The organism is Mycobacterium sp. (genome assembly GCF_046095365.1).
GTDB lineage: Bacteria > Actinomycetota > Actinomycetes > Mycobacteriales > Mycobacteriaceae > Mycobacterium.
In genome coordinates, this window is sequence record NZ_JBJTJF010000014.1 from 1 (window position 1) to 56,138 (window position 56,138).

56 protein-coding genes (1 of these 56 running past the window's edge) are annotated in these 56,138 nt (G+C 69.0%); 31 read left to right on the forward strand and 25 right to left on the reverse strand.

Going from position 1 to position 56,138, the window contains the following annotated elements:
• Positions 1–52 precede the first annotated feature (52 nt).
• The 5 genes from ACKOQ4_RS00915 to ACKOQ4_RS00935 are packed head-to-tail and all read left to right on the forward strand — an operon-like array spanning position 53 to position 3,133.
• The gene (locus tag ACKOQ4_RS00915; RefSeq protein WP_526287891.1) at positions 53–493 is read left to right on the forward strand and encodes an Rv0361 family membrane protein; all 441 of its coding nucleotides are present in this window, start codon (positions 53–55) and stop codon (positions 491–493) included.
• Positions 494–552: 59 nt separating this feature from the next.
• The gene (locus ACKOQ4_RS00920; RefSeq protein ID WP_526287893.1) at positions 553–963 is read left to right on the forward strand and encodes a rhodanese-like domain-containing protein; all 411 of its coding nucleotides are present in this window, start codon (positions 553–555) and stop codon (positions 961–963) included.
• Positions 960–2,186, forward strand: a complete 1,227-nt coding sequence (locus ACKOQ4_RS00925) for an O-succinylhomoserine sulfhydrylase (RefSeq protein WP_526287895.1) — start codon at positions 960–962, stop codon at positions 2,184–2,186. Before ACKOQ4_RS00920 ends, ACKOQ4_RS00925 begins: the two co-directional genes overlap by 4 nt.
• 1 nt (position 2,187) lies before the next feature.
• The gene (locus ACKOQ4_RS00930; RefSeq protein ID WP_526287897.1) at positions 2,188–2,631 is read left to right on the forward strand and encodes a hypothetical protein; all 444 of its coding nucleotides are present in this window, start codon (positions 2,188–2,190) and stop codon (positions 2,629–2,631) included.
• Position 2,632: 1 nt separating this feature from the next.
• A complete protein-coding gene (locus ACKOQ4_RS00935) occupies positions 2,633–3,133 on the forward strand; it encodes a GNAT family N-acetyltransferase (protein WP_526287899.1) in 501 nt (166 codons plus the stop codon).
• A 15-nt stretch (positions 3,134–3,148) separates the two neighbouring features.
• On the opposite strand, the gene ACKOQ4_RS00940 is transcribed toward ACKOQ4_RS00935, so the two are convergent.
• A complete protein-coding gene (locus ACKOQ4_RS00940; RefSeq protein ID WP_526287901.1) occupies positions 3,149–4,033 on the reverse strand; it encodes an SDR family NAD(P)-dependent oxidoreductase in 885 nt (294 codons plus the stop codon).
• A complete protein-coding gene (locus ACKOQ4_RS00945; RefSeq protein ID WP_526287903.1) occupies positions 4,030–4,776 on the reverse strand; it encodes an MBL fold metallo-hydrolase in 747 nt (248 codons plus the stop codon). The genes ACKOQ4_RS00940 and ACKOQ4_RS00945 overlap by 4 nt, the downstream gene beginning before the upstream one ends.
• A gap of 35 nt (positions 4,777–4,811) precedes the next feature.
• On the opposite strand from ACKOQ4_RS00945, the gene fgd reads away from it, so the two are divergent.
• From fgd to ACKOQ4_RS00960, 3 genes are read left to right on the forward strand one after another with little or no spacing between them, the layout of a single operon-like run.
• On the forward strand, positions 4,812–5,822 hold the full coding sequence (fgd, locus tag ACKOQ4_RS00950) for a glucose-6-phosphate dehydrogenase (coenzyme-F420) (RefSeq protein ID WP_526287905.1): 1,011 nt from the start codon (positions 4,812–4,814) through the stop codon (positions 5,820–5,822).
• Between the two features lie 30 nt (positions 5,823–5,852).
• Positions 5,853–7,946 (forward strand): phosphate acetyltransferase, encoded by a 2,094-nt coding sequence (gene pta, locus ACKOQ4_RS00955; protein ID WP_526287907.1) that lies wholly within the window; start codon positions 5,853–5,855, stop codon positions 7,944–7,946.
• On the forward strand, positions 7,946–9,133 hold the full coding sequence (locus ACKOQ4_RS00960; protein ID WP_526287909.1) for an acetate/propionate family kinase: 1,188 nt from the start codon (positions 7,946–7,948) through the stop codon (positions 9,131–9,133). Before pta ends, ACKOQ4_RS00960 begins: the two co-directional genes overlap by 1 nt.
• Here the strand turns inward: ACKOQ4_RS00960 and ACKOQ4_RS00965 are convergent.
• The 3 genes from ACKOQ4_RS00965 to glnX all read right to left on the reverse strand — a co-directional run bounded on the left by ACKOQ4_RS00965 (position 9,130) and on the right by glnX (position 13,729).
• Complete coding sequence (locus ACKOQ4_RS00965; RefSeq protein WP_526287911.1) at positions 9,130–11,373, reverse strand: serine/threonine-protein kinase; 2,244 nt, start codon at positions 11,371–11,373, stop codon at positions 9,130–9,132. The two genes, ACKOQ4_RS00960 and ACKOQ4_RS00965, sit on opposite strands and share 4 nt — an antisense overlap.
• On the reverse strand, positions 11,373–12,344 hold the full coding sequence (locus ACKOQ4_RS00970) for a glutamate ABC transporter substrate-binding protein (RefSeq protein WP_526287913.1): 972 nt from the start codon (positions 12,342–12,344) through the stop codon (positions 11,373–11,375). The genes ACKOQ4_RS00965 and ACKOQ4_RS00970 overlap by 1 nt, the downstream gene beginning before the upstream one ends.
• Before the next feature lie 65 nt (positions 12,345–12,409).
• On the reverse strand, positions 12,410–13,729 hold the full coding sequence (gene glnX / locus ACKOQ4_RS00975; protein WP_526287915.1) for a protein kinase G-activating protein GlnX: 1,320 nt from the start codon (positions 13,727–13,729) through the stop codon (positions 12,410–12,412).
• Positions 13,730–13,853: 124 nt separating this feature from the next.
• Here glnX and ACKOQ4_RS00980 point away from each other — a divergent pair, with 124 nt between their 5' ends.
• Together ACKOQ4_RS00980 and ACKOQ4_RS00985 are read left to right on the forward strand one after the other, a co-directional pair.
• Positions 13,854–14,435 carry an NUDIX hydrolase gene (locus ACKOQ4_RS00980; protein WP_526287917.1) on the forward strand — a complete coding sequence of 194 codons (582 nt, stop codon included), beginning with the start codon at positions 13,854–13,856 and terminating at the stop codon, positions 14,433–14,435.
• 51 nt (positions 14,436–14,486) lie between these two features.
• On the forward strand, positions 14,487–15,977 hold the full coding sequence (locus tag ACKOQ4_RS00985; protein WP_526287919.1) for a M28 family metallopeptidase: 1,491 nt from the start codon (positions 14,487–14,489) through the stop codon (positions 15,975–15,977).
• Between the two features lie 14 nt (positions 15,978–15,991).
• Here ACKOQ4_RS00985 and ACKOQ4_RS00990 read toward each other — a convergent pair whose 3' ends face one another.
• The 5 genes from ACKOQ4_RS00990 to thiD are packed head-to-tail and all read right to left on the reverse strand — an operon-like array spanning position 15,992 to position 20,548.
• Positions 15,992–17,224 (reverse strand): amino acid permease, encoded by a 1,233-nt coding sequence (locus tag ACKOQ4_RS00990; RefSeq protein ID WP_526287921.1) that lies wholly within the window; start codon positions 17,222–17,224, stop codon positions 15,992–15,994.
• An 18-nt stretch (positions 17,225–17,242) separates the two neighbouring features.
• Positions 17,243–17,500: a DoxX-related protein gene (locus ACKOQ4_RS00995; protein WP_526287923.1), complete on the reverse strand. Its 258-nt coding sequence runs from the start codon at positions 17,498–17,500 to the stop codon at positions 17,243–17,245.
• A gap of 36 nt (positions 17,501–17,536) precedes the next feature.
• A complete protein-coding gene (locus ACKOQ4_RS01000; RefSeq protein ID WP_526287925.1) occupies positions 17,537–19,024 on the reverse strand; it encodes a flavin-containing monooxygenase in 1,488 nt (495 codons plus the stop codon).
• Between the two features lie 19 nt (positions 19,025–19,043).
• Positions 19,044–19,667: an alpha/beta hydrolase family protein gene (locus ACKOQ4_RS01005; RefSeq protein WP_526287927.1), complete on the reverse strand. Its 624-nt coding sequence runs from the start codon at positions 19,665–19,667 to the stop codon at positions 19,044–19,046.
• Complete coding sequence (thiD, locus tag ACKOQ4_RS01010; RefSeq protein ID WP_526287930.1) at positions 19,664–20,548, reverse strand: bifunctional hydroxymethylpyrimidine kinase/phosphomethylpyrimidine kinase; 885 nt, start codon at positions 20,546–20,548, stop codon at positions 19,664–19,666. The genes ACKOQ4_RS01005 and thiD overlap by 4 nt, the downstream gene beginning before the upstream one ends.
• A gap of 95 nt (positions 20,549–20,643) precedes the next feature.
• Here thiD and ACKOQ4_RS01015 point away from each other — a divergent pair, with 95 nt between their 5' ends.
• Positions 20,644–21,666, forward strand: coding sequence for an NADP-dependent oxidoreductase (locus ACKOQ4_RS01015; protein ID WP_526287932.1), 1,023 nt, complete (start codon positions 20,644–20,646; stop codon positions 21,664–21,666).
• Here ACKOQ4_RS01015 and ACKOQ4_RS01020 read toward each other — a convergent pair.
• Both ACKOQ4_RS01020 and ACKOQ4_RS01025 read right to left on the reverse strand, forming a co-directional pair.
• A complete protein-coding gene (locus ACKOQ4_RS01020; protein ID WP_526287934.1) occupies positions 21,659–22,459 on the reverse strand; it encodes an exodeoxyribonuclease III in 801 nt (266 codons plus the stop codon). The two genes, ACKOQ4_RS01015 and ACKOQ4_RS01020, sit on opposite strands and share 8 nt — an antisense overlap.
• Before the next feature lie 30 nt (positions 22,460–22,489).
• Complete coding sequence (locus ACKOQ4_RS01025) at positions 22,490–23,083, reverse strand: peptide deformylase (protein ID WP_526287936.1); 594 nt, start codon at positions 23,081–23,083, stop codon at positions 22,490–22,492.
• A 119-nt stretch (positions 23,084–23,202) separates the two neighbouring features.
• Between ACKOQ4_RS01025 and napA the strand changes: the two genes are divergently transcribed.
• From napA to ACKOQ4_RS01055, 6 genes are read left to right on the forward strand one after another with little or no spacing between them, the layout of a single operon-like run.
• A complete protein-coding gene (gene napA, locus ACKOQ4_RS01030) occupies positions 23,203–23,511 on the forward strand; it encodes a nucleoid-associated protein NapA (RefSeq protein ID WP_526287938.1) in 309 nt (102 codons plus the stop codon).
• 60 nt (positions 23,512–23,571) lie between these two features.
• Positions 23,572–24,018 carry a LytR C-terminal domain-containing protein gene (locus ACKOQ4_RS01035; protein ID WP_526287940.1) on the forward strand — a complete coding sequence of 149 codons (447 nt, stop codon included), beginning with the start codon at positions 23,572–23,574 and terminating at the stop codon, positions 24,016–24,018.
• 28 nt (positions 24,019–24,046) lie between these two features.
• A complete protein-coding gene (gene sodC / locus ACKOQ4_RS01040) occupies positions 24,047–24,793 on the forward strand; it encodes a superoxide dismutase[Cu-Zn] (RefSeq protein WP_526287942.1) in 747 nt (248 codons plus the stop codon).
• Positions 24,774–25,913 (forward strand): glutamate--cysteine ligase, encoded by a 1,140-nt coding sequence (locus ACKOQ4_RS01045; RefSeq protein WP_526287944.1) that lies wholly within the window; start codon positions 24,774–24,776, stop codon positions 25,911–25,913. Before sodC ends, ACKOQ4_RS01045 begins: the two co-directional genes overlap by 20 nt.
• Before the next feature lie 24 nt (positions 25,914–25,937).
• The gene (locus ACKOQ4_RS01050) at positions 25,938–26,261 is read left to right on the forward strand and encodes a hypothetical protein (RefSeq protein WP_526287946.1); all 324 of its coding nucleotides are present in this window, start codon (positions 25,938–25,940) and stop codon (positions 26,259–26,261) included.
• Positions 26,262–26,286: 25 nt separating this feature from the next.
• Complete coding sequence (locus ACKOQ4_RS01055; protein WP_526288000.1) at positions 26,287–26,907, forward strand: LON peptidase substrate-binding domain-containing protein; 621 nt, start codon at positions 26,287–26,289, stop codon at positions 26,905–26,907.
• Between the two features lie 7 nt (positions 26,908–26,914).
• Here the strand turns inward: ACKOQ4_RS01055 and ACKOQ4_RS01060 are convergent, their stop codons facing one another.
• Genes ACKOQ4_RS01060 through ACKOQ4_RS01090 form a run of 7 tightly spaced genes read right to left on the reverse strand, consistent with a single transcriptional unit; the run spans position 26,915 to position 35,497 of the window.
• Positions 26,915–27,853 (reverse strand): SAM-dependent methyltransferase, encoded by a 939-nt coding sequence (locus ACKOQ4_RS01060; RefSeq protein ID WP_526287948.1) that lies wholly within the window; start codon positions 27,851–27,853, stop codon positions 26,915–26,917.
• Positions 27,853–30,051 carry an AAA family ATPase gene (locus ACKOQ4_RS01065; protein ID WP_526287950.1) on the reverse strand — a complete coding sequence of 733 codons (2,199 nt, stop codon included), beginning with the start codon at positions 30,049–30,051 and terminating at the stop codon, positions 27,853–27,855. Before ACKOQ4_RS01065 ends, ACKOQ4_RS01060 begins: the two co-directional genes overlap by 1 nt.
• A 2-nt stretch (positions 30,052–30,053) precedes the next feature.
• Positions 30,054–30,917, reverse strand: a complete 864-nt coding sequence (gene pssA, locus ACKOQ4_RS01070) for a CDP-diacylglycerol--serine O-phosphatidyltransferase (protein WP_526287952.1) — start codon at positions 30,915–30,917, stop codon at positions 30,054–30,056.
• On the reverse strand, positions 30,914–31,618 hold the full coding sequence (locus ACKOQ4_RS01075) for a phosphatidylserine decarboxylase (protein WP_526287954.1): 705 nt from the start codon (positions 31,616–31,618) through the stop codon (positions 30,914–30,916). The genes pssA and ACKOQ4_RS01075 overlap by 4 nt, the downstream gene beginning before the upstream one ends.
• A gap of 10 nt (positions 31,619–31,628) precedes the next feature.
• Positions 31,629–32,846: a molybdopterin molybdotransferase MoeA gene (gene moeA / locus ACKOQ4_RS01080; protein ID WP_526287956.1), complete on the reverse strand. Its 1,218-nt coding sequence runs from the start codon at positions 32,844–32,846 to the stop codon at positions 31,629–31,631.
• Positions 32,847–32,851: 5 nt separating this feature from the next.
• Positions 32,852–33,790 carry an SDR family oxidoreductase gene (locus tag ACKOQ4_RS01085; protein ID WP_526287958.1) on the reverse strand — a complete coding sequence of 313 codons (939 nt, stop codon included), beginning with the start codon at positions 33,788–33,790 and terminating at the stop codon, positions 32,852–32,854.
• Between the two features lie 6 nt (positions 33,791–33,796).
• Complete coding sequence (locus tag ACKOQ4_RS01090; RefSeq protein WP_526287960.1) at positions 33,797–35,497, reverse strand: DEAD/DEAH box helicase; 1,701 nt, start codon at positions 35,495–35,497, stop codon at positions 33,797–33,799.
• Between the two features lie 265 nt (positions 35,498–35,762).
• Here ACKOQ4_RS01090 and groL point away from each other — a divergent pair, with 265 nt between their 5' ends.
• Positions 35,763–37,388: a chaperonin GroEL gene (groL, locus tag ACKOQ4_RS01095; protein WP_526287962.1), complete on the forward strand. Its 1,626-nt coding sequence runs from the start codon at positions 35,763–35,765 to the stop codon at positions 37,386–37,388.
• A 278-nt stretch (positions 37,389–37,666) separates the two neighbouring features.
• Here the strand turns inward: groL and ACKOQ4_RS01100 are convergent, their stop codons facing one another.
• Complete coding sequence (locus ACKOQ4_RS01100) at positions 37,667–39,385, reverse strand: N-acyl-D-amino-acid deacylase family protein (protein ID WP_526287964.1); 1,719 nt, start codon at positions 39,383–39,385, stop codon at positions 37,667–37,669.
• A 34-nt stretch (positions 39,386–39,419) separates the two neighbouring features.
• On the opposite strand from ACKOQ4_RS01100, the gene ACKOQ4_RS01105 reads away from it, so the two are divergent.
• Both ACKOQ4_RS01105 and ACKOQ4_RS01110 read left to right on the forward strand, forming a co-directional pair.
• Positions 39,420–39,926: a mycothiol transferase gene (locus ACKOQ4_RS01105; protein WP_526287966.1), complete on the forward strand. Its 507-nt coding sequence runs from the start codon at positions 39,420–39,422 to the stop codon at positions 39,924–39,926.
• Positions 39,927–39,943: 17 nt separating this feature from the next.
• Positions 39,944–40,477, forward strand: a complete 534-nt coding sequence (locus ACKOQ4_RS01110; RefSeq protein WP_526287968.1) for a phosphatase PAP2 family protein — start codon at positions 39,944–39,946, stop codon at positions 40,475–40,477.
• Between the two features lie 2 nt (positions 40,478–40,479).
• On the opposite strand, the gene ACKOQ4_RS01115 is transcribed toward ACKOQ4_RS01110, so the two are convergent.
• Entirely contained in the window at positions 40,480–42,501 is a 2,022-nt protein-coding gene (locus tag ACKOQ4_RS01115) for a prolyl oligopeptidase family serine peptidase (RefSeq protein ID WP_526287970.1), read from the reverse strand.
• Between the two features lie 23 nt (positions 42,502–42,524).
• Here ACKOQ4_RS01115 and exaC point away from each other — a divergent pair, with 23 nt between their 5' ends.
• From exaC to ACKOQ4_RS01145, 6 genes are read left to right on the forward strand one after another with little or no spacing between them, the layout of a single operon-like run.
• Complete coding sequence (exaC, locus tag ACKOQ4_RS01120; RefSeq protein ID WP_526287972.1) at positions 42,525–44,048, forward strand: acetaldehyde dehydrogenase ExaC; 1,524 nt, start codon at positions 42,525–42,527, stop codon at positions 44,046–44,048.
• Positions 44,045–44,551, forward strand: coding sequence for a DUF779 domain-containing protein (locus ACKOQ4_RS01125; RefSeq protein ID WP_526288002.1), 507 nt, complete (start codon positions 44,045–44,047; stop codon positions 44,549–44,551). The genes exaC and ACKOQ4_RS01125 overlap by 4 nt, the downstream gene beginning before the upstream one ends.
• Before the next feature lie 30 nt (positions 44,552–44,581).
• Positions 44,582–44,860, forward strand: coding sequence for a putative holin (locus ACKOQ4_RS01130; protein WP_526287974.1), 279 nt, complete (start codon positions 44,582–44,584; stop codon positions 44,858–44,860).
• Positions 44,853–45,737 carry a hypothetical protein gene (locus tag ACKOQ4_RS01135; RefSeq protein WP_526287976.1) on the forward strand — a complete coding sequence of 295 codons (885 nt, stop codon included), beginning with the start codon at positions 44,853–44,855 and terminating at the stop codon, positions 45,735–45,737. Before ACKOQ4_RS01130 ends, ACKOQ4_RS01135 begins: the two co-directional genes overlap by 8 nt.
• Before the next feature lie 45 nt (positions 45,738–45,782).
• Positions 45,783–47,177 carry a dihydrolipoyl dehydrogenase gene (gene lpdA / locus ACKOQ4_RS01140; protein WP_526287978.1) on the forward strand — a complete coding sequence of 465 codons (1,395 nt, stop codon included), beginning with the start codon at positions 45,783–45,785 and terminating at the stop codon, positions 47,175–47,177.
• Positions 47,174–47,467, forward strand: coding sequence for a hypothetical protein (locus ACKOQ4_RS01145; protein WP_526287980.1), 294 nt, complete (start codon positions 47,174–47,176; stop codon positions 47,465–47,467). The genes lpdA and ACKOQ4_RS01145 overlap by 4 nt, the downstream gene beginning before the upstream one ends.
• Before the next feature lie 3 nt (positions 47,468–47,470).
• Here the strand turns inward: ACKOQ4_RS01145 and ACKOQ4_RS01150 are convergent, their stop codons facing one another.
• Together ACKOQ4_RS01150 and ramB are read right to left on the reverse strand one after the other, a co-directional pair.
• The gene (locus ACKOQ4_RS01150; RefSeq protein WP_526287982.1) at positions 47,471–48,013 is read right to left on the reverse strand and encodes a carboxymuconolactone decarboxylase family protein; all 543 of its coding nucleotides are present in this window, start codon (positions 48,011–48,013) and stop codon (positions 47,471–47,473) included.
• Positions 48,014–48,062: 49 nt separating this feature from the next.
• Entirely contained in the window at positions 48,063–49,481 is a 1,419-nt protein-coding gene (ramB, locus tag ACKOQ4_RS01155; RefSeq protein ID WP_526287984.1) for an acetate metabolism transcriptional regulator RamB, read from the reverse strand.
• Positions 49,482–49,577: 96 nt separating this feature from the next.
• Here ramB and ACKOQ4_RS01160 point away from each other — a divergent pair, with 96 nt between their 5' ends.
• The 4 genes from ACKOQ4_RS01160 (at position 49,578) to ACKOQ4_RS01175 (ending at position 53,828) form a co-directional block, all read left to right on the forward strand.
• The gene (locus ACKOQ4_RS01160; RefSeq protein WP_526287986.1) at positions 49,578–50,399 is read left to right on the forward strand and encodes an acyl-[acyl-carrier-protein] thioesterase; all 822 of its coding nucleotides are present in this window, start codon (positions 49,578–49,580) and stop codon (positions 50,397–50,399) included.
• A 240-nt stretch (positions 50,400–50,639) separates the two neighbouring features.
• The gene (aceA, locus tag ACKOQ4_RS01165; RefSeq protein ID WP_526288004.1) at positions 50,640–51,926 is read left to right on the forward strand and encodes an isocitrate lyase; all 1,287 of its coding nucleotides are present in this window, start codon (positions 50,640–50,642) and stop codon (positions 51,924–51,926) included.
• A gap of 67 nt (positions 51,927–51,993) precedes the next feature.
• Positions 51,994–52,854: a 3-hydroxyacyl-CoA dehydrogenase family protein gene (locus ACKOQ4_RS01170; protein ID WP_526287988.1), complete on the forward strand. Its 861-nt coding sequence runs from the start codon at positions 51,994–51,996 to the stop codon at positions 52,852–52,854.
• 95 nt (positions 52,855–52,949) lie between these two features.
• Positions 52,950–53,828, forward strand: a complete 879-nt coding sequence (locus ACKOQ4_RS01175; protein WP_526287990.1) for a cyclopropane mycolic acid synthase family methyltransferase — start codon at positions 52,950–52,952, stop codon at positions 53,826–53,828.
• A gap of 9 nt (positions 53,829–53,837) precedes the next feature.
• Here ACKOQ4_RS01175 and ACKOQ4_RS01180 read toward each other — a convergent pair whose 3' ends face one another.
• Together ACKOQ4_RS01180 and ACKOQ4_RS01185 are read right to left on the reverse strand one after the other, a co-directional pair.
• The gene (locus tag ACKOQ4_RS01180; RefSeq protein ID WP_526287992.1) at positions 53,838–54,689 is read right to left on the reverse strand and encodes a polyphosphate kinase 2 family protein; all 852 of its coding nucleotides are present in this window, start codon (positions 54,687–54,689) and stop codon (positions 53,838–53,840) included.
• Positions 54,690–54,705: 16 nt separating this feature from the next.
• Positions 54,706–55,419 (reverse strand): TetR/AcrR family transcriptional regulator, encoded by a 714-nt coding sequence (locus ACKOQ4_RS01185; protein WP_526288006.1) that lies wholly within the window; start codon positions 55,417–55,419, stop codon positions 54,706–54,708.
• Between the two features lie 179 nt (positions 55,420–55,598).
• On the opposite strand from ACKOQ4_RS01185, the gene ACKOQ4_RS01190 reads away from it, so the two are divergent.
• On the forward strand, positions 55,599–56,138 hold the start of the coding sequence (locus ACKOQ4_RS01190; protein ID WP_526288008.1) for a DUF445 domain-containing protein. It continues 792 nt past the right edge of the window; only the first 540 of its 1,332 coding nucleotides appear in the window; it begins with the start codon at positions 55,599–55,601; its stop codon lies beyond the right edge, outside the window.

A 56,138-nucleotide genomic window follows, 5' to 3' on the forward strand; every position in this document is an offset into this window, starting at 1 on the left:
CGGGCCCCGGGGGTGGGAGGGGGGGGGTAGGGGGGTGGGATGCTGTGCAGCTATGACCGAACCCGCCGAGAACCGGGCCAGCCTGATGCCCATCCTGACCGCGCTGGCGGTCGTCGGGGTGGCCCTGATCGCGGTCTTCGCGCTGCGAATGGTCCGCGGCGGCAGCGCGCTTCCCGACGAGGTCGCCGTGCGCCGGGCCGCGGTGGGGCAGAACGACGCGCTGCAGCGGCAGGACTACGCCGATTTCCGCAGCTTCACCTGTACGGCCCAGCAGGGCTCCGAGAGCGGGGTGATCACCGCCCAGCGCGACACCACCTCGGCCAGGGGCGCCCGCTACGTCGACGACGTCAAGGACGTCTCCGTCACCGGTGACCGCGCCACCGCCACAGTGGTCTACCACTTCGAGAAGGCCGGCGACGACAAGGTGGCCTCGCCGATGACCTTCGTGCGGGAGAACGGCGGCTGGAAGGTCTGCTCGCCCGGGCCGCGGTAGCCCCGGCCCGGGCTCAGGGCCGCTCGGAAAGCCCTGCTGTGGTGTGCCAGACTCGGAATGTGAGTTACGCCGGAGACATCACCCCGCAGGAGAGCTGGCAACTGCTGAGCGGCAATCCCGACTCGGTGCTCGTCGACGTGCGCACCGCCGCCGAATGGAACTGGGTCGGCGTGCCCGACCTGTCCAGCCTCGGCCGGGAGGTGGTGTTCGTGCAGTGGAACACCGCCGAGGGGCGCAACGAGAGCTTCGTGGCCGACCTGATCGCCGCCGGAGTCACCCCCGGCGAGCGCCCGGTGATCTTCCTGTGCCGTTCCGGCAACCGCTCGATCCCGGCCGCCGAAGCCGCCACCGCGGCCGGTATCGGGCCGTCCTACAACATGCTGGAGGGCTTCGAGGGACAACTCGACGAGCATCACCACCGGGGCGCCGCCGGCTGGCGCGCGGAGGGCCTGCCCTGGAAGCAGTCATGACCAACCCGGAGGTGCCCTCGGTCCGGGTCCCGGCCGCACTGCCCGACGGGGTCAGCCAGGCCACCCTCGGGGTGCGCGGCGGGCTGCTGCGCTCGGGTTTCGAGGAGACCGCCGAAGCCGTCTACCTGACTTCCGGCTACGTGTACGCCTCGGCCGGCGAGGCCGAGAAGGCGTTCACCGGTGAGGTGGACCGTTTCGTCTACTCCCGCTACGGCAACCCGACCATCGCCATGTTCGAGGAGCGGCTGCGGCTTATCGAGGGGGCCGAGGCCGCGTTCGCGACCGCATCGGGGATGGCCGCGGTGTTCACCGGCCTGGGCGCCCTGCTGGGTGCCGGCGACCGGTTGGTGGTCGCCCGCAGCCTGTTCGGCTCCTGCTTCGTGGTCTGCAACGAGATCCTGCCGCGCTGGGGGGTGCAGACGGTCTTCGTCGACGGCGAGGACCTCGATCAGTGGGAGCGGGCGCTGAGCGAACCGGCCTCGGCGGTGTTCTTCGAAACACCGTCCAATCCCATGCAGTCGCTGGTCGACATCGCCGCGGTGACCGAGATGGCTCACGCCGCGGGGGCAAAGGTCGTGCTGGACAACGTCTTCGCCACGCCGCTGCTGCAGCAGGGCCTCCCGCTCGGAGTCGACGTGGTGATCTATTCGGGCACCAAGCACATCGACGGCCAGGGCCGGGTGCTCGGTGGGGCGATCCTCGGCGACAAGGAGTACATCGAGGGCCCGGTGCAGACCCTGATGCGCCACACCGGCCCGGCACTGAGCCCCTTCAACGCCTGGGTCTTGCTCAAAGGCCTTGAGACGCTGTCGGTTCGGGTCGACTACAGCAACGCCTCTGCCCAGCGGGTCGCCGAATTCCTCGAAGGCCACCCGTCGGTGCGCTGGGTCCGCTACCCGCATCTGCCCTCGCACCCGCAATACGATCTGGCCAAGCGCCAGATGAGCGGTGGTGGAACCGTCGTCACCTTCGAGCTGGACGCACCCGCGGGCCGGGGCAAGGAGCGTGCGTTCGAGGTGCTCGACAAGCTGTCGATCATCGACATCTCCAACAACCTCGGCGACGCCAAGACGCTGATCACCCACCCGGCCACCACCACCCACCGGGCGATGGGCCCCGAGGGCCGGGCGGCCATCGGGCTCGGCGACGGCGTGGTGCGCATCTCGGTCGGCCTGGAGGGCACCGAGGATGTCATCGCCGACCTGGACCGCGCGCTGAGCTGACATGTCGCGGAAGTCGCAAGCCAAGCAGGCCCGCCGCCGCAAGCGTCATGCGGCCCGCGACTCGAACTGGATCCCGGAACCGGTGTTCGAGGAGATGCTCGCGGCCGACGAGGAGTTCGACGAGATCTCCGAGGCGCTGGGCGGCATCGACGAGTGGATCTCGGCCCGGGGATGGGTACTGGACAACGAGAACTCCGATCACCTCGTCAGCTGGTTCTACCCGCCCTCGGCGGCGGAGTTCGCCGACGAGAACCGCGAACCGGTCACCCGCGTGTGGATCATCGTCAGCGAGGACGACGACGAGGTGGTGCTGGAGTTCGGCGCGGCGCTGGTCGGATTCGGCGAGGACGATGACGCCTACGCGCTGGACCCCGACGGACTGGCAGACCACATCGCCGCGCTGGAGGCTTACCGGCCCGGCCTGCCGCGCCCGGCGCTGGACTGAGGTGGAGGGTCTGGTTTTCGTCGAGGCCGGGCAGGACGACGAGCTGGCAGCGCCCCTCATCGCCGAACTCGCCGTCGAGTACTCCACCAGGTACGACGTCGCCGAGGCGCGCATGCTGGATTGGTTACGGGGCCACCCGCCCGCGGAATTCGCTGCGCCGGACGGAGCCATGCTGATCGGGCTGCTGGACGGCCGACCGGTCACCGGCGGCGCCTTCCGCCGCTTCGGACTCGTCGATTCAGACCCGACGGCCGAGCTGAAACGGATCTGGACCGACAGCCGTTACCGGCGCCGCGGCTACGGACGAATCCTGCTGGCGGAACTGGAATCCCGGATCGCCGCGCTGGGCTATCGCCGGGTCTACCTCACCACCGGAGATCGGCAACCCGAGGCCGAGGCCCTCTACACCGCGGCCGGCTACAGGCGGCTCGCCGAACCGCGGGCCGGCGGCGAGGCGTACCCGCTGGCCTTCGAGAAGGTACTCAGTCCCGGTCCGGACTGAACCCGCGCGGGCCGGCTATCCCGGCCCCTCCACCACGCCGGTAGCCGACTGGGCGCGCCGTTCGTAGTCGGCGCGGGCAGCGGCGTCGAAATCCAGGAACACCCGGCTGGTGCCCATTCGGTCCGACAGCCAACGCCGTCCCCTCGGCGGCAGGAAGGCGGTCGCCGCCGCGATGAAGCGAAGCGGATAAGGAACGGAGACAGCGGTTCTCGGCCTGTCCAAGGTTCGCACCACGGCCGCGGCGATGTCCGCTGGCCGCACCGGCTTGGTCATGCCGCCGGTCACGGTCCCGGAGATCAGTTCGGTGTCGGTGAAGCTGGGCATCACACAGCTGATCCGGACACCCTGCGGGGCGAACTCGTCGGCGAGCGCGGTGGACAGGCCGACGACGGCGAACTTGGTTCCGGCGTAGAGGGCCTGACCCGGAACGGCGAGCATGCCGGCCATCGACGCGATGTTGACGATGTGCCCGCTGCCGCGCCGGACCATCTCCGGCAGCACCAACCGGCAGCCGTTGATCACCCCGTAGAAGTTCACCTCGATGGCCGAGCGGACGGCCTGCTCGGTGTGGTCGAGGAACGGGCCCACCGGCATCACACCGGCGTTGTTGACCAGCACGTCGATGCGCCCGCCGCCGTCGGCGCGGGCCTTGTCCAGAAACGCCGCGAACGATCCGGCGTCGGCGACGTCCAACGGGTATCCCGACACCGGGCCGGAGTTGCCCAGCGCAGCCACAGCGGACTCCTGCAGTGCGACGTCGCGGTCACCGATCACCACCCGCGCGCCGCGCTCCAGCAGCGCCCGGGCGGTGGCCAGGCCGATGCCGCGGGCCGCACCGGTGATGGCGATCGTCCGGCCCCTGATGGCGTCCCCGGCGGTCGTGGTGGCGATCTTCCTCATGGGGCCGAACTGTAGGCGGTGGCCCGGCCGACGGCTTCGCGGATCGGACCGATCCACACCTCGCCGTGGCCGGGGACGAGGGTGTCGGTGCCGGCCTCGCCGAGTACCTGCAGGCTGCGCCGGCACTCCGGTTCGCTGTGGTTGAACAGCGGGGGCAGAAGCTGCGGGCCGGTGCGCCGCAGCAGGGGGTGCCCGGTCACCAGTGCGTCCCCGGTGACCAGCACGCGATCCACCAGGTAGGAGCAGTGCCCGCCGGTGTGCCCCGGGGTGGGAAGGGGCACCGGCCGGCCGGGCAGGGCCGCGGCGACGTCGTCGCTGAGCGCCCGGACCGACGGGATCCCGTCGCGCACCAGGCCGCCCTTGAGCGCCACCTGCGCCGACCAGGCCAGCCAGCGTGGCCGCCAGGCCCGCATCGCCAGGGCGGCCGGGGAGGCCTGCTGCAGGTAATCGCGTCTGGCGTGCCCGACCTCGTCGCGGTGGCAGTAGACCGGGGTGTGGTGTGTCCTGGCGAACCATATCGCCGTTCCGAGGTGGTCGACGTGGGCATGGGTCAGCAGGATCGCCCGCAGATCCGCCGGTGCGAAGCCCAGAGCCGCAAGGGATGTCAGAACATCGTCACGATTGCCCGGAAAGCCGGCGTCGATCAGCATGACCCCGGAATCGTCGCTGACCAGGGTCCAGTTCACCAGCGGCGTGCGGGCCAGATGCACGTTGTCGGTGACAGCGGTCAACGCCGGGGCCATCGCCCGAGTGTAGGGCGGTGGAGTAGAAACGTCTGATGGCGGATTTGAAGCTGGGATACAAGGCGTCGGCCGAGCAGTTCGGTCCGCGCGAGTTGGTCGAACTGGGAGTGCTCGCCGAAGAGCACGGCATGGACAGCGTCTGGGTCAGCGACCACTTCAACCCGTGGCGCCACGAGGGCGGCCATTCCCCCTTCGCACTGTCGTGGATGACGGCCGTCGGGGAGCGCACCCAGCGCGTCGTCCTGGGCACCTCGGTGCTCACCCCGACGTTCCGCTACAACCCCGCGGTGATCGCCCAGGCGTTCGCCACCATGGGGTGCCTGTACCCGGGCCGGGTGGTCCTCGGGATGGGCACCGGCGAGGCTCTCAACGAGATAGCCACCGGGGCGATCGTCGAATGGCCGGACTTCAAGGAACGCTTCGCCCGGCTGCGCGAATCGGTCAAGCTCATGCGCGAGTTGTGGTGGGGCGAACGGGTCGACTTCGACGGCGAGTTCTACCACCTCAAGGGCGCCTCCATCTACGACGTGCCCGAGGGCGGGGTGCCGGTCTACATCGGCGCCGGCGGACCCGTGGTGGCCAAGTACGCGGGCCGCGCCGGGGACGGTTTCATCTGCACGTCCGGCAAGGGTGCGGAGCTCTACACCGACAAGCTGATTCCGGCGGTGCGGGAGGGTGCCGAGGCGGCCGGGCGCGACCTCGACGCGATCGACAAGATGATCGAGATCAAGATCTCCTACGATCCCGATCCCGAGGCCGCGCTGAACAACTGCCGGTTCTGGGCCCCGCTGTCGCTGACGCCGGAACAGAAGCACACCGTCTCCGACCCGATGGAGATGGAGCGGCTGGCCGACGAGCTGCCCATCGAGCAGGTGGCCCGGCGCTGGATCGTCTCCAGTGATCCCGACGAGGCCGTGGAGAAGGTGGCCGACTACGTCAACTGGGGACTCAATCACCTGGTCTTCCACGCCCCCGGCAACGACCAGCGCCGCTTCCTGGAACTGTTCGAGCGGGACCTGCTGCCCCGGTTGCGCAAACTGGGCTAATAGCCCGCCAGGTTGAGGGATGCTGTCGTCGTGACAGCAGATCCCATCTCGACCGGCCCGAACTCGATCTACGTGGCCTCTCCCGAAGGCGAGACCGGCAAGTCGACCATTGCGCTGGGCATCGTCAGCCGGCTCTCCGCAGTGGTGCCCAAAGTGGGGGTGTTCCGGCCCATCACCCGTCGCGGGGAACGCGACGAGGAACACGACTACGTGTTGGAACTGCTGCTCTCCCACAGCAACGCGGGCCTGTCCTACGACGACTGCATAGGGGTCACGTATCAGCGGCTGCACGAGGACTGCGACGCCGCGATCGCCGACATCGTCGACCGCTACCACGCGGTGGCCTCCCGTTGCGACGCGATGGTCATCGTGGGCTCGGACTACACCGACGTGGCCACCCCCACCGAGTTGAGCGTCAACGCCCGCATAGCGGTCAACCTCGGCGCCCCGGTCGTGTTGTCGGTGCGGGCTTTCGGCCGCACGCCCGGGGAGATCGCCGAGGCGATCGAGCTGTGCATCGACGAGCTTGCCGCCCAGCACGCCCACACCGCGGCGGTGGTGGCCAACCGGTGCGAGCCGTCGAAGATGGCGGCCGTCGCCAAGGCCTGTGCGGACCTCGGTGCCCCGGTCTACGTCATCCCCGAGGAGCCGCTGCTGGTCGCCCCGACCGTAGGAGAGCTGCTCACCGCGGTCAACGGCAGCCTGGTGCACGGCGACGCCACCCTGCTGGGCAGGGAGGTGATGCACGTGATGGTCGGCGGCATGATGGCAGAACACGTTCTGGAGCGGCTGCAGGAGGGGGCGGTCGTCATCACTCCCGGTGACCGCTCCGACGTCGTCCTGGCCGTCGCCAGCGCCCATGCGGCGGAGGGTTTCCCGTCGCTGTCGGCGATCATCCTCAACGGCGGACTGCCGTTGCATCGCGAGATCGCCCGGCTGGTCACCGGCGTGGGGTTGCGGCTGCCGATCATCGCCACCGAGCTGAGCACCTACCCCACCGCCAGTGCGGTCGCCAATGCCAAGGGACGGGTGACGGCGAACTCGGAGAGAAAGATCGACACCGCTCTGCAGTTGATGGACCGCCACGTCGACATCGCCGACATGCTGGAGCGACTCGCGATCCCCATCCCGACGGTGACCACCCCGCAGATGTTCGCCTACCAGCTGATGGAGCGCGCGCGCGGCGATCGGAAGCGCATCGTGCTGCCCGAGGGTGACGACGACCGGATCCTGCTGGCCGCGGGCCGGCTGCTGCGCCGGGACATCGCCGAGCTGACCATCCTGGGCGACGAAAGCCAGATCCGAACCCGCGCGGCCGAACTGGGCGCCGACCTCTCCGCGGCGACGGTGATGAACCCGAAGACAAGCGAACTGTGCGAGCAGTTCGCCGAGCAGTACGCCGAGCTTCGCAAGAAGAAGGGAGTGACGCTCGAGCAGGCACGGGAGATCGTCCAAGACGTCTCCTACTTCGGCACCATGCTGGTGCACAACAACATCGTCGACGGCATGGTTTCCGGAGCCGCTCATACCACCGCCCACACCGTCCGGCCCGCCTTCGAGATCATCAAGACCCAGCCCGGCTGCTCGACGGTGTCGAGCATCTTCCTGATGTGCCTGTCCGACCGGGTGTTGGCCTACGGCGACTGCGCGATCGTCCCCGACCCGACCTCCGAGGAACTCGCCGACATCGCCATCAGCTCGGCCCGCACCGCCGCGCAGTTCGGCATCGAGCCCAGAGTGGCCATGCTGTCCTACTCCACCGGGGAGTCCGGCAGTGGTGCCGGGGTCGACAAGGTAAGGGCCGCAACCGAACTCGTCCGCCAACGTCAACCCGAACTGCTCGTGGAGGGGCCGATCCAGTACGACGCGGCGGTGGAGCCGAGTGTCGCGGCGTCGAAGATGCCCGACTCGCCCGTCGCCGGCCGCGCGACAGTCTTGATCTTCCCGGATCTCAACACCGGCAACAACACCTACAAGGCCGTGCAGCGCAGTGCCGGCGCGGTGGCGATCGGCCCGGTGTTGCAGGGCCTGAACAAACCGGTCAACGACCTTTCCAGAGGAGCGCTCGTGGAGGACATCGTGTACACCGTGGCGATCACCGCGATCCAGGCTCAGGAGCACTGATGGCGGGAACCGTGCTGGTCCTCAACTCGGGTTCCTCCTCGCTGAAATACTCACTGATCGAACCGGATTCGGGTCGCTCAGTGTTCGACGGCATCGTCGAACGCATCGGTGAGGACGCATCCAAGGCCAAACTGCGACTCGGGGAGAACCAGATCGTCCGCGAGGGCCGGATCGCCGACCATGAGGCCGCGCTGCGGCTGGCCTTCGACCTGGTGGCCGAGGCAGGGGAGAGCCTGGACAGGCTCGGGCTGGTGGCTGTCGGCCATCGGGTCGTGCATGGCGGGCCGAACCTCTACCGGCCCACCGTCATCGACGACACGCTGGTCGACGAGCTCCGGGAACTCGCGCCGCTGGCGCCCCTGCACAACCCGCCGGCGGTGCTGGGCATCGAGGTGGCCAGGAAGGTGCTTCCGGATCTGCCGCACGTCGCGGTATTCGATACCGCGTTCTTCCACGATCTGCCCGCCTCGGCGGCCAACTACGCGATCGACCGCGAGCTGGCGGCGAGGTGGCGTATCCGGCGCTACGGCTTTCACGGCACCTCGCACCAGTTCGTCAGCCGGGCGGCCGCCGAGTTCCTGGGCAGGCCGGTGGACTCGATCAACCAGATCGTGCTGCATCTGGGCAACGGGGCCTCGGCGTCGGCCATCGCGGCCGGCAAGCCGGTCGACACGACGATGGGCCTCACCCCGATGGAGGGCCTGGTGATGGGAACCCGCTCCGGCGATGTCGACCCCGGGGTGATCAGCTACCTGTGGCGGACCGCCGGCATGAGCCTCGATGAGATCGAGGCCATGCTCAACCGTCGCTCGGGGATGCTCGGCCTGTCCGGCGACGTGGACATGAGGGTGATCCAGAGCCGGATGGAATCCGGTGACGAGGTCGCACAGACCGCCTACGACGTGTACATCCACCGGCTCCGCAAGTACATCGGCGCCTACCTCGTCCTGCTCGGCCACACCGACGTGATCAGCTTCACGGCCGGGGTGGGGGAGAACCAGGCGATCGTCCGCCGCGACGCGCTGCGCGGACTGAGCGGGCTGGGCATCGAAATCGACGACGGTCTCAACGAGAGCGGCGAACGCGGCGCGCGCCGGATCTCCACCGGTACGTCGCCGACCACGGTTCTGGTCATCCCGACCGACGAGGAGCTGGCCATCGCCCGGGCCAGTGCCACGGTGATCTAGAAGGTCGTGACAGGCCTCACCTCGTTGGCCAGGTCCACCAGCGCGTAGCGGTGCGACTGGCTGGTGGCCACTCTGGCCAGGCTGCGAAGCGAGTCCTCCACGCCGAGTCGCAGCCCGTGGTCGGTGAACGGGAAGCCGAGGATGGGTAGGGGGTTTGCCGTGTGATCGGTGATCCAGTCCATAGCGGTGCCGAGCACCAGCGCGCGGATCTGCAGCACGCGCGGCTCGGTGTCGGGCAGTGCCTCCACCCGGCGTGCGGCGTCGCGGATCTGTTCCTCGGACAACTCGTGAGCTGAGCGGCCGGACAGCAGCGTCACCGCACTGGTCAGCCGGGCGGTGGTGAAATGCCTTGAGCCGACCGGGACTTCGTCGAGTGTGGTCACGGCGCCCTTGCGATCCCCCTCGATCGACTGCGCCCGGGCGAGCCCGAAGCTCGCCGAGATGATGTTGTTGTCGGTGTGCCATACCGTCTCGTAGAACGGTCGTTCGTCGGAGGTGCCGGCCAACTCGGCCGTCGCGGCCAGCGCCAGCTTCGGGGCGAGCTCGCCCGGGAAGGTGTCCAGCACCTCGGCGAAGTGCTTCGTCGCCGATGCGTAGTCACCGCTGAGCAGCTGGGACACCGCCTTGAACCAGACCAGCCGCCACCGCCAACCGACTCGTTCGGCCAGCGCCTCCAGCTTGCGATCCGCCCTGGCGACGTCGCCGAGGTCCAGCAGCGCGCGCACCTCCATCAGAGGCAGTTCCACCGACTCCGCCAGGTCCACCCCGTCGGAGTCCAGGCTGTCGTGTCGTGCGGCCCGCAACGAGTCCAGGGTCTGCACGGGTTGGGACAGCACGGTGGCGGAAAGCACGGTGGCCGCGACGTCGGTCGGGTCGACCAGCGGAACGGGAAGTGCCATAACGATTTCCGGCGCCGTCAGTTTCTCGGAGTGGACGAGACCGTCGAGATAGACATCGGTGTGCGCGACCAGCAACTCAACGCCGAACGCGGCGCGGGTGCGGGTGAACACCGTCGACAGGCCCGGTCGGGGGATCCCGGTGTCAGCCGCGACAACCTCGCGCAGCACGCCCAGCAACTGTGAGCCCATCTCCTCGGCACTGGCGAAGCGCCGGCGTGGATCAGGGTCGATCGCGCGGCGTAACAGGCGTGCGAATGAGTCGTATTTGGCCAGTACGGGGTCGTCGTCGGGCAGTCCGTCGACGTAGCGGCCCTCCCGGGTTCGCAGTCTCAGGGTGAGTGCCGCAAGGGTACGTCCCACGGTGTAGATGTCGGTCGCGACCGTCGGTCCGGTACGGACTATCTCCGGGGCCTGGTAGCCAGGCGTCCCGTAGAGGTAGCCGAAGGAGTTGATCGGGGACACCGCACCGAGGTCGATGAGCTTCAACTGCTCCTCGGTGACCATGATGTTCTCCGGCTTGAGATCGTTGTAGCACAGGCCGATTGAATGCAGGTAGCCCAGCGCCGGCAGGATCTCGAGCATGTAGGCGATCGCTTCGTCGACCGGAAGTCGCTGGCCCCTGACCGGTTTGAGCGACTTGCCGCCGACGTACTCCATGACGATGTAGCCGACCGGCTCGCCGCGGGAGTCGGCGTGCTCGACGAAATTGAAGATCTTCACGATCGAGGGGTGGGCCACCTCGGCGAGGAACTGTCGCTCGGCCATCGCGATGGCCTGGGCCTCGGCGTCGCCGGAATGGACCAGTCCCTTGAGCACCACCGGCCGCTCGTTGACGTTGTGGTCGACTGCCAGGTACACCCAGCCCAGCCCGCCGTGCGCGACGCAGCCCTTGATCTCGTACTGGTCGGCCACCATGTCGCCGGGGCTCAACTGCGGCAGGAACGAGAAGGCGCTCCCGCAGTTCGGGCAGAACCCCTCCGACTCCCCGGGGCGCCCGTCTCGGGAGCGGCCCACCGGTCGGCCGCAGTTCCAGCAGAACCGCTTGGACTCCGCCACAACGGGATCGACCATGAGTGCCGACAGCGGGTCGATCTCCGGAACCCGGGGGATCTCGACCATTCCGCCACCGAGCCGGCGGGTTGGCGAGACAGGACGCGCCAGCGTCGGTTCGTCGATCTCGATCGGCTCGCTGCGGACGGACCCCTCCCCGTGATCGTCGAGGAAGGCGCGGAACACCGCCTGCGTCGACATCGCCCGCATCGTCGAGGCGGAGTCCATGCCCAGGTCGGCAGCGGCGGCCGGTTGGGTGCCGACGTCGACGTCCTGCTGCTCGGTGCTCATCAGTCCACGTACCTCGGGGCCGGGGGCGCGGGCGCCGGACCGAGCACGGTGAGCCACTTGCGGTACAGGGTGTCCCAGGTCCCGTCGGCGCGGATCCGGTCCAGCGTGCCGTTGACGAAACGGACCAGGCCCGTGTTGGTCAGGTTGATGCCGATCCCGTAGGGCTGTTCGGCCATATCCGGTCCGACGATGTGCAGGTAGGGGTCCTGCGACACCAGACCGGCCAGGATCGCGTCATCGGTGCTGACCGCGTCGACCTCGCGCTGCTGCAGAGCCACCAGGCAGTCCGCCCAGCTCACCACCGTCACGATCGTCGGCGGCGGGTCGAGCTCCTGCACCCGGCGCAGCGAGGTCGTCCCGCTCGCGACGCAGACCCGTTTCCCGGAGAGGTCCGACGGCTGGGCGATGTCCGACTCCCGAGGCGCCAGGATTCGTTGGGAGGCAATGAAGTACGCGGTCGAGAAGCTCACCTGCTTGCGCCTCTCGCAGGTGATGGTCATCGTCTTGACGACGATGTCGACGGTGTTCCTCTGCAGAGCGGTGATGCGGTCCGCCGAGGACAGGATCCGGTACTCCACCGCGCTCGGCGTTCCGAAGATGTCGCGGGCCACCTCCCCGGCGATGTCCACGTCGAAACCGGTGATCTCGCCGGTGATCGGGTCGCGGAAGGAGAGCAGGTTGCTGCCGACGTCGAGTCCGACCAGCAGGCGCTTGCGGTCGCGGATGGCGGCTACCGCGGCGTCGGCCTGTTCCGCGGTGGGGAAGGGCCGCAGGCTGGCGGTGCGGTCGCAGTTCTCCTGACTGGTGTCGGCGGGCTGAGCGGGTCCGGGTGGCAACTGCTGCATTCCGGCCGGGCTGGGTGGGGCGAGGCTGAGCATCGGCGGGGACGGGGGCTCGGCGGGCTGGCCACAGGCGGCCACGGTGGTCGCGGTGACGACGGCGGCGAGGACTTTCCTGGCACGGGTGCTCATCGTCTTTTGTCTGTTCTTCGCGCGAGCGCTCATCGTCTTTTGTCTGTTCTTCGCGCGAGCGCTCATCACCGATACTCGCTCATTCTTGGCCACAGGCCCAGCGCCACCGCCAGGGCCGCCCCCAGCGACAGCACCGCACCGCCCACCGTCGTACCCGACAGCACCCGGCGCGCGGACAGGATATCGCCGCGCAGCTGGGTTCTGCTCTGCTGGATCCCCTGGGAGAGAGCGTCATTGAGCTTGTCGAAGGCCGGGGTTGAATCGTCCTCGGCGGTGCCCAGCGCCACCTGGGTGGCGGCCTGATAGTTGCCGACGGCGATGTAGTCGTTGATCCGCTCGTCGGCCTGCCGCCACCTCAGCAGCAGCTGATCGGCCTGAGCCAGCCCGCTCTTGTCAACGGTGTCGTTGCGCGCGAGGTAGTCGCGGATCTGCTGGCGCATCTGGTCGACGCGCTGATAGTAAGACCGCTTGCGGACGTCCTCGTCGCCGCGCCTGATCAGCGACAGGGTCTCGTCGGCCCGGGCCTGCTGTGCGGTGATGGCCAGGTTTGTCACGGTGCGCAGCGAGTCCGCGGCGGTGTTCTTGGCCGCCCGGCTGCCGGCGGTGGACACGCCCAGGGCGGTCCCCACCCAGACGATCATCACCGCGATCGCCAATCCGCCGGCGACCAGGCCGATGTTGACCCGTCGTTTGGTGCGGCGGGCCAGCCAGCGGTGGGTGAACAGGCCGAATCCCAGCGTCGCGGCGACCACGATGATCACCGGGGCCGGGATGGATGCCGAGGCCGTGGTCTCGGCATCCACCTGTGCCGAGGTCGCCTCGTACAGCCGCTGGGCGTCGGGCAGGATCGAGTCCTGCATCAGCCCCGAGGCCTCCGAGAGATACGACGACCCGACCGGATTGCCCATCCGGTTGTTGGTGCGGGCGGTCTCGATCAACCCGGTGTAGACGGCGAGCCGCGCGTTGATCCGACTGAGCAACTCCACCAGAGGGGGGTCGGTCAGCCCGCTGGAAGCCCGCGTGACGGCCACCGCCGCCTCGGTGATCGCCTGCTCGTAGCGCTGCCGTACCGCACGGGGTTCGGAGCCGGCGATGAACGCCGTCGCCGCGGCGGCGTCGGCCACCGACAGGGTGGTGTAGAGCTGGCCGGCGGAGAAGGCGAGGGGTTCGGTGTGATCGAGCACGGTGGTCAGCTGGTGCTGACGCTCGTTGATGGTGGTGGAGATCGCGAACGCGCTGAGAATCCCCAGGGTGGCCAGGATGACGCCGATCGTCAGGATCCGCCCCGGGGTGGTGTTGACGAACCACCACCACGGGTGAGCAGGCTCGGTCGCCGTCCGCTGGGCCAACGGCTCGGTCGACGGATGCGCCAGCTCGACGGTCACCGCACGCCAACCTCGCTTCCCGGTGGAGCCTGAAATCTAGATGAGTAAAGTCTAAGAGCAGCAGCAAGGGATGGCGCGTGATCGGCCAGACCGGTCTCGGCGTGGCGCGCCTATCCTGAAACCCGTGCGAGGCGACGGCGACGGCTGGGTGGTGTCGGAATTCGGCACCTACCACTGGGGCGTGCACGGCGCCGCCGGGCTCCTGCTGCGGGCGCCCTGGCACGACGGGTCTCCGGCGGTCCTGCTTCAGCACCGGGCGCCGTGGAGTCACCAGGGCGGGACCTGGGCGCTGCCGGGCGGCGCGCTGGACAGCCACGAGCATGCGGAGGAGGCCGCGGTGCGGGAGGCGCAGGAGGAGGCCGGCCTGCTCGCCGACCGGATCCGCGTCCGCACCTGTGTCGTCACCGCGACGGTCCCCGGTCCCGGCGGCGCGATCTGGACCTACACCACCGTCGTCGCCGACGCCTGCGAACTCCTGGAAACCGTGCCGAACCGGGAGAGCTCGGAGCTGCGCTGGGTACCCGAGGACGAGGTGACCCACCTTCCCCTTCATCCGGCATTCGCGCGCAGCTGGGCGGGGCTGCGCACCGTAGCCGCGGCGCCGCCGCACGATTGCCCCAGGCAACAACCGCACACCGTCCTCGTCGAGCCGGAGATCTTCGCCTGGTGCCCGGCGGCCGGGATCGGTCGCTGCGCGACCACCTGAGCCGGCTCTCCGGGCGGGCCGGGGTGCACCGGCAGCGTCTAACCTGTGCCAGTGAGGCGAACTTCGATCACGGCCGTGCTCGCCGTTCTGCTAGCCGCCGCGGCCGGCTGCAGCCGGCCGGCCGTCGGCGCCCAACCTATGGTCGAGAACAAGGCGGCCAAGGATTTCGCCGCCCAGCTGAGCCATCGGGTGACCGGCGATGCCATGACCGGGCATCTGGCCCGGCTGCAGGACATCGCCACTGCCCACGGCGGCAACCGCGCGATCGGCACACCCGGCTACGAGGCCAGCGTCGACTATGTGGTGGGAGTGCTCCGGGAACGCGGATTCGACGTCCAGACCCCCGAGTTCCAGACCCGGATGTTCGAGCACGGCGACCCGTCCCTGACGGTCGACGGCGCCGCGGTCAAAGCCGGGGTGCTGCAATTCAGCGCCGGGACGCCCGCCGGCGGCGTCAGCGGCCCGCTCGTCGCCGCGCCTGCTGAGCCGACGCCCGGCTGCGCGCCGTCGGACTACAACGGTCTGCCGGTCAAGGGTGCGGTGATCCTCGTCGACCGCGGCAGCTGCACTTTCGCCGACAAGCAGTCGATCCTGGCGAAACTGGGCGCTGTGGCTGCGGTCATCGCCGACAACGTCGACGAGGAGAAGATGGGTGGCACTCTGGGCGAGGACGGCGACGCCAAGATCCCCGTCATCAGCGTCTCCAAAGCCGACGGGGCTCGACTGCGTGCGGCCCCCGGTCCGGCCACGATCAAACTGGAGGCGTCGACCCGAACCATTTCGGTTCGAAACGTCCTGGCGCAGACCAGGACCGGCTCAACGCAGAACGTGGTCATGGTTGGCGGTCATCTGGACAGCGTTCCCGACGGACCCGGCATCAACGACAACGGCTCGGGGGTGGCCGCCGTTCTGGAGACCGCGGTACAACTCGGCAGCGAGCCTCCGGTGAACAACGCCGTCCGCTTCGGTTTCTGGGGGGCCGAGGAGGTGGGAATCGTCGGTTCGAAGAAGTATGTCGCCTCCCTCAGCGCCGAAGAACTCAAAGACATCGCGCTGTATCTGAACTTCGACATGCTCGGGTCGCCCAATCCGGGGTACTTCACCTACGACGGCGACCAGTCGACCAAGTTGGGTCGCGACGACAAACCGCCCCGGATCCCCGAGGGCTCGCCCGGAATCGAGCGAAGCTTCGTCGAGTACCTCAGGGCGGCCGGAAAGGTAGCCCAGGACACCGGATTCGACGGCCGCTCGGACTACGAGGGGTTCACCATGGCCGGTATTCCGGCCGGCGGGCTGTTCTCCGGCGCCGATGAGGAGAAGAGTGCGCAGCAGGCCGAAATGTGGGGCGGCACGCCCAACGCCCCGTTCGACCCCAACTACCACCAGGACACCGACACCCTCGAGCACATCGACCGCACCGCCCTGGCCATCAACGGCGGCGGGGTCGCATGGGCGGTCGGTGTCTATGCGCAGAACCTGGACGGCCGCAACGGGATACCCGCACGCGAGGACCGGACCCGGCACGTGATCGCCCCGCAGTGAGGGCGGGCTATCTGCTACCGCAGCCGCCGAACCGTCCATACCGCCGCGCCGAGCAGCAGGACCCCGAGGCCGGCGAGTGCGGCTCCGCGCGGCAGGGTGACCACTAGCAGCAGGCAGCCGGCGAACCCGATCGCGGGGGTGATTCGCGGGACCGCGGATCGGCTCAGTGTCCAGGCCGAGGCATTGGCGATCGCGTAGTAGACCAGGACCGCGAAGGACGAAAAGCCGATTGCGGAGCGGACATCGGCGATGGCGGCTGCCACCGCGACCAGTGCGCCGACCGCCAGTTCGGTCCGGTGCGGCACTCCGAACCGCGGGTGAACCGCGGCCAGCGCCGACGGCAGGTGGCCGTCACGAGCCATCGCAAGGCCGGTGCGGGAGATGCCGAGGATCAGTGACAGCAGTGAGCCCAGAGCGGCGATCGCCGCGCCGACGGCCACGATCGGTGCGAGCCCGTCCGCACCGGCCGCGCGAACGGCATCGGCCAGCGGCGCGGCGGACCGGGCAAGATCCGGGCCGAGCACCGAAAGCACTGTGACGGCGACGGTCCCGTACACCGCCAGGGTGATCGCCAGCGCCGTTCTGATCGCGCGCGGGATGGTGCGGGCCGGATCGCGAACCTCCTCGCCGAGGGTGGCGATGCGGGCGTAGCCGGCGAAGGCGAAGAACAGCAGTCCGGCCGCCTGCAGCACTCCGCCGGCGTCGCCGCCGGTCAGCGAGATCCGGGACGGGTCGGCGCGGCCGCTGAGCAGCACTGCCGCGATCACCCCGGTCAGCACCGCCAGGACCGCGGACACGATCACCCGGGTCAGCAGCGCGGACTTCTGGACGCCGCGGTAGTTGACGGCGGTCAGCGACACCACCGCGGCGACGGCCACCGCGTGGGCGTGGTCGGGCAGCAGGTAGAGACCCACGGTGAGCGCCATCGCCGCGCACGAGGCCATCTTCCCGACGACGAAACTCCATCCGGCCAGGTAGCCCCAGAACTCGCCGAGACGTTCGCGGCCGTAGACGTATGCCCCGCCGGACAGTGGATAGCGGGCGGCCAGGCGGGCCGACGACGACGCGTTGCAGTACGCCACCCCGGCGGCCAGTCCCAGCCCGACCAGTAGGCCGGAGCCGGCCGCCGCCGCAGCCGGACCGAACACGACGAACACCCCGGCGCCGATCATCGAGCCCAGCCCGATCACCACCGCGTCGGCGGTTCCGAGCCGGCGCTGCAGAGGTGCGTGGTCGGCTGCGCTCACAGTGGGAGGAAACGGCCGCTAACGGCGGTTTCGGACCGCGTTGTAGCCCAGATAGCCGAGATAGCCCGCCAGGCCCGCGAGGGCGACCTTGCGGGTCTGCGGAACAGCCAGGCCCAGACCCAGCGCCGTCTCGACGCCACCGTCGATGTAGACGTGACGGCGGGTGTCGTCCGGAAACGCCAGCTTGGTCATCGCGTCGTAGATCTGCGGTTTGGCGAAGTGGGACAGCCCCGTGGCCGCCAGCGCCACGCCGAGTACGGGGATCTTTGCCGACATGGGCGGGTCCTTTCGACGGTGCTGGAAATCTGAAGACTAGGCGAAGCTGTAGTCGCTCAAGGGAAACTCCGACGCCATCCGGATCGAGGCCCTGGCGGTCATCGGCCGCAGCAGTGTCGCCTCGCCGTGCGGGTTGAAGTAGTAGGACCGCGCATCGGCGCAGTGGCCGAGAGCGAACACCGAGTTGCCGACCTTCTCGATCATCTGGTCCAGGAAGCGCGCGTTGGCCTCCTCGGTGACCTCGAAGGTCCGCGCGCCGCGCTTCCTGACCTCGCTCAGCAGACGGTCCATGATCCTCATCTGGTACTCCATCGTGTTGAAGAAGTTCAACCCGATGAACGCGTACGGGCTGGCCAGGCTCAGATAGTTGGGGAAGTAGGGGATCGAGACTCCCTGATACGCCTGGAATCGGTTCTCCCGCCACCACTTTGCGAGATTACGTCCGTCGCGGCCGACCACCTCGATCGCGGGGATGTTGGCCTCCCACAAATCGAAACCGGTGGCCAGCACCAGGGTGTCGATCTCGGTTCGGGTGCCGTCATTGGCGACGATGGCGTGCGGCTCGACGTGCTCGATACCGCTGTCCTGCAGGTGCACATTGGGCTTGGTGAAGGCGCGGTAGTAGCTGTTGGAGAAGGTCGGGCGCTTGCAGCCCAGGTCGTAGGGTGGAGTGAGCTTGCGGCGCAACTCCGGGTCGCGGACGACCGCGAACCGGTACATCTTTGCCACATCGGCACCGCCGATGTCGAGCCGGCGATAGAAGAATTGGCCCTGGTGCAGCACCACGTAGTTGAAGAACTCGTAGATGGCGTCGGTCACGGCCCGGACCGCGCGCTGGGCCAGCGGCAGGCGGGCGAAAAGCCTTCTCGCCCAAACCGGGAAGGCGAAGTCGAGTTTGGGCACCACATGGATCGCCGTGCGCTGGTAAACCGTCAGGTCGCCGGCGTTGCGCGCCAGCTGGGGGATCAGCTGCACAGCGGTGGCTCCGGTGCCGATCAGACCGATCCGATGACCGGCGGGGTCGAAGTCGTCGTCCCACGCGGTGGTGTGGATGATCCTGCCCTCGAAGCTGTGGATGCCTGGTATGTCCGGGGTGTGCGGCTGGGACAGGAACCCGGTGGCGGTGATCAGGAACTGGGCACTCAGCGTGCTGCCGTCGGCCAGCGCCACCCGCCACAGCAGCGACTCCTCATCCCAGCGGGCGCCCTCCACGGTCGTGTTGAAACGGATGTGGCGGCGAACGTCGTACTTGTCGGCGACGTCGTCGGCGTACCGCTTGATTTCCGGACCGGTGGAGAACAGCCGCGACCAGTTCGGGTTCGGTTCGAAGAAGTAGGAGTAGGTGGTGGTCGGCACGTCGCAGGCCAGCCCGGGGTAGTGGTTGACGTACCAGGTCCCGCCCAGGTCGTCGAGCCGGTCGAGGAGCACGAAGTTCTCGATGCCCAGGCGCTTGAGCGCGATGGCCGCGCCGATGCCACCGAAGCCGGCTCCGACGACGATGACGTCGTAGTTCTGCTCGGTCATGAGCCCGACGGTACCCGAGTTACCCGGCGGTAGAGACGCTCAGCGCCGCCTGCACGGACAGCGCGGCGACATCGAGGACCTTGGACCCCAGATCGTGTCGTGCCCCGGCGACCTCGACGATGTCGGTCGCCGCCGGGATGAGTGCCACCGCCGCGCGCAACTCCTCGAGGGTTCCGAACGGGTCGGAGCTGCCGTGGGTGAACACGGTGGGCACGGAGATGTCACCGAAGTGCCCGGTGCGCAGCCGTTCCGGTTTCCCGGGCGGGTGCAGGGGGTAGGAGAACAGGGTGAGGGCGGTGACGTCGCCGGGTTGCCGCGCCACCGCCATCGAGGTCAGCCGCCCGCCGTAGGAATGCCCGCCGGCGATCACCGGACCCAGCTTCATCGAGCGTGCCAGCGCGATCGCCTCGGCGATCCCGGCCTGGTCTGCCGACGCCGATCCCGACGGTGGTCCCTTGGCGCGACGCCGCCGGTAGGGAAGGTTGTAGCGGACCGCCAGCCAGCCACGGTGCGCCCACTCATCGCAGAGGCGCATCAGCAGCGGCGACTCGCGGCTGCCGCCGGCGCCGTGAGTCAGCACCACCACCCCGGCGGGCACCCCGGCCGGTTCATGCGCGACCCCGGCGATGGCGTCGATCGTCATCGCAGCCGGAACAGTGCCGAGACCGGCCCGCGGCCGGCGCCCAGCGGGTACGCCGAGCGCAGGCACTCGGTGACCCACGCCTTGGCGAACGCGACCGCCTCCGGCATCGGGTAGCCGTGTGCCAGCGCGCAGGTGACGGCGGCTGCCAGGGTGTCACCGGCACCGTGGTCGTGGCGGGTGCCGATCCGCGGTGCGTCGAACCGGTGGAAGTCGTTGCCGTCGTAGAGCAGATCGGGGCTGTCCCCGGCGGAGCGCAGGTGGCCGCCCTTGACCAATGCCCACCGCGGGCCGAGGTCGTGCAGAGCCTTGGCGGCCTCGCGCTGGGATCGGGCGTCGACCACCTCGACACCGACCAGCAACCGGACCTCGTCGAGATTCGGGGTGACCAGCGTGGCCAGCGGGAGCAGCCTGGTGCGCAGTGCGTTCAGGCCCGACGCGCCCAGCAGCGGATCGCCGTCCGCCGAGGCGCAGACCGGATCGACGACGAACGGAACCCCAGCGGCCGCACCGAGTGTGCCCCGGCAGTCGGCCACCGCCTCGATGATCTCCTCGGACGCAAGCATCCCGGTCTTCGCGGCCTGCACCCCGATGTCGGAGGCGACCGCCTGAATCTGCCCGGTGACGACATCGGTCGGAATTCGGTGAAAATCCTTGACGCCCAGCGAGTTCTGCACGGTGACCACGGTCACCGCGACCAGCGGATGCACTCCCAGCAGAGCGAAGGTGCGCAAGTCGGCCTGCAGGCCGGCGCTGCCACCGGAATCCGAACCGCCGATCGTGAGCACCCGCACCGGGGTTCGCCCTGGCCGGGCCAGGGGCAGGAAGGAGTTCACATCACTCCCGCTGAAATCAGGTCTGTCCTTACTGACTCGCCGGCACATCGGCCGACCCGGCCATGTTAGGCGCTTCACCGGTAAGTCCTGCCACGGACCCGCTGCTGCGGCGACCTTCGCCACGACCCGGGTAATTTCTAGACATGACCGCGGGACTGACCAATCGCCAGGTCGTCCTGCGCCGTCGGCCGACGGGTCTGGTCGGCCCGGACGACACCGAAGTCGTCACCGCGCCGGCCCCGCGTCCGGTGGCCGGCGAGGCGCTGCTGCGCACCACCTACGTCGGGCTTGATGCGGCGGTCCGCACCTGGCTCAACGACCAGCCCGGCTACCTGCCGCCGGTCGCGCTGGGGGAGGTGATCCGTGCGGCAGGTGTCGGCGAGGTCGTCGAATCCCATTGCCCCGCCTACCAAGTCGGCGACATCGTCACCTCCCTGACGGGTTTCCAGGAATACGTGATCATCCGGGATGACGTCTTCAGCACGCCCATTCCGGGCGAGACCGACCAGGCGGCCATCATGTCGGTCTACGGCTCGGGCGGTGCCACAGCCTATTTCGGGATGATGGAGGTGGGACGGCCCCGTCCCGGTGAGACCGTCGTCGTCTCGGCCGCGGCGGGGGCCACGGGTTCCATAGCGGGGCAGATCGCCGGGATCGCCGGAGCCAGGGTGGTGGGCATCGCGGGCGGCCCGGACAAGTGCCGGGTGGTGGTGGACGAGTTCGGGTTCGACGCCTGCATCGACTACAAGAACGCGGATGTGGCGGCCGCGCTCAAAGCGCACTGCCCGAGCGGTGTGAACGTCTACTTCGACAATGTGGGCGGGGAGATCCTCAATGCGGTGCTCGGCCGGCTGGCGCCGCAGGCCCGGGTGGTGCTGTGCGGGGTGATATCGAGCTACCTGACCGGTGAGCATCCCGGGCCGTCGAACTACGTCAACCTGCTCGCCAGGACGGCGTCCATGCAGGGTTTCAACGCGCTGGCCATGTGGGACCGGTTCGATGAGGCTTTCGCGAACCTGCGGCGCTGGGGTCAGGAGGGCCGACTGGTCCACCGGGAGACGATCCTGCCCGGCCTCGACTCGTGCGTCGACGCGCTCAACGGTCTGTTCACCGGGGCCAACATCGGCAAGATGCTCGTCGAGGTCAGCCCGCCGACCGTCAGGTAGCGGTCAGTTCGACGAAGACCGGGGCGTGATCGCTGGGCGAGCCGATCCGGTCCTTGCCGCCCTTTCGCTCGTCGCGGGCGATCACTGCGTCGACCACCCGCCCGGCAAGCGCCGGGGAGGCCAGGATGAAGTCGATCCGCATGCCCTCGCGGCGGGGGAAGCGCAGCCGGGTGTAATCCCAGTAGGTATAGACCCCCGGCCCCGGAGTGAAGGGCCGCACCACATCGGGGAAGGAATCCTCGATGGCGGCGAACGCGCGTCGCTCCGGTTCGGTGACGTGGGTGCTGTCGCGGAAGAACTCCATGCTCCAGACGTCCTCGTCGCGGGGCGCGATGTTCCAATCGCCGACCAGCGCGATTTGCGCCCGCGGATCCTCGGCCAGCCAGGCCCCGGCGGTCTCGCGCAGTGCGGCAAGCCAATCCAGCTTGTACCGGTAGTGCGGGTCGGTGAGGGTCCTTCCGTTGGGAACGTAAAGGCTCCACACGCGCACGCCGGCGCAGGTGGCCCCCAGCGCGCGGGCCTCGTCGCGTCCGTCCCACCTCGGCTGGCCGTCGAAACCCACCGCAACGTCGTCGAATCCGACCCGGGATGCGATTGCGACGCCGTTCCACTGGTCGTGCCCGCAGTGCACCACCTCGTACCCGGCGCCGAGGAATGGCATGGCCGGAAACTGGTCGTCGTTGCACTTGGTCTCCTGCATGGCCAGCACGTCGATCTCGGCGCGCTGCATCCAGTCGACGACCCGGTCAACCCGGGTTCGAATCGAATTGACGTTCCAAGTGGCGAATCGCAAGCCGGTCATCGGATGTCAGTCTCGAAAACGTCAGTGCCCGAAGGGATCCGGAATGTCACCGGGCATCCACGACAGGCCGGGCACGCCCCAGCCGTTGGCCTTGACCTTCTTCTTGGCGGCGCGGGCGTGCCTGCCGATCAGCGTATCCACGTACAGGAACCCGTCGAGGTGCCCGGTTTCGTGCTGCAGCATCCGGGCGAACAAGCCGGTGCCCTCCAGGGACACCGGGTTACCCTCGGCGTCGAGTCCCGTGACTCGCGCCCAGGTGGCCCTGCCGCACGGGAACGACTCTCCCGGAACCGAAAGGCAGCCCTCGTCGTCGGTCTCCGGGTCCGGCATCGTCTCGGGAATCTCCGAGGTCTCAAGGACCGGGTTGATCACCACCCCGCGGCGCCGACTGCCCCGGCCGCGCTCGTCAGCGCAGTCGTAGACGAACAGGCGCAGGCTCACCCCGATCTGGTTGGCGGCCAGACCGACTCCGTTCGCCGCGTCCATGGTCTGGTACAGGTCGGAGATCAGGTCGGCCAGCTCCGGCGGCAGTGTTCCGTCCGGCCCGACAGGGACGGGCGCAGTCGGGTTGTGCAGAACGGGGTCGCCGAGGATCACGATGGGTCGCACTGCCATGAACGGCAAGCTTAAAGTGAGCCGACGCGCGGGGTCCGGTGCCGTGCCATTCGAACGGGACGTGGTTGAATGGCCCCGAACCACAGGTCTGTCATTCGCTGAAAGGGCTCACGCATCGTATGGACGGCGCCACGGCACGAGCCGAACGGGCGATCGACGACGCCGAACTGCCCGACGGGCTGAGCCGGCGCGAGTACGACATCCTCGCGTTCGAGCGCCAGTGGTGGAAGTACGCCGGCGCCAAGGAAGAGGCGATCAAGGAGCTCTTCGCGATGTCCGCGACCCGCTACTACCAGGTTCTCAACGCTCTGGTGGACCGGCCGGAGGCGCTGGCGGCCGACCCCATGCTGGTCAAGCGTCTTCGTCGGCTGCGGGCCAGCCGGCAGAAGGCCCGCGCGGCCCGCCGGCTGGGCTTCGAGGTCCCCTGACCGTGCCCGCGGGGCCGGGGCACGGTGTGCCCCGGGACTAGCGCGGATACAGTAGCCACGATGAACGAGCGCGTTCCCGACTCCTCCGGGCTTCCCCTGCGCGCCATGGTGATGGTGCTGCTCTTCCTCGGAGTGATCTTCCTGCTGGTCGGGTTCCAGGCGATGACGTCGGGCACGGACACCGCCGAGGACGCCCCGGCGATCACCGCGACGACCACCACCAGACCGCCCGCGCCGATGGCCGATGTCCGGGTCTACAGCGTGGCCGGAGACGACGCGGCCGCCGCCCGGACCGCGGATCGGCTGCGGGAGGCCGGTTGGAACGTCACCGAAGCGGCCACGATCGCCGCTGCAGACGTCGCCGCCACCACCGTCTATTTCGGTGCCGCCGAGGGCGAACAGGCCGCCGCCGACGCGGTCGGGAAGGTTCTGGAGGCGCCGGTGGCGCCGCGCATCCCCGACATCGCCGAGCAGCCGCCCGGCGTGATTGTGTTAGTGACCGGTTAGCGGCTGGCGACGGGCTAGGCTCAGCCCCATGGTGAATTCCGCTGGCCTGCGCGCCTTCGCCGCACTGTCCGTCCTCATCCCGGTCGCCGCGCTGAGCGGATGTTCGGCCGACGAGCCGATCGCCACGCAGCCCGGCACCACGCCGGCGATCTGGACGGGCTCGCCGGCGCCGGTGACCACGAGCGACGTCCACGGCGAGGCGGGCCCTGCCGCGCCCGGGCCGGCCGCCGCGCCCCCCGCCGCGCCGGCCGACACCCTCACCGCCCAGATCAACGGACCCGACGGCAATCAGATCGCCGCGGCCACCATCGAGTTCAAAGACGACGGCGCGTTCGCCACCGTCACGGTGCAGACGACCACCCCGGGCCAACTCTCTCCCGGCTTCCACGGGTTGCACATCCACGACATCGGCAAGTGCGAGGTCAACTCGGTGGCGCCGAACGGTGGCGCTCCCGGCGACTTCCTGTCCGCCGGCGGTCACTACCAGGGCGGCGGTCAGGGCGGGCACCCCAACCACGGTGGTGACCTGGCTTCGCTGGAGGTGCGCGGAGACGGTGCGGCCATGCTGGTGACCACCACCAATGCCATCGACAAGGCGGACCTGATGTCCGGGGACGGGACGGCGATCATCATCCACGCCAACGCCGACAACTTCGCCAACATCCCGGCCGACCGCTACCAGCAGTCCAACGGCTCCCCGCCGCCGGACGAAACCACGCTTGCCACCGGCGACGGCGGCAAGCGGGTCGCCTGCGGTGTCATCCGCGCCGGTTGACGCGCGGCCCGGCCGGATCGACTTCGCCGGCTCGCCGCGGCCGACACTGGGAGTCGAATGGGAGTTCGCGCTGGTCGACGCCTGCACCCGCGACCTGAGCAACGAGGCCTCGGCGGTCATCGCCGACATCGGCGAGACTCCGCACGTCCACAAGGAACTGCTGCGCAACACAATCGAGGTCGTCACCGGTGTCTGCGACACCGTCGATGAGGCGATGGCCGACCTTCGTGCCACCCTGAGGTCCACCGACGCCGTTGTGCGCGAACGCGGAATGGAGCTGTTCTGCGCCGGCACCCACCCGTTCGCCGAGTGGTCGGAACAGAAGCTCACCGACGCGCCGCGTTACGCCGAGCTGATCAAACGCACGCAATGGTGGGGCCGTCAGATGCTGATCTGGGGTGTGCACGTTCACGTCGGCGTCTCCTCGGCGCACAAGGTGATGCCGATCATCTCCTCGCTGCTCAATCAGTACCCGCACCTTCTTGCCCTGTCGGCGTCGTCGCCGTTCTGGGCCGGAGAGGACACCGGCTACGCCAGTAATCGGTCCATGATGTTCCAGCAACTGCCGACGGCCGGGCTGCCGTTCCAGTTCGAGACGTGGCGTCAGTTCGAGCGATTCGTGCACGACCAGAAGAAGACGGGCATCATCGACCAGATCAACGAAGTCCGTTGGGACATCAGGCCTTCGCCGAAGCTGGGCACTGTCGAGGTCCGTGTTCTCGACGGGGTTTCCAATCTGGCCGAGCTGGCCGCGCTGGTGGCGCTGACGCACTGCCTGATCGTCGATCTCGACCGCCGGTTGGAGGCCGGGGAACAGCTGCCGGTGATGCCGCCCTGGCATGTTCAGGAGAACAAGTGGCGGGCCGCCCGATACGGGCTGGACGCCATCATCATCCTCGACGCGGACAGCAATGAGCGGCTGGTCACCGATGACCTCGACGATCTGCTGACCAGGCTGGCCCCGGTAGCCGAGTCGCTGCACTGCGCCGACGAGCTGGCGGCGGTCGCCGAGATTCCCCGGCGCGGCGCGTCCTATCAACGGCAGCGCCGAGTGGCCGCCGAACACGGCGGGGACCTGCGCGCCGTGGTCGACGCACTGGTCGGAGAACTCGATGTGTGAGGCTCGATACGTGAGGAGAGCCGCGTGACCCGCTGCCGAACGGTCCCGGTCCTGTTGGTAGTGGCGTTGCTGGCAGGGGGCTGCAGCAGGGCGATCGAGGGAACCCCGATCGCCACGCCCGGACAGGCCGGGATCACCGAAGGTGCGGCGATGCTGGCCACCACATGCGGTGACTATCTGACGATGGACAAGCCCGACCGGCTCAGGGTGATGACCGCGATCGGCGAGGCCGGCAACCGGCTGGTCGCGATCGCCCCGGAGGCCTGGGTCGACCTCGGGGCCGGGCTGTGCACCTTCGTCGACCCCGGTGTCGCGGTCAAGGACGTCGTCAGGGGAGCCGCGAGGTAGCGCCGTGGACAGCGCCGAGGTCCCGATGTTCCCGCTGCAGTCCGCACCGCTGCCGGGCGAGACCCTGCCGCTGCGGATCTTCGAACCGCGCTACGGACGGCTGGTCCAGGACTGTCTGGCCGCGCCCGAACCGGCGTTCGGCGTGGTGCTGATCAGCCGGGGCCTGGAGGTCGGCGGCGGCGACTCCCGAAGCGACGTCGGTGCGCTGGCGCGCATCACCGAGCACGCCGATCTCGGGATGGGTCTCTACCAGTTGATCGCGGTGATGGGGGAGCGCATCCGGGTGCTGCGCTGGCTGCCCGACGACCCCTATCCGCGAGCCGCGATCGAGCCGTGGCCGGACGAGCCGGGACCGCCGGTCGGCCCGGAGCAGATCGGCGAGGTCATGGACCGCATCCTCGCGCTGTACCAGAGGGTGGCCCAAGCCCGCGGCCTGGCGCTGGCACCCGGCGCGCTGGCGGTCGACCCCGACATCGCCGACGACCCGTCCCGTCACCTCTACGCCCTGGCTTCCCGGGTACCGATGGGTGCGGCCGACCGCTACGCCGTACTGGCCGCACCGAGTCTGGCCGAGCGGGTGGGTGTGGTGACCGACGCGATCGAAACCGTCAGCGCCATGGTCGAATTCCAGCTCTCCGAGGAGTAGCCGACGCTTACCGCGCCTCCCGGACCGCCTCGATGAACAGACTGCCCGGGACGGTGTCCCCGGGTCCACCCGAGCCGGGCCGGTGGTAGCGCTGCATCATCTCGCGCGAGTCGAGAACGCAGACCTCCCAGCCGTGGTCCTGCAGCCATCCGGCGACGTCGGTGCGCGGCTCGAGATACCACAGCGCCTCGGTGTCGGGGACCGCGACGCCCCGCGCGGCGGCGGCTTCGCTGACCGCGCGCAACTCCTCCCGGCGGCGGGCCAGCACGGCCGGGTCGAAGAACTCGGCACCGAAGGCCTCGACGGCCAGCCGGCTGCCCGGGGCGCTGAGTGCGTCGACACGCTCGAAGAGCAGATCCTGATCGGTGGCGGACAGGTACGGCAGTAGACCCTCTGCCAGCCACGCCGTGGGCACGGTGGGGTCGAAACCGTTGGCGCGCAGGGCAGTCGGCCAGTCGTGCCGCAGATCAACCGGAACCGGCAGGTAGCGCGCAGCGGGCCGGGCGTGGTGGCGTTCGAGCACCTCGGCTTTGAACTCCAGCACCTTGGGCAGGTCTATCTCATAGATCGTGGTGCGGGCGATCCACGGCAGCCGCCAGGGCCTGGTGTCCAGACCGGCGGCCAGGATCACCGTCTGGTCGAGTCCGTTCGCGCCGGCGGTGGTGAAGAAGTCGTCGAAGTACCGGGTGCGAGTCGCGATGTAGGCGGTCAGCGTGTTCATCCGGGCCGCCACCTGTGGGTCGCCGCTGATCCCGGCGAGTTTCTCGGCGGCGAACGGTGGCTGCCATCCGGCGGCGGTGGCGGCGGTGATGAAGAATTCCGCGTACGGATCGGTGAAAAGAGGCGCGGCGCTGCGGGACTCGGCGGCGCGGGCACGCGCCACACTCAGCGCCGTCGCCCCCACGCTCTCGGTGATGTCCCAGGAGTCGTCGTCGGTCCGGCCCATCAGCGTTCGGCCGCGAACGCCCGCAGTGAGGCGACCTGCTCGGCATCCAGCGACGGTCGGACCGCCTCGCGGGCGCTGGCCAGGTCGGCGGCGGTGACGTCGGCGGCGTCGATCGACCGGCGCATGGCGGTCAGCGCGGCCTCCCGCAGCAGCGCCACGCAGTCGGCCGCGCTGTAGCCGTCGAGTTGGGCGGCGAGGTCCTTGAGGTCGACCTCCTTGCTCAGCGGCACCGACTTGGCCGCCGTCTTGAGGATCTCGTAGCGGGCCTCGGCATCGGGCGGCTCGACGAACACCAGGCGCTCGAGCCGGCCGGGGCGCAGCAGCGCCGGGTCGATCAGTTCCGGGCGGTTGGTGGCGCCCAGCACCACCACGTCGCGCAGCGGGTCGATGCCGTCCAGTTCGGTCAGCAGGGCGGCGACCACCCGGTCGGTCACTCCGGAGTCGAAGCTCTGCCCGCGCCGCGGCGCCAGCGCGTCGACCTCGTCGAGGAAGACCAGTGACGGTGCGGAATCCCTTGCCCGGCGGAACAGTTCGCGGACCGCCTTCTCCGAGGATCCGACCCACTTGTCCATCAGTTCGGCGCCCTTGACGGCGTGCACGCTCAACCGCCCCGAGCTGGCCAGTGCCCGCACCACGAAGGTCTTGCCGCAGCCCGGCGGACCGTAGAGCAAGACGCCGCGGGGCGGGTCGACGCCGAGTCGGGCGAAGGTGTCGGGATGCTGCAGCGGCCACAGCACCGCCTCGGTGAGCGCCTGCTTGGTCTCGACCATGTCGCCGACGTCCTCGAGGGTGACCGAGCCGACGGCCACCTCCTCGGTGTTGGACCGCGACAGCGGCCGGATGACGCTCAGCGCGCCGGCGAGATCCTCCTGCGTCAATGCCGGCGGCTTACCGTCCTCACTGGCCCGGGCGGCCGCCCGCAGCGCGGCCTCACGGACCAGTGCGGCCAGGTCGGCCCGGACGAATCCGGGTGTGCGGTCGGCGATCTCCTCCAGTTTGAGGCTCTCGGAGGGGACATCGCGCAGCAGCACCTCCAGCAGTGCCTTGCGGGTCGCTCCGTCAGGCAGACTCAGTCCGAGTTCACGGTCACAGAGATCCGGGGCTCGCAGCCGGGAGTCCAGCGCGTCGGGCTGCTGGGAGGTGACCACCAGCGCCACCCCGGGGGCGGAGACGGCCTTGCGCAGTTCGGCGAGGATCATCGTCGCCACCGACTCCGGCGGATCGGGGAGCAGCGCGTCGATATCGGTGACCAGCAGCACCCCGCCGCCGTTCATGACGTCGGCCACCGCCCGGGCGACGGCCTGGTGACGCTCGGGCGCGGCCAGCGCACCGGTGTCGGGTCCGTCCAGGCGCACCAGCCGGCGGCCGGCGCACACGGCCCGGACCAGTCTGGCCTTGCCGACCCCCGCGGGGCCGGTGATCAGCACGCCGAGGTTCGGTTTGGCGCCGAGCTTCTCCAGCAGGGCGGGTTCGTCGAGAGCCAGCTTGAGCCACTCGGCCAGGCGCCCGGCCTGGGTGTGCTGACCCTTGAGGTCATCGACGCTGATGGCCGGTTCCTCGGGCCATTCGGTGGGCTGGCTGACCGCCGGCGTGGAGCCCGTGGCCGCGGCGCCGCCCTCACCCCAGGTGACCGACGAATTGGGTTGCACCGAAACGGGTCCGGCCGGGTCGGTACCGGTGACGGTCAGCAGTTCGGAGGTCCACGTGATGCCTACCGAGGTGGCCAGGGCGGCGCTGGCCTGCGAGGTCGAGGTCCCCGGACCGAGGTCTCGGGGCAGCAGCGACACAGTGTCCCCGACGGTCAGTACCTTGCCCAGCAGCGCCTGGCGCAGGGTCGCCGAGTTCACCGAGCGGGTGGCGAGTGCCGACCCGCTCAGAGTCACCGAGCGGGCGCCGTAGACGGTCACCGGGGACACCACCACCGTCGCGTCCTCGCGCAGACCGGCGTTGGACAGCGTCACGTCGTCGAGCAGGGCGGTGCCGGCCGGCGTTCCCGGCGGAGCTATCCCGACGACCGCCGCCGTGGTGCGCGAACCCATCAGCGACACCGCATCCCACTCGCGGATTCCCAGCGCCGCGATGGCCTCCGGGTGCAACCGCACCACGCCGCGGCGGGTGTCCAGGGCCGCGGTGTTGAGCCGGGCGGTCAGCGTCAGGCTGGTGACCGGGCCCCTGGGGTCGGAGAACGCTTGCGTCACGGCTAGCCTCCTGGCTTGCGCAGGCCCAGTCGGGCAGTCGAGCGGCGGTGCGGGTGCTGGGCGCGGTGGGCGGCCCGGCGCGCGGCGCGGCGTTGCCGTGAGGTGTCGTTCCAGGTCTCCGGGTGGGCGGCGGCCCAGCGTGCGCTGCGGGCGGCGAACGGCATGTGCACCACATAGGCGGCGATGATCAGCAGGATCAGCAGGTAGGGGAAGACGAAGGCGGCCGCGGCCACGATGGCTACCCCGGCCAGGACCGGGGCCACCAGGTTCGGCGAGACCTTGAAGGTGTGGATCTTGCGCATCGGGATCCGGCTGACCACCAGCAGCGACACCCCGATCATCCAGATGATCACGACGACCTCGGCGGTCTCGGTCGTCCACCACGGGCCGGGCCACTGCATCTTGGCGGCCAGCGGACCGATCGCGCCGATGGCCCCGGCCGGCGCGGGCATGCCGACGAAGTAGTCCTTGGTGTAGGACGGCAGGTCCGAGCCCAGCAGCGCGTTGAACCGTGCCAGCCGCAGCACGATGCACACCGTGTAGAGCAGGACCACGATCCAGCCGACCCGGTTGTGGGACAGCAGTGTCGCGTAGACGATGAAGGCCGGGGCAACACCGAAGTTCACCGCGTCGGCCAGCGAGTCGATCTCCTCGCCCATCTTCGAGGTGGCGTTGAGCACCCGGGCCACCCGCCCGTCGAGCGCGTCGAGGATGGCGGCGGCGGCCAGCAGCGCCATGGCCTCGGTCGGCCGGTTCTCCAGCGCGAACTTCACCGCGGTCATGCCCAGGCAGATGGCCAGCACCGTCATCGCACTGGGCAGGATGCGCCGGTTCAGCGGGTTGACCCGGGGCCGGGGTTTGATCACGGCAGCCGGGCCAGGACGGTTTCGCCGGCCAGGGTGTGCTGGCCGGGCTCGATGAACACCTCCGAACCGGGCGGCAGGTAGGTGTCCAGCCTCGAGCCGAATCGGATCAGTCCGTAGGTGTCGCCGATGCCCACCATCTCGCCGCCGTGCAGATCGCAGACGATGCGGCGGGCCAGCAGACCGGCGATCTGTACGACCACCACCTGATGTCCTTCCGGCGTGCGGATCACGACACTGTTGCGCTCATTGTCCTCACTGGCGGCGGCCAGGTCGGCGGAATGGAAGCTGCCCGGCCGGTGCCGCACGGCGAGCACCTCGCCGCCGACCGGGATGCGCTGCACGTGGGCGTCGAGCAGCGACAGGAAGATGCTGATCCGCGGGACCGGTTCGGAACCGAGGCCCAGTTCGGCCGGCAGCGCCGCGGTGTCGATCAGGCACACCTCGCCGTCGGCGGGAGCGACGACCAGCCCCGGACGGGTCGGCGGCGTGCGCGGCGGGTGCCGGAAGAAGCCCGCGTTGGCACCCGCCGCGGCCAGGCCCGCCCGGCGGACCCAGCGGTGGTTGCGCCCCAGTGCGGCGACCGCCGCCGAGGCGGCGATGAACGGGAAGCCGGCGGGGTGGACGGGGGGTATCGAGGACCGGATCAGCCCGGCCAACCGCTGCGGACCGGACTGCACGGTGTCATCGGGGCGTCTGGCCATCGGCGTGAGTCTAGTGCGCGCCGACGGGCGACAGATCCCAAACCGCAACGGGCTCACCGGCGCCGACCTCGGTGACCTCGGGCCCGATGTCGAGCAGGCAGTTCGCCGAGGCCAGCCAGCGCAGATGGTGGGAGGCCGGCGGGCCGTAGCCGGTGACGGTGCCCGCGGCGGGGTCGAACACGCCGCGGCGGAACTGCCGCTTGCCCGGCGGGGAGGTCAGTGACTCGGTCAACACCGCGGTGCGCCGGGGCCGGTCCGGGTGCGGGACGCCCATCGCCGCGCGCAGGGCGGGCCGCAGGAAAACCTCGAAGGACACCAGTGCGCTGACCGGGTTGCCCGGCAGGGTGATGATGGCGCGGCCGTCGGGCAGGGTGCCCGCGCCCTGCGGCATTCCGGGCTGCATCGCCACCTTGACGAACTCCACCCGGTCCTGCGCGCCGAAGGCGTCCTTGACCACCTCGTACGCCCCTGCGCTGACCCCGCCGGACGTGATCACCACATCGCAGCGTCCGGCGTGGTCGTCCAGCAGGGCGCGGAACCGCCCCACATCGTCGCCGCAGGTGGCCACTGCGGCCAGTTCCGCGCCGGCATCGCGGACCGCGGCGGCGAGCATGACGGCGTTCGACTCGTAGATCTGACCCGGCCGCAACGGGTCACCGGCGGCGACCAGTTCCGATCCGGTCGACACCACCAGTACCCGTTGTCTGGGCACCGTGGTCAAGTCGGCAAGGCCCAGTGCGGCCGCCAGGCCCAGCGCCGGCGGGGTGAGGATCTGCCCCGCGCGCAGCACCGTCGCCCCGGCGGCCACGTCCTCGCCGGCCCTGCGGATGTGCTGCCCGGGCCTGGCGGACGCGCTGACGGTGACGACTTCGGTGCCGGCGTCGGTCACCTCCACCGGGACCACCGCCGTTGCGCCGTCCGGGAGCGGGGCGCCGGTCATGATGCGGTGCGCCGTCCCCGGCGCCAGCGTCAGCTCGTCGGTGCGCCCGGCCGGGATATCCTCGGCCACAGGCAGTTTGACGGGCTTGTCGGGTCCGGCACCGGCAACGTCTTCGGCGCGCACCGCGTAGCCGTCCATGGCGGAGTTGTCGAACACCGGCAGTGCCAGCGGGGCCAGGACCTCCCCGGCGAGCGCCAGGCCCAGCGCATCGGCCAGCGGCACGGGGGCTGCCGGCCGGGCGCGGATGAGTCCGGCGACGACGCGCTGATGCTCCTCGACGCTGCGCACGGGTGTCAGACCGGATAGGTGACGCCGGTCAGCTCCTCGGAGACCTTCCAGAGTCTCTCCTGAACCGCGACGTCGCGGGACTGTGCGCTCGAGGTTGCCAGCACCGGGTGGCCGCGCATTTCGCGGAACCCGTCGGGACCGTAGTACTGACCGCCCTGCACCGCCGGGTCGGTGGCGGCGCGAAGGGTGGGCAGCGCGCCCATCTCCGCGGTGTTGAGAAGCAGCCCGGACAGCCAGCTGACACCGGGGAGACTGGCGCCGGGCACGTGCCGGGTCAGTTCGGTTGCCGCCACACCCGGATGTGCCGCCACCGCTATCGTTTTCGCTCCCGCGGTCCTCGAGGCCGCGGCCAGCCGGCGTTGCAGGTCGTAGGCGAACATCAGGTTGGCGAGCTTGGACTGACCGTAGGCGGCCACCCGGTCGTATTTGCGGCGCTCCCACTGAAGGTCGTCGAAGTCGATCCTGGCCCGGATGTCGTGGGCGATGCTCGCAACCACCACCACCCGCGAGCCGCCGACGTCGAGCATGTTCCCCAGCAGCAGTCCGGTCAGCGCGAAGTGCCCGAGATGGTTCGTGCCGAACTGCAATTCGAAGCCGTCCGCGGTTGTCGACTTGGGCGGGTACATCACGCCGGCGTTGTTGATCAGCAGGTCGATCCGGGGGTATTCGGCGGCCAGTTCGGCGCCGGCCTGTCTGACCGACGCCAGCGACCCCAGGTCGAGCTTGCGCACGGAGACCTCGGCGTCCGGCGAGAGCCGGCGGATACGGGCGGCGGCGGCGTCGCCCTTGGCGGTGTCGCGGACCGCCATGACCACGTGCGCGCCGCGGGCGGCGAGCACCCGGGCGGTGTCGTAGCCCAGCCCGGTGTTGGAGCCGGTGACGATCGCCAGGCGCCCACTCTGGTCGGGAACGTTGCTCTCGGTCCATTTCATGTCTTTGAACATACGGTGCTAGCGGCCGGCTTCACCATGGCTGTTCAGCGCGCGCACCGCCTCGATGCGGGACTGCAGCTGCTCGCCGTTCGCCGCGGCCACCGGCGGGCCGCCGCAGATCCGGCGCAGTTCGTTGTGGATCCAGCCGTGTGTCCGGCCGGTGCGGTGGTGGGTGGCGGCGACCAGGGCGTTGAGTTCCCGGCGCAGCTCGCTGAGCCGGCCATGGGTGGTGCGCGGCGGCTCGCCCCCGGCCGCGGTGCGGCTCGCCAGTTGCTCCTCCTGGCGTCGTCGCAGCAGATCCCGCATCTGCCCCGCGTCCAGCAGGCCGGGGATTCCGAGGTAGTCGGCCTCCTCGTCGCTTCCCGCCGGGGTGGCGGTGCCGAACGAGGCGCCGTCGAAGATCACCTGGTCGAGTTCGGCGTCGGCGCCGAGGCATTCGAACCCGCTGTCGGCCTCCGACGGCTCGGTGCGTCGACGTTCCGGGGGCATCTCCTCGTGCAGCGGCTCGCGGTGCGGCCTGCCCAGCACATGGTCGCGCTGGGCCTCCAGTTCGCTGGCCAGCCCGAGCAGTGTCGGAACCGAGGGCAGGAATATGGACGCCGTCTCGCCGGGCGTGCGGGAACGGACGAACCGGCCGACGGCCTGGGCGAAGAACAGCGGGGTCGATGCGCTGGTGGCGTAGACCCCGACCGCCAGCCGCGGCACGTCGACCCCCTCGGAGACCATCCGCACCGCCACCAGCCACCGGCCGGTGCCCGTGGCGAACTCGGCGATCCGGTCCGAGGATCCCGGGTCGTCGGACAGCACCACGGTGGGCGACTCTCCGGTGATCGTCGTCAGCAGTGCGGCGTAGGCGCGGGCCGCCTTCTGGTCGGAGGCGATGACCATGCCGCCGGCGTCGGGCATGCCGTCCTCGCGCTTCTGGCTCAGTCTCCTGTCGGCGGCGGCGATCACCGCGGGCATCCACTCGCCCTGGGGGTCCAGCGCCGTGCGCCAGGCGCGCGCGGTCTGCTCGGCGCTCAGCGGCTCACCGAGCCGGGCGGCGTGCTCCTCGCCGGCGCTGGTGCGCCACCGGGCCTCCCCGGAGTAGGCGAGGAAGACCACCGGCCGCACCACTCCGTCGGCCAGGGCCTCGGCATAGCCGTAGCTGTGGTCGGCCTCCGAGCGCAGCAGGCCCTGGCCGTCGGGGGAGTAGCTGACGAAGGGGATGGCGCTGTCATCGCTGCGGAAGGGCGTGCCGGTCAGGGCCAGCCGCCGGGCGGCATCGCCGAAGGCCTCCCGCACGGACTCGCCCCAGCTCTTGGCGTCGCCGCCGTGGTGGATCTCGTCGAAGATCACCAGCGTGCGCCGGTTCTCGGTACGCACCCGGTGGCGGGCCGGGTGGCTGGCGACCTGCGCGTAGGTCACCACCACACCGTGGTAGTCGTCGGAGGTCTGAGACGAGGAGTTGGTGAACTTCGGGTCCAGTGCGATCCCCGACCCCGCGGCCGCGGCCGCCCACTGGGTTTTCAGATGCTCGGTGGGCACCACGACGGTGACCCGTTCGACGGTGCCCTCGGCGAGAAGTTCGCCGACGACCCGCAGCGCGAAGGCGGTTTTCCCGGCGCCCGGGGTGGCTACCAGCAGGAAGTCCCGGGGTCGGCCGGTCAGGTAGCGCACCAGGGCCCGCCGCTGCCAGCCCCGCAGAGCCCGGGAACTGGGCGCCTCGACCGCCTGCAACCGAGGCCTCCCTTCTGACCGCAAGGACTTTAGTGCAACCCGGACAGGCCGGGGACCGCCGCCGCTGGCGTGTCCGGCGCGTCCGCCCGGGGCGAACGATCTTGCACTCGGGAGGGGAGAGTGCTAAAACTGACTTTGGCACTCACGACCGGTGAGTGCTAGGTCGGGACGGTGAGATTTCAGCCGCTGACAGCTGGAGTCGTCCGTCGCGGGCACTGCGTCCGACCGAAACGTGTCATTCCCCAACCGGAGGATTCGCACCGCAATGTCCAAGATTATTGCGTACGACGAAGAGGCCCGCCGCGGCCTCGAGCGGGGCCTGAACGCCCTCGCCGACGCGGTCAAGGTCACGCTCGGCCCCAAGGGCCGCAACGTCGTCCTGGAGAAGAAGTGGGGCGCTCCCACGATCACCAACGACGGTGTGTCCAGCGCCAAGGAGATCGAGCTCGAGGACCCCTACGAGAAGATCGGCGCCGAGCTGGTCAAGGAGGTCGCCAAGAAGACCGACGACGTCGCCGGCGACGGCACCACCACCGCCACCGTGCTGGCTCAGGCCCTGGTTCGCGAGGGTCTGCGCAACGTCGCGGCCGGCGCCAACCCGCTGGGTCTCAAGCGCGGGATCGAGAAGGCCGTCGACAAGATCACCGAGACGCTGCTGAAGTCGGCCAAGGAGGTCGAGACCAAGGAGCAGATCGCTGCCACCGCCGGTATCTCGGCCGGTGACCAGACCATCGGTGACCTGATCGCCGAGGCCATGGACAAGGTCGGCAACGAGGGCGTCATCACCGTCGAGGAGTCCAACACCTTCGGCCTGCAGCTCGAGCTCACCGAGGGTATGCGCTTCGACAAGGGCTACATCTCGGGCTACTTCGTGACCGACGCCGAGCGTCAGGAAGCGGTCCTGGAGGACCCCTACATCCTGCTGGTCAGCTCGAAGGTCTCCACCGTCAAGGACCTGCTGCCGCTGCTGGAGAAGGTGATCCAGTCGGGCAAGCCGCTGCTGATCATCGCCGAGGACGTCGAGGGCGAGGCGCTGAGCACCCTTGTGGTCAACAAGATCCGCGGCACCTTCAAGTCCGTCGCCGTCAAGGCTCCGGGCTTCGGTGACCGCCGCAAGGCGATGCTGCAGGACATGGCCATCCTCACCGGTGGCCAGGTCATCAGCGAGGAGGTCGGGCTGTCCCTGGAGACCGCCGACACCTCGCTTCTCGGGCAGGCCCGCAAGGTCGTCGTCACCAAGGACGAGACCACCATCGTCGAGGGTGCCGGTGACTCGGAGGCCATCGCCGGACGGGTCGCCCAGATCCGCAGCGAGATCGAGAACAGCGACTCCGACTACGACCGCGAGAAGCTGCAGGAGCGCCTGGCCAAGCTGGCCGGCGGTGTTGCGGTGATCAAGGCCGGAGCGGCCACCGAGGTCGAGCTCAAGGAGCGCAAGCACCGTATCGAGGACGCGGTGCGCAACGCCAAGGCCGCCGTGGAGGAGGGCATCGTCGCCGGTGGCGGCGTGGCTCTGCTGCAGTCGGCCCCGGCGCTCGACGAGCTGTCGCTGACCGGCGACGAGGCGACCGGTGCCAACATCGTCAAGGTCGCGCTGGAGGCCCCGTTGAAGCAGATCGCCTTCAACGCCGGCCTGGAGCCCGGCGTGGTCGCCGAGAAGGTCCGCAACTCGGCATCCGGCACCGGCCTCAACGCCGCCACCGGTGAGTACGAGGACCTGCTGTCCGCCGGCGTCGCCGACCCGGTCAAGGTCACCCGCTCGGCGCTGCAGAACGCGGCGTCCATCGCGGCGCTGTTCCTGACCACCGAGGCCGTCGTCGCCGACAAGCCGGAGAAGGCCGCCGCACCCGCGGGCGACCCGACCGGTGGCATGGGCGGTATGGACTTCTAAGTCCCGCAACCGGAATAGCCCGGCTCGCCCCGACAAGGACAGCGAGCCGGGCTTTTCCGTTCGTTCCCCTTTCGCCGAAGCCGAGCGTGTTCACCGAAGCCGAGCGTGCGGTTTCATACTCAACACGCCGCTGGCGGCGGATCGGGACGCACACTCGCCGCAGCCTGTGTATGCGCTCTCGGCCGGGGCCTTGACGTTCCGTGAACTCCGGCGGTTTCACACCCCGCCGCTGGCGGCGTGTTGCGAACGAAACCGTACGGCCGGCGGAAAAGGCAGGGTCAGGAGGGCGCCGGCTGCCGCCCGCGGATCAGCCGGCCGGGCCGGGCGGCCGTCGGCACCCCGTTCTCGGCGATCACCTCGCCGTTGACGATCGTCGCCACGTAGCCGTCGGCGGTCTGGTCCAGACGGCGCCCACCGGCGGGCAGGTCATGGGTGATGACCGGCTTGTGCAGCGTCAGGCCGGCGTGGTCGATGACGTTCAGGTCGGCCTTGTAGCCGACGGCGATCCGCCCGCGGTCGGCCAGCCCGGCCACCCGGGCCGGCACCGAGGTCAGCAGGCGCACCGCATCGGCCACGCTCAACCGCCCGGTAGCCCGGTCCCGGGCCCAGTGCGCCAGCACGAACGTGGGATAGCTTGCGTCGCAGATCATCCCGTAGTGCGCACCGCCGTCGCCGAGGCCCAGCACCACGTCGTCGCGGCGGATCAACTCGCCGACGGTGTCCAGCGAGTTGTTCTCGAAGTTGGCCAGCGCCACCAGCATCATGGCGTGCCCCTCGTCGTCGAGCAGCCGGTCGTAGGCCTCCTCGATCGGGCTCACCCCGCGGGCCCGGGCCCGGGCCAGGATGCTGTCCTCGGCAGCGGGTTCGTAGTCGGCGGGCTCGGTCAGCGGGAACATCCACTGCCAGGACTGCGCGAAGTACATGAACGGATGCCCCTCGCCCGGCTTGTCGGCCAGGATTCGGGCCCGGACCTCGGGCTTGCGCATCTCCGTAACCCGCTGCGGCAGAGGAAGATCGGCGATCGCCCGATAGCTTGGGTACAGCGCGAACGGGTTGGCGGTCAGCTCCAGTCCGATCACCAGTCCGATCGGGCGGGCGAACACCTGCGCGGTGATATCGGCGCCGGCGCTGGTGAACTTCTCCACCAGGTTCACCGCTCCAGGCCAGATCGGCGCGCCGGAGTTGCCGGTCGTCAGGGTGAAGGTCACCGCCAGCCCCGCGTCGGTGGCGGCTTCGAACACCTCCTGCAGCACCCCTTCGTAGCCGCCGGCGGCGATGTCGGGAATGAACTGCAGCAGCCCGCCGCCGGCATCGGCCACCCCGGCGGCGATCGCCGAGATCTCCTCGTAGGCGGCACCATAGGTCGGAATCGGCGCGCCGCTGCCGGTCTTGTGGAAGGCGAATCGCGACGACGACACCCCCAGCGCCCCGACCTCGACGGCCTCGGCGGCCAGCTTGCGCATGAGCGCCAGATCCTCCGGGGTGGCCGGCTCGCGGTCCGCGCCGCGCTGTCCCATCACGTACACCCGAAGCGGGGAGTGCGGCAGGTAGGCCGCGACGTCGATGTCCCGAGGCCGTGACTCCAGCGCGTCGAGGTACTGCGGGAAGGTCTCCCAGTCCCAGGGCAGCCCGTCGGTCATCACCACACCCGGGATGTCCTCCACCCCGGCCATCACGTCGACGAGCACGTCGTGGTCCTCCGGCCGGCACGGCGCGAAGCCGACACCGCAGTTGCCCATCAGCGCGGTGGTCACCCCGTGCGACGACGACGGCGAGCACCGGTCCGACCAGATCGCCTGGCCGTCGTAGTGGGTGTGCAGGTCGACGAAGCCGGGGGTGACCAGCAGACCCGACGCGTCGATCTCCTCGGACCCGCTGCCCTCGACGGCGCCCACCGCGACGATCACGCCGCCGGACACGGCGACGTCGCCGTGGACGGGTTCCCCGCCGAGACCGTCGATGATGGTGCCGTTGCGGATGACCAGGTCGTAGCTCATCAAACGAGATTACGTCTCCAGTAGCGTCGGCGGTATGGCCGACGCCGCACGCGAAATCCTGCGGGACTCCTTCACCCGGATCATCGAGCACGTCGACGATCTCACCGATGGCCTGGCCGGCGAGGTCTCGTTCTTCCGGCCCGTCCCGACCGCCAACAGCATCGCCTGGCTGGTCTGGCACAGCGCCCGCATCACCGACGCGCAGTTGGCCCACATCGCCGGCGTGCCGCAGGTGTGGTTCAGCGGAGGGTGGGTGGACCGCTTCGCCCTGGATCTTCCGCGTGACTCCGACGGCTACGGCCACACGCCCGAGGAGGTCGCCCGGGTGCGGCCTCCCGCCGATCTGCTCGCCGGCTACTACCATGCAGTTCACCGCATGACGTTGGAGTACATCGCGACCGTGAACGCCGAGGAACTGTCCCGTATCGTCGACGCGAACTGGAATCCGCCCGTGACCGCGAGCGTGCGACTGGTCAGCATCATCGACGATTGCGCCCAGCACCTCGGTCAGGCGGCCTACCTACGGGGGATAGCCCCCTGATCAACGGGATCGACAGAGTGCTGCTGGGCTGGCCGATGGTCGGCCTCCCGCTGATGGTGCTGCTCGGCATGGGTGTGCGCGGCGGCGCCACACCCCTCGACGCCTGGATGCAGCAGGCCCACGGCACTCCGCTGAGCTCGCTGCTGGTGCTCACCGACTACCGCACCGCCCAGGGGTTGCTCATCGCGGCGGTGCTGGCCTCGCTGTACCGGCGGCTGTGGTCCCTGCTGCCGCTGATCGTGCTGGTGCCCGCCGTCGCCGTTCTGACCGCCCGCATCCTCAAGCCGGTGTTCGGGCGTTTCAAGGACGACAGCCTGGCCTACCCCAGCGGACACACCACGGTGATGGTGGTCTTGCTGGGGTTGCTGATCGTGGCCGTCGGCGTGCGCCGCTGGCTGGTGTGGGCGGCGGTGGCGTTCGCCACGTTGGGCATCCTCGGCCAGTCGGTGACCTACCACTACTTCACCGACGCCGTCGGCGCCCTGCTGCTGGGCACCTCGCTGGTGTGCATCGCGGTGGCGGTTCTGCGCCGGATCCGCCGCCGGCTCTGAGGCTAGGGGTTCCGGGCCGCTTCCGGCCCGCCCAGCATCCGGAGCAGGAACGAGAACGCCAGCGCGGACTTGAAAGCCGTCTGCGCGTTGTCGGCGGCGCCGGCGTGGCCGCCTTCGATGTTCTCGTAGTACCGGACCGGGTGCCCGGCCGCCTCCAGTGCGGCGGTCATCTTGCGGGCGTGGCCGGGATGGACCCGGTCGTCGCGGGTGGAGGTGGTGATCAGCACGGGCGGGTAGCGCTTACCGGTGGTGACGTTCTGGTACGGGGAGTATTCGGAGATGAACTCCCAGTCCGCCGGGTCGTCCGGGTCGCCGTACTCGGCCACCCAGGACGCCCCCGCCAGCAGCAGGTGGAAGCGCTTCATGTCCAGCAGCGGGACCTGGCAGACCAACGCGCCGAACAGGTCGGGGTACTTGGTGAGCATGATTCCCATCAGCAGCCCGCCGTTGCTGCCGCCCTGGGCGCCGAGTTGGCCGGGCGTGGTGATGCCGCGGACGACGAGATCCCGGGCCACCGCCGCGAAGTCCTCGGCGACCCTGTGCCGGCCCTCCCGCATGGCCTGGGTGTGCCAGCCTGGGCCGTACTCCCCGCCGCCGCGGATGTTCGCCAGCACGTAGATGCCGCCCCGGGTCAGCCAGAGCCGGCCGAGGACGCCCCCGTAACCGGGTGTCTGGGCCACCTCGAAACCGCCGTAACCGCCCAGCAGCGTGGGCGCCGGTGACGCCGGATCGCGCGGGCCCACAACGAAGTAGGGGATCCGGGTGCCGTCATCGGAGACCGCGAAGTGCTGGGACACCGACAGTCCGTCGGCGTCGAAGAACGCCGGCGCCCGCTTGATCGGGGCGACCCGGCCGCCGGCTGTTCCGTGCAGCAGCGTCGACGGGGTCAGGAAACCGCTGGAATCCAGGAAGATCTCCGCACCGGTGTCGTCGGCGGCGACGACGACGGTGTTGCTGTTGGGTGGCAGGCCGTCGAGCGGCTCCCGGGTCCAGGATCCGGGTGTGACGATCTCCACCCGGCTGGTGACGTCGGCCAGCGTCACCATCACCAGGCGGTCCCGGGTCCAGGCGTACTGGTGCAGACAGGTCCGCTCATCCGGGGTGAACACCACGGCCAATTCCGCTGTGCCGGCGAGGAACTCCTCGTAGTCGGCCGCCAGCAGCGAGCCGGCGGTGAAGTCCGCGGTGCCGGTGTGCCAGTCGGTGCGCAACTCGATCAGCAGCCAGTCGCGGTGCACCGAAACCGTGGCGTCGGTGGGGGCGTCGATGCGGATGAGCTCTCCGGAGCGCAGCTGGTAGCGCTCGTCGTTGAAGAAGTCGATGGCCCGGTAGATCATGGTGCGCTCGTAGCCGGGTGTGCGGTCTGCTCCGGCGGCCACCGTGACATCGGTGACCGATCCGGTGAACAGCGTCTCGGCGTCGGACAGCGGTTGCCCCCGGTGCCAGCGTTTGACGATGCGCGGATAGCCCGACTCGGTCATCGAACCCGGGCCGAAGTCGGTGCCGACCAGCAGTGTGTCGGGGTCCTCCCAGCTGAATCGCGACTTGGCCTCGGCCAGTTCGAAGCCGTCCGGAACGAAATCGATTGCCCGCATGTCGAATTCGCGGACCACAGAGGCATCCGAGCCGCCGCGCGACAGCGAGACCAGCGCACGGCTGTGGTCGGGCTCGATGACGTCCGCGCCGGCCCACACCCAGTTCTCCCCGTCGGCGCGGGCCAGTGCGTCGACGTCGATCAGCACCTCCCAGTCGGGAGCCTCGGTGCGGTAGCTCTCCAGGGTGGTGCGCCGCCACAGACCACGCGGGTTGGCGGCGTCCCGCCAGAAGTTGTAGAGGAACTCACCGCGCCGCCGCACGTAGGGAATCCGGGTGTCGGTGTCGAGCACCTCCAGTGCCTCGGCCCGCATCCGTTCGAAGTCCGCATCGGCGAACTCCGCGACGGTTGTGTCGTTGCGCTCCCGGACCCAGTCCAGGACGTCGTCGCCGTCGATGTCTTCGAGCCAGAGAAAGGGGTCCTCGACCATGCGCGCAGCGTAATCTCCAGGCCATGACCGTTTACACACGTCCCGGCAGTTCCGGCGCGCTGATGTCTTTTGCGAGCCGATACGAGAACTTCATCGGCGGCCAGTGGGTTGCGCCGGCCGAAGGCCGGTATTTCGAGGCGCTCTCACCGGTCAACGGGCAGCCGTTCTGCGAGGTGGCCCGCTCCACCGCGCCCGACGTCGAGAAGGCCCTCGACGCGGCGCACACCGCCGCCCCGGCGTGGGGCCGGACCTCCGTCGCCGAACGGGCGGTGCTGCTGAACAGGATCGCCGACGTGATCGAGGCCAACCTGGAACCCATCGCGCTGGCCGAGTCGTGGGACAACGGCAAGCCCATCCGCGAGACGATCAACGCCGACATCCCACTGGCGGTCGACCACTTCCGCTACTTCGCCGGCGCGATCCGCGCCCAGGAGGGCAGCCTCAGCGAGATCGACGACGACACCGTCGCCTACCACTTCCACGAACCGCTCGGCGTGGTCGGCCAGATCATCCCGTGGAACTTCCCGATCCTGATGGCGGTGTGGAAGCTCGCGCCCGCACTGGCGGCCGGCAACGCGGTGGTGCTCAAGCCGGCCGAGCAGACCCCGGCCTCGATCATGTACCTGATCTCGCTGATCGCCGATCTGCTGCCGGCCGGGGTTGTCAACGTGGTCAACGGGTTCGGCGTGGAGGCCGGCAAGCCGCTGGCCTCCAGCAACCGGATCGCCAAGATCGCCTTCACCGGCGAGACCACCACCGGCCGGCTGATCATGCAGTACGCCAGCCAGAACCTGATCCCGGTGACACTGGAACTCGGCGGCAAAAGCCCGAACATCTTCTTCTCCGACGTGATGGCGGCGAACGACGACTACCAGGACAAGGCGCTCGAGGGCTTCACCATGTTCGCCCTCAACCAGGGCGAGGTGTGCACGTGCCCGTCGCGCTCGCTGATCCAGTCCGACATCTACGACGAGTTCCTGGCGCTGGCGGCGATCCGCACCAAAGCGGTGCGCCAGGGCGACCCCCTGGACACCGAGACGATGATCGGTGCGCAGGCATCCAACGACCAGTTGGAGAAGATCCTGTCCTACATCGAGATCGGGCGCAGCGAGGGCGCGACAGTCATCACCGGAGGTGAGCGTGCCGACCTCGGCGGGGACCTCTCCGGCGGTTACTACGTGCAGCCGACGATCTTCGCCGGGGACAACGCCATGAGGATCTTCCAGGAGGAGATCTTCGGACCTGTCGTCTCGGTGACGTCCTTCGCCGACTACGACGACGCGATCCGCATCGCCAACGACACGCTCTACGGGCTCGGTGCCGGAGTGTGGAGCCGCAACGGCAACGTCGCCTACCGCGCCGGGCGCGACATCAGGGCGGGCCGGGTGTGGACCAACTGCTATCACCAGTATCCGGCGCACGCCGCGTTCGGCGGCTACAAGCAGTCCGGCATCGGGCGGGAGAACCACAAGATGATGCTCGACCACTACCAGCAGACCAAGAACCTGCTGGTGTCCTACAGCGACAAGGCGGTGGGGTTCTTCTGACTCTCCCTCCCACGGCCGGCGCACCGCCCCGGGTGCTCATCACCGCCGCGGCCGCCGACCTGCTGGCGCGGCTGCGGGACCGGCACGGGCCGGTGATGTTCCACCAGTCCGGCGGATGCTGCGACGGCTCGTCGCCGATGTGTTACCCCGAGGGTGAGTTCATCGTCGGCGACCGCGACGTCCTGCTCGGCGCGCTCCTCGGCGCGCCGGTGTGGATCTCCGGTCCGCAGTTCGAGGCCTGGAAGCACACCCAGCTGGTCATCGACGTCGTGCCCGGCCGGGGCGGCGGATTCAGCCTCGAAGCACCGGAGGGGGTGCGTTTCCTCAGCCGTGGCCGCGCCTTCACCGGCGCGGAAGTCGAGTTGCTGGCGGGCGACCCGCCGCTGACCGGAGCCGACTACGAGCAGGGCCGACGGCCTCCCGAACGGGCCGATGCGGTGGTCGATGACGCAGCGAGAGCCTGCCGAATACCTGATCGGCGCGCCGAAGCGGGTCCGCAGTAGACGGGCTTTCGCGCCGTATCGTCAGAAACTGTGATTCCCCTGCCCCGGGCATGGCTGCTCACAAGCGCGCTGCTCCTCGGCTGCGTCGCCGGTCAGATCGCCGCGGTCGCGGCCAAGTTGGCCGTCGACGTCACCGTCCGCCCCGATCTGGTCGTCGCTCTGGTCGTCGGGGTCCCGGGTGTGATCGGGCTGCTGCTCGTCCTTGCCTCAGGCCGGCGCTGGGTCACTTCGCTGGGGGCGTTCATCCTGGCGCTGGGCCCCGGCTGGCTGTCGGTCCTGCTTCTGCTACAGGTGGTCTCCAATGACTGACACCGCTTCGCCGATCACCGGGCCGCACCTGACGCCGATGTTCGCCAGCGGCGTCCAGCCCGCGCTGACCCCCAACACCGAACCGCATCCGGCCCCCATCTTCGACACCGGCCCCCACCCGGATCCCCTGCAGTCGGAGTCGGTGGTCGAAACCCCCCGCCCCGGAGGGGTCGATCCCGATCTCGAGTGGCACTCCGATGAGTGGGAGTCCGCCGCCGTGGCGGTCGAAGCCGGGCCCGTGATGGTCGAGTCGGCGGCCGACACCGGAACCCGGATGGTGATCATCGAGGCCGGGTCCGAGCCCGCTTTCGAACCCGCCGCGGAGCCGGTGGTCGTCGAACCCGCCCCGGAGCCGGTGGTCGAACCCGTCCTCGCGGGCCTGGCCGGCGACCTCGACGCCGCCGTCGACGCACTCGACGCACTCGACGCACTCGAGGCCGACCCCCCGACGCCGCAGGCCTTCAGCGAGTACGTCAATGTCGACACCGACGCCTTCCTGCGGTCGGTCACCGGGCACATCGAACCGGTCGCGGTGCCGGCGCATCCCGTCGTATTCCCGAGCGCGTACCAGTTCGTCAAGCGCTGGAAGTTCGCCCTGATGGTGGCCGGGGTCGGGGTGCTGGCCGCCGCGGCCGGCGCCGGGTTCTACTACTGGTGGTACACCGCGCTGGTCAAGACGATCCCGGTGCTGGGCATCCTGCTCTACCTGGTCGCATGCATGGTGGCCAGCCTGCTCGTCTCGATGGTGCCCAACCGCCCGCAGGTGACCGCGCTGTCGATCGCGCTGATGGCCGCGCCGCTGGCGTCGATGGGCGCCGCCGCGATCCTGCACGGCGCCTACTACTTCGAATGGATCACCCGCCCGATCGTCGGGTGAACCAGTCCGCCCTTTCCGGTGGCCCGCTCGGGCTAGGGTAGGGCCGTGACCCACTACGACGTCGTCGTCCTCGGCGCCGGCCCCGGCGGTTATGTCGCGGCCATCCGCTGCGCCCAACTCGGCCTCAACACCGCCATCATCGAACCCAAGTACTGGGGCGGGGTGTGCCTCAACGTCGGCTGCATCCCGTCCAAGGCGCTGCTTCGCAACGCGGAACTGGCCCACATCGTCACCAAGGAAGCGGCCGCGTTCGGATTCACCGGACAGGTCACCGCAGACTTCGGCGCTGCCTTCGATCGCAGCCGAAGCGTCGCCGACGGCCGAGTGGCCGGCGTGCACTACCTGATGAAGAAGAACAAGATCACCGAGATCCACGGGTACGGCCGGTTCACCGACGCCAACACCATCACGGTGGACCTCAACGAAGGCGGCACCGAGACCGTCACCTTCGCCAACGCGATCATCGCCACCGGCAGCAGCACCCGGCTGATCCCCGGGACGTCGTTGTCCGGGAACGTCGTCACCTACGAGGAGCAGATCCTCGACCGGGACCTGCCGCGCTCCATCGTCATCGCCGGTGCCGGGGCGATCGGCATGGAGTTCGCCTACGTGATGGTCAACTACGGCGTCGACGTGACCATCGTCGAGTTCCTGCCCCGGGCGCTGCCCAACGAGGACGCCGAAGTCTCCAAGGAGATCGAGAAGCAGTACAAGAAGCTGGGCGTGAAGATCCTCACCGGGACGAAGGTCGAGTCGATCACCGACGACGGGTCGACGGTCACCGTGGTGGTCAGCAAGGACGGCGCGAGCCAGGAACTCAAAGCCGACAAGGTGATGCAGGCCATCGGGTTCGCCCCCAACATCTCCGGCTACGGCCTTGAGGCGACGGGCGTGGCGCTGACCGACCGGGGCGCGATAGCCATCGACGACTACATGCGCACCAATGTGCCGCACATCTACGCCATCGGCGACGTCACCGCCAAGCTGCAACTGGCCCACGTCGCCGAGGCGATGGCGGTGGTGGCCGCCGAGACCATCGGCGGGGCGGAGACGATGACGCTGGGCGACTACCGGATGATGCCCAGGGCAACCTTCTGTCAGCCGCAGGTCGCCAGCTTCGGCCTCACCGAGGAGCAGGCCAGGGCCGAGGGCTATGACGTGAAGATCGCCAAGTTCCCCTTCACCGCCAACGGGAAGGCACACGGGCTGGCCGACCCGACCGGCTTCGTCAAGGTGATCGCCGACGGCAGGTACGGCGAACTGCTCGGGGCGCATCTGATCGGGCCCGACGTCTCCGAACTGGTTCCCGAGCTCACCCTCGCGCAGAAGTGGGACCTCACCGTCAGTGAGCTTGCCCGCAACGTGCACATCCACCCGACGCTGTCGGAGGCGCTGCAGGAATGCTTCCACGGCCTCGCCGGCCACATGATCAACTTTTGAGCTCGGCCGATTCCGCCGGCATCACGTCGCGGGTCGTCGCCGGCATCGGCGGGCTGCTGCTCGGGCACATACTGTGGCTGATCCTGATCTCGATGGCCGTCGGCTCGTCGGCGGTCAGCACCTGGGTTCTGGTCGTCTCGGTCCTGGTCGCAGCCGGAGCCACTCTCGCCTGGCGCCGCGCCCGCGCGTGCCACCGGCGCAACGAACTGGTCTCGGCGGTGTTCCTGGCCGCGCTGCCGGTAGCCCCGGTCGTCTTCAGCGTGATCGTGCTGGGGGAGACCTACCTCTAGCGGCTAGTCCGGGAAGTCCATCGGAACCCGCAGGGTGGCCAGGATTCCAGCGATGGTGTCGTAATGACCTGCCAGAGCGCAGAATTCGATGATCTGCTGGCGGTTGAGATACTTCGACAGCTCCGCATAGGTCTCGTCGGAGAGATCCCGGTCGGTGGTGAACTCGTCGACGGCCTGCAGCAGGGCCCGCTGCCGGCTGGTCAGACCCGCTGCCCGGGGCCCCTCGAAGATCCTCTCCTGCAGGTCGTCGTCGACACCGCGGGAGCGGGCCAGCCGGCGGTGCTGCTGGAGTTCGTACTCGGAGCCGCGCAGATGCCCCACCCGCAGGATCACCAGTTCGGTCTCGGTCTTGGGCAGCTTGCCCTTGTTCAACAACTGACCGGCGTAGGGCAGGAAGGTCCAGAACAGCATCCGGTGCTGGCCCAGCACCTCGAACAGATGCATGTGCGGAGCCCTCACCCGGCGCGCGGCGATCCTGGATATGCCCCAGTTGACGAGGCCCAGTTCCCGGCGGCCGCCGGGCGGGATGCGGGCCGTCTCGCTCACGGACGTCTTCCGGTCTTCGCGCGAGCGCTCCCGGATGCCTGTCGAGCGATCATCGGTCTTCCTTCACTAGGTATGGCGACACGGTACTGCGGTGCTCGTCGATGTCCAGCGCGTGGCCCAGCGCCGGGAAGGCCCGCTGCGGACAGTTGTCCCGTTCGCAGACCCGGCAGCCGGCCCCGATCGGGGTCGCGCTGTCCGACGACAGGTCCAGGCCGCGGGAATACACCAGCCGACTGGCGTGGCGCACCTCGCAGCCCAGGCCGATCGCAAAGGTCTTGCCGGGCTGTCCGTAGCGGGATGCGCGCCGCTCGACGGTTCTGGCCACCCACATGTAGTTGTGCCCGTCCGGCATCTGGGCTATCTGAACCAGAATCTTGCCGGGGTTGGAGAAGGTCTCGTAGACGTTCCACAGCGGGCAGGTCCCTCCTGAGGACGAGAAGTGAAATCCCGTGGCGGACTGGCGCTTCGACATGTTGCCGGCCTTGTCGACCCGGACGAAGGAGAACGGGACCCCGCGCATCGACGGCCGTTGCAGGGTGGACAGCCGGTGGCAGACGGTTTCATAGCTGACCTGGTAGAAGGCCGACAGGCGTTCGATGTCGTAACCGAAGTTCTCGCTGACGTCGTGGAACTGCCGGTAGGGCAGGACGGTCGCCGCGGCGAAGTAGTTGGCCAGCCCCAGCCGTGCCAGCCTGCGGGACTCGTCGCTGGTGAACCTGCCGTCGGCGACCATCTCGTCGATCAATTCGCCCACCTCCAGGTAGGCAAGCTCGGCGGCCATCTTGAAGGCGCGCTGACCCGCTGAGAGGTGCGTGGAGATCTCCAGGGTCTTCGACGCGGGGTGGTAGCGGTGCAGGACGGTATCGCCGAGGTCGATGCGCCGGACGATCCGCACCCCGTGCACCTCGGTGAGCCGGCGGGACAGCTCGGTGCGCAGTTCACCGCCGTGCATCCGCACCCGCGCGGTGAGCCCCTCGGCGGCGGTGTCGAGTTCGTGCAGATAGTTCTGCCGCTGATAGAAGTAGTCGCGCACCTCCTCGTGCGGCATCGTGATCGCTCCGCTGCCGCTGCTGTCGCTGAACCTGTCCTCGGTGGCGTCGGCGAGTTGCGCGGCGGTGATCCGGTAGCGGCGGTGCAGGTTGACCATCGCCCGCGCGATGGACGGGTGGGTCCCGACCATGTCGGCGATCTCGGCGGGATCGACCTCGGCCTCCAGGTCGCGATCGAGCATCACCTCCCGCAGCTCGGCCACCAGACGGGTGTCGTCCTGGGACGAGAAGAAGGTCGCGTCGACGCCGAAAACCTCGGTGATGCGCAGCAGCACGGCGACGGTGAGCGGCCGGACGTCGTGTTCGATCTGGTTGAGGTAGCTCGGCGAGATCTCCAGCACCTGGGCCAGCGCGGCCTGGCTGAAGCCGCGTTCGCTGCGCAGCTGTCGTACCCGTGAACCGACGTAGGTCTTGGGCATGCCGCCAGCGTAGCGGCGTGTGAAGTGCCAGTTGGCAGTGTTGGCAACGGCTGGCTGGTTGCCATCCAAAATCGGCTTTTGGCATGATCGCGACCCATGGGCGGCGACGCGACGGACCAGGCGGGCCTGGCCAAGGTATTGGCCCCGGTGCCCGACCCGCCGCCGCCGGAGGTCTTCGACCGGCAGTGGCCGCTGCGGGCGGCCGACGCCGACCGCCACGGCCGGCTTCGGCTCGACGCCGCGGTCCGCCACATCATGGATGTCGGCCAGGATCACCTGCGGGAGATGGGACATCTCGAGTCCCATCCGCTGTGGATCGTCCGCCGCACCATGGTCGACATGATCCGCCCGATCGAGATCCACGACACTCTTCGGCTGCGCCGGTGGTGCTCGGGCGCCTCGACCCGGTGGTGCGAGATGCGGGTGCGCATTGACGGCCGCAAGGGCGGGCTGGTCGAGACCGAGGCGTTCTGGATCAACTTCAGCAGGCAGACCCAGGGGCCCTCGCGCATCGCCGACGACTTCATGGAGGGTCTGATGAAGACCACCGCCATCAATCGGCTGCGGTGGAAGTCCTACCTGTCCGCCGGTTCGCGGGAGGACGCCGACGAGATCCGCGAGTTCCCGATCCGGGTCAGCGACATCGACCTGTTCGACCATGTCAACAACTCGGTGTACTGGAAGGTGGTCGGGGAGTTCCTCGCCCCCTACCCCGAACTGCTCGCGGCACCCCTGCGGGTCACCATCGAGCACGACGCCCCGATCAGCTACGGCGACAAGCTCGAGGTGCTGCTGCACGTCTTCCCACCCGGCTCCACCGACAGGTTCGGACCCGAGCTGACCGATCGCACCGTGAGAACGCTCACCTACGTCGTCGGCGACGAGGTCAAGGCGCTGGCGGCGATGTTCCCGCTCTGAGCAGTTCCGGGCGCCGTGGCCTGCGGTGATCGACACCCGCGGGACCATTCTTCGCAAACTTCGCAAAATGTGGGCCGTTTCCTTGCCGGATTTCGCACTGGAGACGATTTTGACCTGCGTATATCGACTGTGCCATCGTCGTGGCGAAATACGAGCGATGAGTGTCCAGCGTTAGCAGAAATGTCAGCGCCCACCGACACACGGTCTGAGACAGCGAAGGAGAGGCCCATGTCCCGTTCCATTTCCGAGGTCGGCAAGCCGAAGAGCGCCGCGGAGATTCAGAAAGACTGGGACTCCAATCCGCGCTGGAAGGGCATCACCCGGACCTACACCGCCGATGCGGTCGTCGCGCTGCAGGGCACCGTCGTCGAGGAGCAGACCCTCGCCCGCCGCGGCGCGGAGATCCTGTGGGACCAGGTCAACAGGATGGACTTCGTCAACGCCCTCGGCGCGCTGACCGGGAACATGGCGGTCCAGCAGGTGCGGGCCGGCCTGAAGGCCATCTACCTGTCGGGCTGGCAGGTCGCCGGAGACGCCAACCTCTCCGGCCACACCTACCCCGACCAGAGCCTGTATCCGGCCAACTCGGTGCCGCAGGTGGTCCGCCGGATCAACAACGCGCTGCTGCGCGCCGACGAGATCGCCAAGGTCGAGGGTGACACCTCCGTCGAGAACTGGCTGGTGCCCATCGTCGCCGACGGTGAGGCCGGCTTCGGAGGCGCGCTCAATGTCTACGAGCTGCAGAAGGCGATGATCGCCGCCGGCGTCGCCGGCTCGCACTGGGAGGACCAGCTGGCCTCGGAGAAGAAGTGCGGCCACCTGGGCGGCAAGGTGCTCATCCCGACCCAGCAGCACATCCGCACGCTGACCTCCGCGCGCCTGGCCGCCGACGTGGCCGACGTGCCGACCGTGGTGATCGCGCGCACCGACGCCGAGGCCGCCACCCTGATCACCTCCGATGTCGACGACCGCGACAAGCCGTTCGTCACCGGTGAGCGCACCGCGGAGGGCTTCTACCACGTGCGCAACGGCTTGGAGCCGTGCATCGCGCGGGCCAAGGCCTACGCGCCGTACTCCGACCTGATCTGGATGGAGACCGGCACGCCGGACCTGGAACTGGCGGCCAAGTTCGCCGAGGGCGTCAAGGCCGATTTCCCCGACCAGCTGCTGGCCTACAACTGCTCTCCGTCGTTCAACTGGAAGCAGCACCTCGACGACGCCACCATCGCGAAGTTCCAGAAAGAGCTCGGCGCGATGGGCTTCAAGTTCCAGTTCATCACGCTGGCCGGTTTCCATGCGCTGAACTACTCGATGTTCGATTTGGCCTACGGGTACGCGCGCAACCAGATGAGCGCCTACGTCGAGTTGCAGGAACGGGAGTTCGCCGCCGAGAAGCGCGGATACACCGCCACCAAGCATCAGCGCGAGGTTGGCGCCGGCTACTTCGACAGGATCGCCACCACGGTGGACCCGACCTCGTCGACCACCGCTCTGGCGGGCTCGACCGAAGAGGGTCAGTTCCACTGAGCCGGCCGGGGACCCGGCCCGGCTGGCGGGCGAGGGTCCTCGTGGACGAGATCATCAGGGAGGCAACGTGACTCAAGCGATCGAGCGGGTCGGCGTGATCGGCGCCGGCCAGATGGGCGGCGGTATCGCGGAGGTGTGCGCCCGGGCCGGGGTCGACGTCACGGTGTTCGAGACGACCGATGCCCTGGTGACGGCCGGCCGCAACCGGATCACCAAGTCCCTGGAACGCGGTGTGAGCGCCGGCAGGATCACCGAGCGGGAGCGTGACGGCGCGCTGGATCGGCTGCGCTTCACCACCAAGCTGCCCGACCTGGCCGACCGCCAGCTGGTCATCGAGGCGGTGATCGAGGACGAAAAGGTCAAGGCCGCCATCTTCGGCCAGCTCGACGAGATCATCACCGACCCCGACGCGGTGCTGGCGTCGAACACCTCCAGCATCCCGATCATGAAGATCGGGGCCGCGACCAGGAACCCCGGCCGGGTCCTCGGACTGCACTTCTTCAACCCGGTCCCGGTGCTTCCACTGGTGGAACTGGTGACCACCCTGGCGACCACCGATGCCGCGGCCGCGCGCACCGAGCAGTTCGCCGGCGCGGTTCTGGGCAAGCAGGTGGTCCGCTGTACGGACCGCTCCGGCTTCGTCGTCAACTTCCTGCTGGTGCCCTATCTGCTCTCGGCGATCCGGATGGTCGAATCCGGCGTCGCCACCGTTGAGGACGTGGACAAGGCCGTGGTTGCCGGTCTGTCGTATCCGATGGGCCCGTTGCGGCTGTGCGACCTGATCGGGCTGGACACCCTCAAACTGATCGCCGACAAGATGTACGACGAGTTCAAGGAGCCGCAGTACGGCCCGCCGCCACTGCTGCTGCGGATGGTCGAGGCGGGCCGGCTGGGCAAGAAGTCCGGCCAGGGCTTCTACCCCTACTGATACCCCTACTGATATCCCTACTGACCGCCACGGAATGTGCGCTCGGCGGGTCCGGTGGACTACGATCCCTCACAACTCGCGGAAGGGCAGGCTTGATGGGCGACGTTGACACGGATCTGACTCCCTACTACGAGGAGTCCCAGTCCATTTACGACGTCTCGAACGAATTCTTCGCGTTGTGGCTGGGCCCAACGATGGGCTACACCTGCGGTTACTACGAGCGCGACGACATGAATCTCGAGGAGTCGCAGAACGCGAAGTTCGATCTGGCGCTCGGCAAGCTCAACCTCGAGCCCGGCATGACACTGCTCGACGTCGGCTGCGGCTGGGGCGGCTGCCTGGAGCGTGCCGTCGTCAATCACGACGTCAACGTCATCGGCATCACGCTGAGCAAGGCGCAGTCGGACTACGCCCGCCAGCGTCTGGCCAAGCTCGACACCGATCGCAAGATCGAGATCCGCATGCAGGGCTGGGAGGAGTTCGACGAGCCGGTCGACCGCATCGTCTCCATCGGCGCCTTCGAGGCGTTCAAGGCCGAGCGCTACCCGATGTTCTTCGAGCGGGCCTACAGCATTCTGCCAAGCGACGGCAGGATGCTGCTGCACACGATCCTGGCGCACACCCAGAAGTTCTTCCGCGACAACGGAATCAAGCTGACCATCAGCGACCTGAAGTTCATGCGTTTCATCGGTACCGAGATCTTCCCGGGTGGCCAGCTGCCGGCGGTGGAGGACATCGAGAAGCTCGCGGCGGACTCCGGTTTCACCCTCGAGCGCGTCCATCTCCTGCAGCCGCACTACGCGCGCACCCTGGACATGTGGGCGGCGAACCTGGAAGCCAAACGCGACGAGGCGATCGCGCTGATGGACGAGGCGACCTACGACAAGTACATGAAATACCTGACCGGGTGCGCCGACTTCTTCCGCCGCGGCATCACGAACGTCGGTCAGTTCACCCTGGTGAAGGGCCAGTAGCGCGCAGGGTCAGAGCTCGGCGACCCGCTTGCGCTCGGCCTCGACGTCGAAGTCGGCCTCCGGCCAGGACAGGTTCATCGCGGTCAGGGCCTCGATGAGCAACTCGGTCACCGCCAGCCGGGCGTACCACTTCTTGTCGCACGGCAGTACGAACCACGGAGCCCGGTCGGTCGAGGTCCGGTCCAGCATGACCTGGTAGGCCTCCTGGTAGGCGGGCCAGAGTTTGCGTTCCTCGAGGTCGCCGGGGTTGTACTTCCAGTACTTGTCCGGCCGCTGCAGCCGCTCGGCCAGCCGGGCCTTCTGCTCGTCGAGGGAGACGAACATGGCCACCTTGACCACGGAGGTCCCTGAGTCGATGAGCTCCTGCTCGAAGGTGTTGATCTCGTCGTAACGCTGATCCAACTCCTCGACGGGAACCAACTTGTGCACCCGGACCACCAGAACGTCCTCGTAATGGGACCGGTCGAAGACGCCGATATGGCCGGCCGGCGGCAGTGACTTGTTGATCCGCCACAGGAAATGGTGCGAGCGCTCCTCCGGTGTCGGCTTGCCGAAGCTGTGGTAGTCGATGCCCATCGGGTTGCCGGCGCCGACCACGTGGGTGACGATCCCGCCCTTGCCGGCGGTGTCCATCCCCTGCAGTACCAGGAGAACCGAGCGGTTGTCGCCCTCCCTGCCGTTGGCGTACAGCTTCTCCTGGAGTTCGGCGAAATGCTCCCCGCGTTCGTCGGTGATCCGCTCGGCATCCTCGCGTTTGGCGCTGAAGCCGGGACTGGAGTCGGTGTCGATGTCGCTGACCCTGTCCCCGGGCCGGAAGCGCAACACGTCGGAGGGCTTATGTGTCCACAGCTCTTTCGCCATGGCCGAACACTAGAGACTAAAGCGGTGTTGCGGGCTGCAATGCCGGCAAAACCGGCGGCGGGTGCGGCTCGGACCGGAATCGCTCCAACGAACCGCCCACCTCGACGATGCCGCACAAGGCGCTCCAGCACAGCATCGTCAGATAGTCGATCAGCTCATCGCTGCTCATTCGCGGGTTCGACATCCAGGAGTGGGTGGCCTGCTGGACGCCGCCCACGATCAGGAAGGCCCACGGCTCGACGCCGCGGGTGTCCATGCCGACGACCTGCATGCGCCGGCGCAGCATCACCGCCAGCATCCGGGCGATGATCTGCTCGGAGTCGGCGATCACCTTGTTCCTGCTCGCCGACGAGTTGGCCATCACGAAGCGGTACGGCTCCGGTTCGGCCGCCACGGTCTGGACGTACACCCGGATGATCTCGCGGGTCATGTCGAACCCGTCGAGGTCGGAGGACAGGGCGGCCGCCATGTTGGGAATGAGGGTGGTCTGGGTGAAGCGCATCATCACCGCGGTGGTGAGGTCGTTCTTGTCCACGAAGTAGCGGTAGAGCACCGTCTTGGAGACGCCTATCTCGGCAGCGATCTCGTCCATGCTGACGTCGCGGCTCTTGTCGCCGCCGAGGCGCCGGATCGCGTCGAGTGCTCCGTCGACCAACTCGGTGCGCCGCTCCACCTTGTGCCGGTGCCAGCGCCGTTTGCGGCCGTCGGTCTTGACCGCGCCCAGGGCAATACCCGCGCCGGGCGCGTCGCTGGATTCAGACTGTGTCACGTCGCCCTACCGCTCCCTTCCGAGGGCGATTCTAACCGGCGCGAACAGGAAAGTTGTGACGGGCGGTCACACCTAAATCCGGGCTTAGCTCGTGGCGAATAGCCGGCGGCTGAGTCGTGCCGATAGCGGATGATGGTGTGGTGGTCGCCAAACACCGCCTCGCTGCCGGGACGGGGTCCCCCGGGCCGCGCAGTTCGTTTGCTGAGTCCTTCGCCGGTGCGGACGCCCAGGCCGATGCCGAGCGGCTGGCCAACCTGCGCCGGATGAAGGCGGTGGCGCTCGGGTTCCTGATCGGCGCGACGGTGATATTCCTGGTCTGCCGGTGGGCGCAGGCTCAAGGCGGCCCGCCCTGGCTGGGCTACGTGGGGGCCGCGGCCGAGGCCGGCATGGTCGGCGCGCTGGCTGACTGGTTCGCCGTGACCGCCCTGTTCCGTCATCCGCTCGGCCTTAAGATCCCGCACACCGCGATCATCAAGCGCAAGAAGGACCAGCTCGGCGAGGGGCTCGGCAGTTTCGTGCGGGAGAACTTCCTGTCCCCGGAAGTGGTGGAGACCAAGCTGCGGGACGCCGAGATCGCCAGCCGGCTGGGCAAGTGGCTGTCCGAGCCCGACCACGCGGCCCGGGTCGCCGAGGAGACCGCGACCATCATGCGGGTCGGCGTGGAACTGCTCAACGACGAG

Coding starts and splice junctions, on each gene's coding strand:
- napA (WP_526287938.1), top strand. CDS start 23,203: ATGGACGGCGCCACGGCACGAGCCGAACGGGCGATCGACGACGCCGAA.
- ACKOQ4_RS00965 (WP_526287911.1), bottom strand. CDS start 11,373: ATGAGCACCGAGCAGCAGGACGTCGACGTCGGCACCCAACCGGCCGCC.
- ACKOQ4_RS01105 (WP_526287966.1), top strand. CDS start 39,420: ATGGCCGACGCCGCACGCGAAATCCTGCGGGACTCCTTCACCCGGATC.
- ACKOQ4_RS01015 (WP_526287932.1), top strand. CDS start 20,644: ATGACCGCGGGACTGACCAATCGCCAGGTCGTCCTGCGCCGTCGGCCG.
- ACKOQ4_RS01000 (WP_526287925.1), bottom strand. CDS start 19,024: ATGACCGAGCAGAACTACGACGTCATCGTCGTCGGAGCCGGCTTCGGT.
- ACKOQ4_RS00925 (WP_526287895.1), top strand. CDS start 960: ATGACCAACCCGGAGGTGCCCTCGGTCCGGGTCCCGGCCGCACTGCCC.
- ACKOQ4_RS00960 (WP_526287909.1), top strand. CDS start 7,946: ATGGCGGGAACCGTGCTGGTCCTCAACTCGGGTTCCTCCTCGCTGAAA.
- ACKOQ4_RS01025 (WP_526287936.1), bottom strand. CDS start 23,083: ATGGCAGTGCGACCCATCGTGATCCTCGGCGACCCCGTTCTGCACAAC.
- ACKOQ4_RS01075 (WP_526287954.1), bottom strand. CDS start 31,618: ATGGCCAGACGCCCCGATGACACCGTGCAGTCCGGTCCGCAGCGGTTG.
- ACKOQ4_RS00915 (WP_526287891.1), top strand. CDS start 53: ATGACCGAACCCGCCGAGAACCGGGCCAGCCTGATGCCCATCCTGACC.
- ACKOQ4_RS01085 (WP_526287958.1), bottom strand. CDS start 33,790: ATGTTCAAAGACATGAAATGGACCGAGAGCAACGTTCCCGACCAGAGT.
- exaC (WP_526287972.1), top strand. CDS start 42,525: ATGACCGTTTACACACGTCCCGGCAGTTCCGGCGCGCTGATGTCTTTT.
- ACKOQ4_RS00945 (WP_526287903.1), bottom strand. CDS start 4,776: ATGGCCCCGGCGTTGACCGCTGTCACCGACAACGTGCATCTGGCCCGC.
- ACKOQ4_RS01060 (WP_526287948.1), bottom strand. CDS start 27,853: ATGGGCCGGACCGACGACGACTCCTGGGACATCACCGAGAGCGTGGGG.
- ACKOQ4_RS01005 (WP_526287927.1), bottom strand. CDS start 19,667: ATGACGATCGACGCCATCGCCGGGGTCGCGCATGAACCGGCCGGGGTG.
- ramB (WP_526287984.1), bottom strand. CDS start 49,481: ATGCCCAAGACCTACGTCGGTTCACGGGTACGACAGCTGCGCAGCGAA.
- ACKOQ4_RS00930 (WP_526287897.1), top strand. CDS start 2,188: ATGTCGCGGAAGTCGCAAGCCAAGCAGGCCCGCCGCCGCAAGCGTCAT.
- ACKOQ4_RS01055 (WP_526288000.1), top strand. CDS start 26,287: ATGTTCCCGCTGCAGTCCGCACCGCTGCCGGGCGAGACCCTGCCGCTG.
- groL (WP_526287962.1), top strand. CDS start 35,763: ATGTCCAAGATTATTGCGTACGACGAAGAGGCCCGCCGCGGCCTCGAG.
- thiD (WP_526287930.1), bottom strand. CDS start 20,548: ATGTGCCGGCGAGTCAGTAAGGACAGACCTGATTTCAGCGGGAGTGAT.
- ACKOQ4_RS00940 (WP_526287901.1), bottom strand. CDS start 4,033: ATGAGGAAGATCGCCACCACGACCGCCGGGGACGCCATCAGGGGCCGG.
- ACKOQ4_RS01115 (WP_526287970.1), bottom strand. CDS start 42,501: ATGGTCGAGGACCCCTTTCTCTGGCTCGAAGACATCGACGGCGACGAC.
- ACKOQ4_RS01100 (WP_526287964.1), bottom strand. CDS start 39,385: ATGAGCTACGACCTGGTCATCCGCAACGGCACCATCATCGACGGTCTC.
- ACKOQ4_RS01035 (WP_526287940.1), top strand. CDS start 23,572: ATGAACGAGCGCGTTCCCGACTCCTCCGGGCTTCCCCTGCGCGCCATG.
- ACKOQ4_RS01135 (WP_526287976.1), top strand. CDS start 44,853: ATGACTGACACCGCTTCGCCGATCACCGGGCCGCACCTGACGCCGATG.
- ACKOQ4_RS01175 (WP_526287990.1), top strand. CDS start 52,950: ATGGGCGACGTTGACACGGATCTGACTCCCTACTACGAGGAGTCCCAG.
- ACKOQ4_RS01180 (WP_526287992.1), bottom strand. CDS start 54,689: ATGGCGAAAGAGCTGTGGACACATAAGCCCTCCGACGTGTTGCGCTTC.
- sodC (WP_526287942.1), top strand. CDS start 24,047: ATGGTGAATTCCGCTGGCCTGCGCGCCTTCGCCGCACTGTCCGTCCTC.
- ACKOQ4_RS01160 (WP_526287986.1), top strand. CDS start 49,578: ATGGGCGGCGACGCGACGGACCAGGCGGGCCTGGCCAAGGTATTGGCC.
- fgd (WP_526287905.1), top strand. CDS start 4,812: ATGGCGGATTTGAAGCTGGGATACAAGGCGTCGGCCGAGCAGTTCGGT.
- ACKOQ4_RS00970 (WP_526287913.1), bottom strand. CDS start 12,344: ATGAGCACCCGTGCCAGGAAAGTCCTCGCCGCCGTCGTCACCGCGACC.
- ACKOQ4_RS00995 (WP_526287923.1), bottom strand. CDS start 17,500: ATGTCGGCAAAGATCCCCGTACTCGGCGTGGCGCTGGCGGCCACGGGG.